General features: G+C 56.5%; 47 protein-coding genes. 9 read left to right on the forward strand and 38 right to left on the reverse strand.

Going from position 1 to position 49,752, the window contains the following annotated elements:
* The first annotated feature begins 127 nt into the window (after window positions 1-127).
* The 3 genes from H8S59_RS08020 to tsaA all read left to right on the forward strand — a co-directional run bounded on the left by H8S59_RS08020 (window position 128) and on the right by tsaA (window position 2,191).
* On the forward strand, window positions 128-838 hold the full coding sequence (locus tag H8S59_RS08020) for an rRNA pseudouridine synthase (RefSeq protein ID WP_187521072.1): 711 nt from the start codon (window positions 128-130) through the stop codon (window positions 836-838).
* A gap of 66 nt (window positions 839-904) precedes the next feature.
* Complete coding sequence (locus H8S59_RS08025; RefSeq protein ID WP_027901804.1) at window positions 905-1,366, forward strand: YehS family protein; 462 nt, start codon at window positions 905-907, stop codon at window positions 1,364-1,366.
* Window positions 1,367-1,486: 120 nt separating this feature from the next.
* Entirely contained in the window at window positions 1,487-2,191 is a 705-nt protein-coding gene (gene tsaA / locus H8S59_RS08030) for a tRNA (N6-threonylcarbamoyladenosine(37)-N6)-methyltransferase TrmO (RefSeq protein WP_187521073.1), read from the forward strand.
* Window positions 2,192-2,303: 112 nt separating this feature from the next.
* On the opposite strand, the gene fpr is transcribed toward tsaA, so the two are convergent.
* On the reverse strand, window positions 2,304-3,083 hold the full coding sequence (fpr, locus tag H8S59_RS08035; RefSeq protein WP_002554680.1) for a ferredoxin-NADP reductase: 780 nt from the start codon (window positions 3,081-3,083) through the stop codon (window positions 2,304-2,306).
* Window positions 3,084-3,204: 121 nt separating this feature from the next.
* On the opposite strand from fpr, the gene H8S59_RS08040 reads away from it, so the two are divergent.
* Window positions 3,205-4,140 carry a LysR family transcriptional regulator gene (locus H8S59_RS08040; protein WP_095093564.1) on the forward strand — a complete coding sequence of 312 codons (936 nt, stop codon included), beginning with the start codon at window positions 3,205-3,207 and terminating at the stop codon, window positions 4,138-4,140.
* Here the strand turns inward: H8S59_RS08040 and H8S59_RS08045 are convergent.
* The 3 genes from H8S59_RS08045 to H8S59_RS08055 all read right to left on the reverse strand — a co-directional run bounded on the left by H8S59_RS08045 (window position 4,137) and on the right by H8S59_RS08055 (window position 6,188).
* Window positions 4,137-4,502, reverse strand: coding sequence for a diacylglycerol kinase (locus H8S59_RS08045; RefSeq protein WP_095093565.1), 366 nt, complete (start codon window positions 4,500-4,502; stop codon window positions 4,137-4,139). The two genes, H8S59_RS08040 and H8S59_RS08045, sit on opposite strands and share 4 nt — an antisense overlap.
* An 81-nt stretch (window positions 4,503-4,583) precedes the next feature.
* Window positions 4,584-5,234 carry a response regulator transcription factor ErdR gene (gene erdR, locus H8S59_RS08050; RefSeq protein WP_095093566.1) on the reverse strand — a complete coding sequence of 217 codons (651 nt, stop codon included), beginning with the start codon at window positions 5,232-5,234 and terminating at the stop codon, window positions 4,584-4,586.
* Between the two features lie 243 nt (window positions 5,235-5,477).
* Window positions 5,478-6,188: a tRNA-uridine aminocarboxypropyltransferase gene (locus tag H8S59_RS08055; protein ID WP_187521086.1), complete on the reverse strand. Its 711-nt coding sequence runs from the start codon at window positions 6,186-6,188 to the stop codon at window positions 5,478-5,480.
* 238 nt (window positions 6,189-6,426) lie between these two features.
* Here H8S59_RS08055 and H8S59_RS08060 point away from each other — a divergent pair, with 238 nt between their 5' ends.
* Window positions 6,427-6,837: a quorum-sensing-regulated virulence factor family protein gene (locus H8S59_RS08060; protein WP_095093567.1), complete on the forward strand. Its 411-nt coding sequence runs from the start codon at window positions 6,427-6,429 to the stop codon at window positions 6,835-6,837.
* A gap of 460 nt (window positions 6,838-7,297) precedes the next feature.
* Complete coding sequence (locus tag H8S59_RS08065; RefSeq protein WP_187521074.1) at window positions 7,298-8,413, forward strand: LOG family protein; 1,116 nt, start codon at window positions 7,298-7,300, stop codon at window positions 8,411-8,413.
* Between the two features lie 3 nt (window positions 8,414-8,416).
* Here H8S59_RS08065 and recX read toward each other — a convergent pair whose 3' ends face one another.
* From recX to H8S59_RS08080, 3 genes are all read right to left on the reverse strand, one after another.
* Window positions 8,417-8,884, reverse strand: a complete 468-nt coding sequence (gene recX / locus H8S59_RS08070) for a recombination regulator RecX (protein WP_087273962.1) — start codon at window positions 8,882-8,884, stop codon at window positions 8,417-8,419.
* 6 nt (window positions 8,885-8,890) lie between these two features.
* The gene (recA, locus tag H8S59_RS08075) at window positions 8,891-9,955 is read right to left on the reverse strand and encodes a recombinase RecA (protein WP_027901813.1); all 1,065 of its coding nucleotides are present in this window, start codon (window positions 9,953-9,955) and stop codon (window positions 8,891-8,893) included.
* A 93-nt stretch (window positions 9,956-10,048) separates the two neighbouring features.
* Window positions 10,049-10,549, reverse strand: coding sequence for a CinA family protein (locus tag H8S59_RS08080; protein ID WP_095093570.1), 501 nt, complete (start codon window positions 10,547-10,549; stop codon window positions 10,049-10,051).
* Between the two features lie 548 nt (window positions 10,550-11,097).
* Here H8S59_RS08080 and mutS point away from each other — a divergent pair.
* Both mutS and fdxA read left to right on the forward strand, forming a co-directional pair.
* Complete coding sequence (gene mutS / locus H8S59_RS08085) at window positions 11,098-13,665, forward strand: DNA mismatch repair protein MutS (protein WP_176469810.1); 2,568 nt, start codon at window positions 11,098-11,100, stop codon at window positions 13,663-13,665.
* 247 nt (window positions 13,666-13,912) lie between these two features.
* On the forward strand, window positions 13,913-14,236 hold the full coding sequence (fdxA, locus tag H8S59_RS08090; protein WP_095093572.1) for a ferredoxin FdxA: 324 nt from the start codon (window positions 13,913-13,915) through the stop codon (window positions 14,234-14,236).
* A 556-nt stretch (window positions 14,237-14,792) separates the two neighbouring features.
* Here fdxA and rpoS read toward each other — a convergent pair.
* The 8 genes from rpoS to H8S59_RS08130 all read right to left on the reverse strand — a co-directional run bounded on the left by rpoS (window position 14,793) and on the right by H8S59_RS08130 (window position 22,013).
* Entirely contained in the window at window positions 14,793-15,809 is a 1,017-nt protein-coding gene (gene rpoS, locus H8S59_RS08095; protein ID WP_095093573.1) for an RNA polymerase sigma factor RpoS, read from the reverse strand.
* Window positions 15,810-15,910: 101 nt separating this feature from the next.
* Entirely contained in the window at window positions 15,911-16,777 is an 867-nt protein-coding gene (locus tag H8S59_RS08100; RefSeq protein WP_187521075.1) for a peptidoglycan DD-metalloendopeptidase family protein, read from the reverse strand.
* Between the two features lie 191 nt (window positions 16,778-16,968).
* Entirely contained in the window at window positions 16,969-17,604 is a 636-nt protein-coding gene (locus H8S59_RS08105; RefSeq protein WP_176469811.1) for a protein-L-isoaspartate(D-aspartate) O-methyltransferase, read from the reverse strand.
* A gap of 41 nt (window positions 17,605-17,645) precedes the next feature.
* Window positions 17,646-18,395: a 5'/3'-nucleotidase SurE gene (surE, locus tag H8S59_RS08110; protein WP_095093575.1), complete on the reverse strand. Its 750-nt coding sequence runs from the start codon at window positions 18,393-18,395 to the stop codon at window positions 17,646-17,648.
* On the reverse strand, window positions 18,383-19,441 hold the full coding sequence (gene truD / locus H8S59_RS08115; protein ID WP_187521076.1) for a tRNA pseudouridine(13) synthase TruD: 1,059 nt from the start codon (window positions 19,439-19,441) through the stop codon (window positions 18,383-18,385). The genes surE and truD overlap by 13 nt, the downstream gene beginning before the upstream one ends.
* Complete coding sequence (gene ispF / locus H8S59_RS08120; RefSeq protein WP_187521077.1) at window positions 19,438-19,911, reverse strand: 2-C-methyl-D-erythritol 2,4-cyclodiphosphate synthase; 474 nt, start codon at window positions 19,909-19,911, stop codon at window positions 19,438-19,440. The genes truD and ispF overlap by 4 nt, the downstream gene beginning before the upstream one ends.
* Before the next feature lie 53 nt (window positions 19,912-19,964).
* Window positions 19,965-20,810 carry an S-formylglutathione hydrolase gene (gene fghA, locus H8S59_RS08125; protein ID WP_187521078.1) on the reverse strand — a complete coding sequence of 282 codons (846 nt, stop codon included), beginning with the start codon at window positions 20,808-20,810 and terminating at the stop codon, window positions 19,965-19,967.
* Window positions 20,811-20,900: 90 nt separating this feature from the next.
* The gene (locus H8S59_RS08130; RefSeq protein ID WP_187521079.1) at window positions 20,901-22,013 is read right to left on the reverse strand and encodes an S-(hydroxymethyl)glutathione dehydrogenase/class III alcohol dehydrogenase; all 1,113 of its coding nucleotides are present in this window, start codon (window positions 22,011-22,013) and stop codon (window positions 20,901-20,903) included.
* Between the two features lie 112 nt (window positions 22,014-22,125).
* On the opposite strand from H8S59_RS08130, the gene H8S59_RS08135 reads away from it, so the two are divergent.
* Window positions 22,126-23,013, forward strand: a complete 888-nt coding sequence (locus H8S59_RS08135) for a LysR substrate-binding domain-containing protein (RefSeq protein WP_187521087.1) — start codon at window positions 22,126-22,128, stop codon at window positions 23,011-23,013.
* A gap of 191 nt (window positions 23,014-23,204) precedes the next feature.
* On the opposite strand, the gene ispD is transcribed toward H8S59_RS08135, so the two are convergent.
* The 23 genes from ispD to rpsB all read right to left on the reverse strand — a co-directional run bounded on the left by ispD (window position 23,205) and on the right by rpsB (window position 49,396).
* Window positions 23,205-23,918 carry a 2-C-methyl-D-erythritol 4-phosphate cytidylyltransferase gene (gene ispD, locus H8S59_RS08140; protein WP_095093581.1) on the reverse strand — a complete coding sequence of 238 codons (714 nt, stop codon included), beginning with the start codon at window positions 23,916-23,918 and terminating at the stop codon, window positions 23,205-23,207.
* Window positions 23,919-23,928: 10 nt separating this feature from the next.
* On the reverse strand, window positions 23,929-24,207 hold the full coding sequence (gene ftsB, locus H8S59_RS08145; protein ID WP_087273934.1) for a cell division protein FtsB: 279 nt from the start codon (window positions 24,205-24,207) through the stop codon (window positions 23,929-23,931).
* A 189-nt stretch (window positions 24,208-24,396) separates the two neighbouring features.
* Window positions 24,397-25,683 (reverse strand): phosphopyruvate hydratase, encoded by a 1,287-nt coding sequence (eno, locus tag H8S59_RS08150; RefSeq protein ID WP_187521080.1) that lies wholly within the window; start codon window positions 25,681-25,683, stop codon window positions 24,397-24,399.
* A gap of 164 nt (window positions 25,684-25,847) precedes the next feature.
* Window positions 25,848-26,693, reverse strand: coding sequence for a 3-deoxy-8-phosphooctulonate synthase (kdsA, locus tag H8S59_RS08155; RefSeq protein ID WP_027898794.1), 846 nt, complete (start codon window positions 26,691-26,693; stop codon window positions 25,848-25,850).
* A 17-nt stretch (window positions 26,694-26,710) separates the two neighbouring features.
* The gene (pyrG, locus tag H8S59_RS08160; RefSeq protein ID WP_095093583.1) at window positions 26,711-28,342 is read right to left on the reverse strand and encodes a CTP synthase; all 1,632 of its coding nucleotides are present in this window, start codon (window positions 28,340-28,342) and stop codon (window positions 26,711-26,713) included.
* A gap of 265 nt (window positions 28,343-28,607) precedes the next feature.
* Window positions 28,608-29,948 carry a tRNA lysidine(34) synthetase TilS gene (gene tilS, locus H8S59_RS08165; RefSeq protein WP_187521088.1) on the reverse strand — a complete coding sequence of 447 codons (1,341 nt, stop codon included), beginning with the start codon at window positions 29,946-29,948 and terminating at the stop codon, window positions 28,608-28,610.
* Window positions 29,949-30,060: 112 nt separating this feature from the next.
* Window positions 30,061-31,008 carry an acetyl-CoA carboxylase carboxyltransferase subunit alpha gene (locus tag H8S59_RS08170; RefSeq protein WP_095093585.1) on the reverse strand — a complete coding sequence of 316 codons (948 nt, stop codon included), beginning with the start codon at window positions 31,006-31,008 and terminating at the stop codon, window positions 30,061-30,063.
* Window positions 31,009-31,120: 112 nt separating this feature from the next.
* A complete protein-coding gene (gene dnaE / locus H8S59_RS08175; protein WP_095093586.1) occupies window positions 31,121-34,642 on the reverse strand; it encodes a DNA polymerase III subunit alpha in 3,522 nt (1,173 codons plus the stop codon).
* Between the two features lie 74 nt (window positions 34,643-34,716).
* The gene (gene rnhB, locus H8S59_RS08180; RefSeq protein WP_187521081.1) at window positions 34,717-35,367 is read right to left on the reverse strand and encodes a ribonuclease HII; all 651 of its coding nucleotides are present in this window, start codon (window positions 35,365-35,367) and stop codon (window positions 34,717-34,719) included.
* 11 nt (window positions 35,368-35,378) lie between these two features.
* Window positions 35,379-36,518: a lipid-A-disaccharide synthase gene (lpxB, locus tag H8S59_RS08185; RefSeq protein ID WP_095093588.1), complete on the reverse strand. Its 1,140-nt coding sequence runs from the start codon at window positions 36,516-36,518 to the stop codon at window positions 35,379-35,381.
* 2 nt (window positions 36,519-36,520) lie between these two features.
* Window positions 36,521-37,297, reverse strand: coding sequence for an acyl-ACP--UDP-N-acetylglucosamine O-acyltransferase (gene lpxA, locus H8S59_RS08190; protein WP_187521082.1), 777 nt, complete (start codon window positions 37,295-37,297; stop codon window positions 36,521-36,523).
* Window positions 37,294-37,734 (reverse strand): 3-hydroxyacyl-ACP dehydratase FabZ, encoded by a 441-nt coding sequence (gene fabZ, locus H8S59_RS08195; protein ID WP_027898801.1) that lies wholly within the window; start codon window positions 37,732-37,734, stop codon window positions 37,294-37,296. Before fabZ ends, lpxA begins: the two co-directional genes overlap by 4 nt.
* A 111-nt stretch (window positions 37,735-37,845) precedes the next feature.
* Window positions 37,846-38,901, reverse strand: coding sequence for a UDP-3-O-(3-hydroxymyristoyl)glucosamine N-acyltransferase (gene lpxD / locus H8S59_RS08200; protein ID WP_095093590.1), 1,056 nt, complete (start codon window positions 38,899-38,901; stop codon window positions 37,846-37,848).
* 3 nt (window positions 38,902-38,904) lie between these two features.
* Window positions 38,905-39,408: an OmpH/Skp family outer membrane protein gene (locus tag H8S59_RS08205; protein WP_027898803.1), complete on the reverse strand. Its 504-nt coding sequence runs from the start codon at window positions 39,406-39,408 to the stop codon at window positions 38,905-38,907.
* Between the two features lie 45 nt (window positions 39,409-39,453).
* Window positions 39,454-41,823 (reverse strand): outer membrane protein assembly factor BamA, encoded by a 2,370-nt coding sequence (gene bamA / locus H8S59_RS08210; protein ID WP_095093591.1) that lies wholly within the window; start codon window positions 41,821-41,823, stop codon window positions 39,454-39,456.
* A 79-nt stretch (window positions 41,824-41,902) separates the two neighbouring features.
* Entirely contained in the window at window positions 41,903-43,255 is a 1,353-nt protein-coding gene (gene rseP, locus H8S59_RS08215; RefSeq protein ID WP_187521083.1) for a sigma E protease regulator RseP, read from the reverse strand.
* Window positions 43,256-43,315: 60 nt separating this feature from the next.
* Window positions 43,316-44,506: a 1-deoxy-D-xylulose-5-phosphate reductoisomerase gene (gene ispC, locus H8S59_RS08220; protein ID WP_187521084.1), complete on the reverse strand. Its 1,191-nt coding sequence runs from the start codon at window positions 44,504-44,506 to the stop codon at window positions 43,316-43,318.
* Window positions 44,503-45,318 (reverse strand): phosphatidate cytidylyltransferase, encoded by an 816-nt coding sequence (locus H8S59_RS08225; RefSeq protein ID WP_187521085.1) that lies wholly within the window; start codon window positions 45,316-45,318, stop codon window positions 44,503-44,505. The genes ispC and H8S59_RS08225 overlap by 4 nt, the downstream gene beginning before the upstream one ends.
* The gene (gene uppS / locus H8S59_RS08230) at window positions 45,318-46,073 is read right to left on the reverse strand and encodes a polyprenyl diphosphate synthase (RefSeq protein ID WP_095093595.1); all 756 of its coding nucleotides are present in this window, start codon (window positions 46,071-46,073) and stop codon (window positions 45,318-45,320) included. Before uppS ends, H8S59_RS08225 begins: the two co-directional genes overlap by 1 nt.
* Before the next feature lie 16 nt (window positions 46,074-46,089).
* Window positions 46,090-46,647 (reverse strand): ribosome recycling factor, encoded by a 558-nt coding sequence (gene frr / locus H8S59_RS08235; protein ID WP_027898809.1) that lies wholly within the window; start codon window positions 46,645-46,647, stop codon window positions 46,090-46,092.
* A complete protein-coding gene (gene pyrH / locus H8S59_RS08240) occupies window positions 46,644-47,387 on the reverse strand; it encodes a UMP kinase (RefSeq protein WP_032630773.1) in 744 nt (247 codons plus the stop codon). The genes frr and pyrH overlap by 4 nt, the downstream gene beginning before the upstream one ends.
* Window positions 47,388-47,594: 207 nt before the next feature.
* Window positions 47,595-48,464: a translation elongation factor Ts gene (gene tsf, locus H8S59_RS08245; RefSeq protein ID WP_027898811.1), complete on the reverse strand. Its 870-nt coding sequence runs from the start codon at window positions 48,462-48,464 to the stop codon at window positions 47,595-47,597.
* 191 nt (window positions 48,465-48,655) lie between these two features.
* Window positions 48,656-49,396, reverse strand: coding sequence for a 30S ribosomal protein S2 (gene rpsB / locus H8S59_RS08250; RefSeq protein WP_095093596.1), 741 nt, complete (start codon window positions 49,394-49,396; stop codon window positions 48,656-48,658).
* Between the last annotated feature and the right edge of the window lie 356 nt (window positions 49,397-49,752).

Below are 49,752 nucleotides of genomic sequence, written 5' to 3' on the forward strand. Positions count from 1 at the left end.
GTTGATAGGAGCGGCTTTAGCCGCGAGCACAACGACCCGATTACAAGCCATTTGCAATGTTGCCGCGATTAACCGGGCGGGCACGGGTACAATGTCGGCCTTTCTCTCAAGTAACGGCTTTTTTGTCATGTCAGAACCCATCCGCCTCTCCAAACGCCTGATCGAACTGACCGGCTGCTCCCGTCGGGAGGCTGAGCTGTATATCGAAGGCGGCTGGGTCACCGTGGACGGTAAAGTCATCGATGAACCACAGTACAAGGTTGATATCGAAACCGTCGTCCTTGATCGCGAAGCCAAGGCTGATGCCCCCGAGCCGGTGACCATCATCTTCCACAAACCGGCCGCCCTCAGCGAAGCCGACGCTCTGGCGCTGATTACCCCCGCCACCCTCTCGGAAGAGCACAGCTTCGGCAAACGTCCGTTGAAGGGGCACTTTCTGCGCCTGGAACCCATATCGACCCTGCAGGCCAATGCCAGCGGCCTGATGGTGTTCAGTCAGGACTGGAAGATCCTCCGTAAGCTCACCGATGATCGCAGCAAGATCGAGCAAGAGTACGTGGTGGAAATCTCCGGCGAGATGGTCGCCCACGGTCTCAACCGCCTCAATCACGGCATGACTTACAAAGGTGCCGAACTGCCCAAGGTCAAAGCCAGCTGGCAGAGCGAGAACCGCCTGCGTTTCGCGATGAAAAACCCTCAGCCCGGCGTTATCGCCCAAATGTGTGAAGCCGTGGGCCTGAAGATCGTTTCAGTCCGCCGTATCCGCATTGGCGGCGTGTCCATGGGCAAGCTGCCCGAAGCCCAATGGCGCTACATGACTTCCAAAGAGAAGTTCTAAATTCAGTTCAATGCTGCATGACCCGCTCATGCACCGTGACCCCAGCCTTATCAGGATTTACGCATCATGATGAACAACGACGTATTGCGCAGCGTGCGCTACATGCTTGATATCAGCGACGGCAAGATTGTCGACATCACAAAGCTCGGCGGAATGGAGATTTCCAAGGCTGATGTCATCGCCTTCACCAAGAAGGAAGAGGAAGAAGGCTATCTGAATTGCAGCGATGAAATCATGGCGCACTTCCTGGATGGTCTGGTGATCTTCAAGCGCGGCAAGGACGACAGCCGTCCGCCTCAGCCAGTCGAACTGCCCGTCACCAACAACACCGTGCTGAAGAAACTGCGCGTTGCCTTCGAGCTTAAAGAAGAGGACATGCATGCAATCCTCAAGTCCGTGGAATTCCCGGTATCCAAACCCGAACTGAGCGCACTGTTCCGCAAATTCGGTCACAGCAACTACCGTACGTGTGGCGACCAGTTGCTGCGCAACTTCCTCAAGGGCCTGACCCTGCGGGTTCGTCCTTGACCCCAGTGACTCTGAATCAATACGCACCCGGTAAGAGCGAACTTGTTCGCGAGGCAGTGTTTTGCGATACCGCGCCTCGCGAACAACTCGCTCCTACCGGATGCCTGATTCCGCACATCCATGACTGACTCCTACAACATCTCCCCCATCGGATTTGTCCGGTCCTGCTTCAAGGAGAAGTTCGCCATCCCGCGTCAGCCGCAATTGGCTCCGGCGGCTCGTGGCGTGCTGGAATTGGTCGCGCCGTTCGATCAGGGCGATGCGGTGCAGGGCTTGGAACACGTCAGCCATGTCTGGTTGCTGTTCCTGTTTCATCTGGCCCTGGAAGACAAACCACGCCTGAAAGTGCGCCCACCACGGCTAGGCGGCAATCAGTCGATGGGTGTATTCGCGACCCGCGCTACCCACCGTCCGAATGGCATCGGCCAGTCGGTGGTCAAACTGGACAAAGTCGAAGCGGGGCGTCTGTATTTGTCAGGGATCGACCTGCTGGACGGCACTCCAGTACTCGACATCAAGCCCTACGTGCCTTACGCCGACAATGTAGCGAACGCCACCAACGCAATTGCGAGCGCCGCCCCTGCACTTATTCCTGTGAACTGGGAGGAGTCAGCCTTGAAGCAGGCCTACGAGCACGGTTTGCGTCTGGATGAGCCGCTTATCGAGTTGGTCGAGCAATGCCTGGCGCAGGACCCTCGCCCGGCCTATCAGACACCGCCCCCGGAACGCCGCTATGGCGCGCAGTTCTGGGACCTGGACGTGCGCTGGCACTACCCCGAGCCCGGCGTCATCAAGGTGCTTGAAGTGGTGCTGGCCAACGCCTGATCAGACCACTTATCTGCGCCCACAAAAAAACCGCCTGGTCCGTGACCCCCAGGCGGTTTTCTTGTCACTTCAGCGGATTGTGCGAACACACTCCACTCCGTAATTTCAGCGTTTACTTCTCGACGAATGCACGCTCGATCAGATAATCGCCTGGCTCGCGCATGCGCGGAGAAACCGTCAGACCGAAGCTGTTGAGCACTTCGCTGGTTTCATCGAGCATGCTTGGACTACCACACAACATGGCACGGTCGTCCTGAGGGTTGATCGGTGGCAGACCGATGTCGCTGAACAGCTTGCCGCTGCGCATCAGGTCAGTCAGACGACCTTCGTTCTCGAAAGGCTCGCGCGTAACGGTTGGGTAGTAGATCAGCTTGTCGCGCAGCGCTTCGCCGAAGAACTCGTTCTGTGGCAGGTGCTCGGTGATGAATTCGCGGTAAGCGACTTCATTCACATAACGCACGCCGTGACACAGAATGACTTTCTCGAAACGCTCATAGGTTTCAGGGTCCTGAATGACGCTCATGAACGGCGCCAGACCAGTACCGGTGCTGAGAAGGTAAAGATGCTTGCCCGGCTTGAGGTCGTCGAGAACCAGCGTGCCCGTAGGCTTTTTGCTGATGATGATCTCATCGCCTTCCTTCAAGTGTTGCAACTGCGAAGTCAGGGGACCATCAGGTACTTTGATGCTGAAAAATTCGAGATGCTCTTCCCAGTTCGGGCTGGCGATCGAGTAGGCGCGCATGAGCGGGCGACCGTTTGGCTGCTGCAGACCAATCATGACGAACTGACCGTTCTCGAAACGCAGACCTGGATCGCGGGTGCACTTGAAACTGAAGAGTGTGTCGTTCCAGTGGTGGACGCTTAGAACACGCTCGTGGTTCATGTTGCTCATTTACGTGAAAACTCCTGAAATTCGCTTGCGCCGGGGAGGAACGCTATTGCGCAGTATTCTAGTGGGAAGCACAATATCTGTTAAATGAATTATTAAGATATGGGTAATCGGTTATATAGATATGCGATTTACTTTACGTCAACTCCAGGTTTTTGTAGCCGTCGCCCAGCAGGAAAGCGTTTCCCGTGCGGCGATCCTCCTGTCGCTATCGCAATCGGCGGCCAGTACCTCCATCACCGAACTGGAGCGCCAGTCCAGTTGCCAACTGTTCGATCGGGCAGGCAAACGCCTGAGCCTGAATGCCACCGGACGACAGCTGCTCCCCAAGGCGGTCGCCCTGCTGGACCAGGCCAAAGAGATCGAGGACCTGCTCAATGGCAAGTCCGGCTTCGGCTCACTGGCAGTAGGCGCAACCCTGACCATTGGCAACTATCTGGCGACCCTGCTGATCGGCAGCTTCATGCAGCGCCACCCGGAAAGCCAGGTCAAACTGCATGTGCAGAACACTGCGCATATCGTGCAGCAAGTTGCTCACTACGAAATTGACCTGGGTCTGATCGAGGGTGACTGCACTCATCCAGATATTGAGGTGCAGCGCTGGGTCGAGGATGAACTGGTGGTGTTCTGCGCCCCTCAGCATCCTTTGGCCAAACGCGGACATGCCAGCCTGGAAGAGTTGACTGAAGAAGCATGGATTCTGCGCGAACAAGGCTCAGGAACCCGCCTGACGTTTGATCAGGCAATGCGTCACCATCGTAATGCGCTGAATGTGCGTCTGGAGCTGGAACACACCGAAGCCATCAAACGTGCCGTGGAGTCGGGTCTGGGGATTGGTTGTATTTCGCGACTGGCGCTCAGGGATGCGATTCGGCGTGGCAGCCTGGTGGCAGTGGAAACACCGGAGCTGGACTTGTCGCGAGAGTTTTACTTCATCTGGCACAAGCAGAAGTACCAGACTTCTGCCATGCGCGAGTTTCTCGACCTGTGCCGCTCATTGACCGAAGGCGTAAAACGCAGCGACGAAATCGTGCTGCCAAGCATGTACCCGGTGACTTAACCGAACAGAATCAATACCCAGACCGCGGCGATCATTGTCAGCGAGACCATCTGGGCAGCGCTGCCCATGTCCTTGGCATTCTTCGAAAGGGGATGCAGATCCAGCGAGATGCGGTCGATGGCAGCTTCGACCGCAGAGTTCAGCAGTTCAACGATCAACGCCAGCAGGCAGACAGCGATCAACAGTGCCCGCTCGCCCTTGCTGACGTCGACTATAAAAGCCAGGGGCACAAGGATTACATTGAGGAGCACCAATTGTCGAAATGCAGCTTCACCCTTGAAAGCGGCAGACAGCCCATCGAACGAATAACCGGCGGCATTCAGAATACGTTTCAGGCCCGTTTGGCCTTTGAAAGGAGACATAGATAGGCTGCTGTGCAAAAAAGATGATGGAAGCTAATTCAGGACAGATCAAAAAAATGTGAACGCCTGCAGTACGCTTAATTACCCGTTCGGGGAAATGGATTCCAGTTGTTGCAGAAGCAACGCGGCCTGGGTCCGGGTGCGGACTCCCAGCTTGCGGAAAATCGCCGTGACATGGGCCTTGATCGTTGCTTCAGACACGGTCAGCTCATAGGCAATCTGTTTGTTAAGCAACCCTTCACAGACCATGGTCAGTACGCGGAACTGCTGAGGCGTCAAACTGGCCAGGCCAGCGCTCGCGGCCTTGGCTTCATCAGAAACGCTGACGGTTTCGTTAACCTGTGGCGGCCACCAGACATCCCCTTCAAGAACCGTGCGTACCGCCTTTTGAATGGTCTCAAGCGGGCTCGACTTTGGAATGAAACCACTGGCACCAAATTCACGAGACCTGACAACAATCGCAGCTTCTTCCTGAGCCGACACCATTACCACCGGGATCTGCGGGTATTGTCCGCGCAGCAGCACCAGACCGGAAAAGCCATAGGCGCCCGGCATGTTCAAATCCAGCAACACCAGATCCCAGTCAGCCTTCTCGCCCAGACAGGTTTCCAACTGAGCAATGCTATCGGCCTCCACCAGCCTCACATCCGGACCAAGGCCAAGGCTCAACGCCTGATGCAACGCGCTGCGAAACAGCGGATGGTCATCGGCAATCAGGATTTCGTAAGTCATGGGTGTTCCTGTACTTATCAAGTGAGCGCCGATCCATTCAGCACCCAGCAACGCATGGGCAGATGCCAGCAGACGCTTGTAACAACACAAAGCGCGAACCTGACCGGGCAAAAAGCAAGTGTCCGGCTCTCTACGCGGCGCCAGCATGCCCAGCGAAACCGGGGTGGTCAAGCATTAACCCGGCCGCCAACTGCTGTTATTGTGCGCTCATCTGCGGGTAACTCGCGGCGCAACCTTATCTCGTCAGAGAAAAGCCTTCAGGTGAGTATGGGGGACGTCGTCTGAATCGATGGCTTTTTGATACTTCGCGCCCAGATAGTGAGCGGTAAATACATCCAGATAGGCATCCAGCACACCGCTGGCCTGCGTATCGCCAGCCAGCTCAAGACACAGCGCAGCCACTTCCGCGGTGCAGAAATGATCGTCACGTTTAGAGCGGCGCAGACGGTAACGGGACATCTGTTCCGGTTCCAGGCTGAGTACCGGAAAACGCTCCAGGTAAGGACTTTTGCGAAACATCTTGCGCGCTTCGGTCCACGTCGCGTCCAGCAAAATGAACAACGGGCGCTTGCCCTCCTCCGGTACGACTTGATTGACCACCCGTTCTGGAGCAACAAACTCGCCCGGGAAGACGATGTAAGGCTGCCATTGAGGATCATCCAGCAACGCCATTAATTGCTCATCAACGTCGATACGCGACCAGCCGAACGCATGGGTGTCGTCGATCACATCGGCAATCAACCAGCCGGTATTCGTTGGCTTCAGCGGCTCGGTGTCATACATCAGTAAACACATGGCCGAGTTTGCAGCCACATTGGGCTTCCACCCGCACAGACAGTAATCGGGGATGACCCGACACCGATTGCAACGGGGCGCACGCGACCCACGGGCAATAAACGGCTTGGTACTCTGCGCCAGTCGGCGGTCGCGCAGGCGAGAAACGGCATGACTCATGAAGGCATGCGCCGATGAATGGGGAGCGTGAACACTGAAGTAACCCGGCGGGGTGAATAGTCCGCGCAGTTTACCAGAGCAGCGCCCCATCCCGCCTGCACTGTCGATGGATGAATCGCTTTCACTGCCCGTCATCCTTATACTTCTCCCCCATTCACGCGCATCCAGCTTTGCTGCCTGCTGAACATACGTCCAAGTCACCGGTCCAACGGGCCAGTCACTGAATCAGGAGAATTTAATGCTGCGCCTAACTGTCCCCACCCTCACGCTGCTGCTTGCTGCCCCATTCTTCGCCCAGGCGGCGTCGAAGCAGGATTTCGAACTGAGCAAGATGCTCGAAAAAGTTGCGAAAGAAAGCAGCGTCGGCACGCCACGGGCTATCAATGAGGACATTCTCGATCAGGGCTACACGGTTGATGGCAACCAGCTGATCAATCATTTGAGTGTTCGTGAAGGCCAGGCCCAGCAAATGCGCGCCAATCCTGATGCGGTTCGTAATCAACTGGGTAACAGTGTTTGTCATAACAACGGCTATCGCCAGTTGATGACCAAAGGCGCGGTACTGAAGTATCAGTTCACCGAGTACAAGACCAACCGTCCGGTGACCAGCCAGGTTTTCAAGGCCAGCGACTGTTCGGTCAAGAAGTAAGAACTTACCAAATCTTGTCCTGTAAGAGTACGCCGCGCTGTAGCGGAGCTCGGGGACCCTGTAGGAGTGAGCTTGCTCGCGATTTGATTTTTCATTCGATAAATCATCGTCTGATCTGACGCTATCGCGAGCAAGCTCGCTCCTACAGTAAAAATCATTCCAAATCGATACTTCAATATTGTTTGATAGGAGCTGCAGCAGGCTGCGAAAGCGTTATTTCTGACACGCAGATATTCGCAGCCTTCGGCAGCGCCTACAGATTCTCCGCCACTGCCCGCCAGTGCTACGCGTGTCCTCTATTCCATCCGCCCCATCCCGGTTCGACCAGCGGAAATTTTATGCCATAAACAAACGTTGCCAGTTCCAGGCAGGCTAGGCACATTATCGAATTGGAATAAGCGTCACGCTTCAGACGACGGTACGAGCTGAAGCGATGATTTCGCGCACGGAGAAGCCATTAATGCCTTATGTACCCAACGACCTGTTAAGCAATCACTTTCAAAGCAACGGTAACGACCTCACCAGCAAGATCGAAGAACAGATCAATCTGGTTGCACCCAACAGCCCGAACCTTCCTCTTTACCGCGACATGATGCTCACTGTGCTGCGCATGGCTCAGGACGACCGCAATCGCTGGAACGCCAAAATCACCCTGCAGGCCTTGCGTGAACTGGACAATGCTTTTCGGGTACTTGAGCAATTCCGCGGACGTCGCAAGGTGACGGTATTTGGCTCGGCGCGCACGCCGGTTGAGCATCCACTGTATGCGCTGGCCAAAGAGCTTGGCGCACTGCTGGCCAAAGCAGATCTGATGGTCATCACCGGTGCAGGTGGCGGCATCATGGCCGCGGCCCACGAAGGCGCCGGCCTCGATCACAGCCTGGGCTTCAACATCACCCTGCCCTTCGAGCAGCACGCCAATGCGACGGTGGAAGGGACCGGCAACTTGCTGCCCTTCCATTTCTTCTTTACCCGCAAGCTGTTCTTCGTCAAAGAGGCCGATGCGCTGGTGCTTTGTCCAGGTGGATTCGGCACGCTTGATGAAGCGCTTGAAGTACTGACGCTGATTCAGACGGGTAAAAGCCCACTGGTGCCTATCGTATTACTGGATGTGCCCGGCGGAAGCTTTTGGCAGAGCGCACTGGACTTCATCAAGAATCAGCTGGAAGACAATCGCTATATTTTGCCCAACGACATGAAGCTAATGCGTCTGGTCTACAGCGCCGAAGAGGCGGTTGAGGAGATTCATCAGTTCTACAGCAACTTCCATTCAAGCCGTTGGCTGAAGAACAAATTCATTATCCGAATGCATCACCCACTCACCGAGCAGGCCCTTGGGCATATGCAGGAAGCCTTCGCCGACCTGCGTCTGGCTGAAGATTTTCAGCAACACGAATATCAGGGTGAAGAGCACGAGGCGGACTTCAGCCATCTGACGCGTCTGGTTTTCACGTTCAGTGGACGCAATCAAGGGCGTTTGCGGGAATTGGTGGACTACATCAACCTGTCGGAAAACTGGATTCAGCCAAGAGCAGAGTTGAAGATCCGGGAATCCGAGTCTTCAGAAGAAACCTGAGGCTCAGTCATCCTCGCCACGGCCGCTCAACAAGCGGCCGATCATATCCATTGGATAACCGCGATAGCTCAGAAAGCGCCCCTGTTTGGCACGCTCCCGGGCATCTACTGGCAACTGCCCGGCAAACTTGCGCTGCCAGGTCTCATGCATCTTTTCCTGCCAGTTGAAACCACACTCCCGAATCGCCTGCTCGACTTCCGCCCGCTGCAGTCCTCTCTGATTCAGTTCCTCACGAATACGCGCAGGACCGTAACCCGAGCGTGCACGGTAGGAGACAAAACTTTCGAGATAGCGAGCTTCGGACAGCAGTCCTTCTTCCACAAGACGGTCGAGGGCTGGTTCGATGAGTTCAGGCGTTGCGCCGCGCTGACGCAGCTTGCGCGTCAGCTCGACACGACCGTGCTCGCGTCGTGCGAGCAGGTCCATTGCGGTGCGCCTTACGGCGACGGGTGTATCAAGTACCGCTGACATGATCTATCAGATATCGACGTCAGCTTCGGCCATGTCATCAGCTGGCGCTGGTGCACGAGAGGCTTCGGACTTGGTATCAACACCTGGGGTCAGCAGCTTTTCGCGAATCATCTTCTCGAGGGTGGCACCGACTTCCGGGTTATCTGCCAGGAACTTGGCCGAGTTGGCTTTACCCTGACCGATCTTGCTGCCCTGATAGCTATACCAGGCACCGGATTTCTCTACGAAACCATGCAGCACGGCCAGATCAATGATCTCGCCATTGAGGTAGATACCCTTGCCGTAAAGAATCTGGAACTCGGCCTGACGGAACGGCGGAGCCACCTTGTTCTTGACGACTTTGACACGGGTCTCACTGCCGACGACTTCGTCGCCCTCTTTCACTGCACCTGTACGACGAATGTCCAGACGTACCGAGGCGTAGAACTTCAGCGCGTTACCACCGGTAGTGGTTTCCGGGCTACCGAACATTACGCCGATCTTCATACGAATCTGGTTGATGAAGATAACGAGGCAGTTGGCGTTCTTGATGTTGCCGGTGATCTTACGCAGCGCCTGAGACATGAGACGAGCCTGCAGACCCACGTGCATGTCACCCATTTCGCCTTCGATCTCGGCCTTTGGCACCAGAGCGGCAACGGAGTCGACCACGATCACGTCGATGGCGTTGGAGCGCACCAGCATGTCGGTGATTTCCAGTGCCTGCTCGCCGGTGTCCGGCTGCGAAACCAGCAGGTCGTCAACATTGACGCCCAGCTTGCCTGCGTATTCTGGATCAAGCGCGTGCTCGGCGTCGACGAATGCACAGGTAGCGCCCATTTTCTGGGCCTGTGCGATAACCGAAAGCGTCAGCGTCGTTTTACCGGAAGATTCCGGACCGTAGATTTCAACGATCCGGCCTTTTGGCAAACCGCCAATACCCAGCGCGATGTCCAGTCCGAGCGAACCAGTGGAGATAGAAGGAATCGCCTGGCGGTCATGGTCACCCATGCGCATTACGGCACCTTTACCGAATTGACGCTCGATCTGACCCAAGGCCGCAGCCAAGGCTTTCTTCTTGTTGTCGTCCATTGAAGTCCTCACGTAATCAAATTCAATTAGGGGCCTGACGGCCACAACACCTGTATAAGTAGCCAGTATTATTCCACAGGGTTGAGCCCGCGCCTACCCCTGAGTTGGTATTTCTGCACTGACAAGCTGGATCAGCCCTTCTAGCGCGGCCTTCACCGTTTGTCGGCGCACCTCGTCGCGGTTTCCGGCGAACTGTTCGCGCCGGGAAATCAGCTGTTCACCCACACCCCAGCACAGCCATACCGTGCCAACCGGTTTGTCGATCGACCCACCATCTGGTCCGGCAACACCACTGACTGCCACGGCAAACCGTGCCCCGCTGTGACGCTGCGCACCCGACACCATGGCACTCACCACCTCCTCACTGACTGCCCCGACGCGGACAAAAAGCTCCTCTGGAACTTGCAGCTGGAGATTTTTCTGATGATTGGAGTAAGTGACATATCCGGCTTCAAACCAGGCTGAGCTACCGGGTATCCGGGTGATCGCCTCGGCAATGCCACCCCCCGTGCAGGATTCGGCGGTAGTCACCTGAGCCTTGATTGATTGCAGATGCTTGCCCAGGGTTGCCGCAAGCCGGGTGATTTCATCCAAGGTGCTTTTCCTTTAGATAAGTAAAAAAGAAAGCTATGTAACAGAACGCCGGATACAGAGAGCCAGCTGACCCATCACCGTACACGAGCGTTTTCAAGGTGCAAGCAGAAGCGGCCGATAGCGACCGCTTCCCTGGAACAATCATTTGTCTTTCGGTTTCGGGCAGTGCGGTTTCCTGATGGTTTCGACAGTCGTCTCCTTGGGGCGACGACGAGCCTCTTCGATCGGAATGAAACGCCCGCTTCCGGAATCCCTTCCACGTTTGTTAGCCATATAAAATTCCTTTTTCATAAGCCTCTGCTCGGGATTGAGAGGCGACGCAGCAAAGTCTATACAGCGATTTCCGATCTGTGGGCACGCGGAAACGCGCCGTGACGAATAAGCCGTTTTGCAGCGGACCTGCGTCGCGAAGCCTCGCGTGGTAATCTTGCGCCCATCGCAAAACGTACGGACTTACCGACCTGTTAGCCCCAAGGGGATATCAGGCACGCCTCCGAATTTGCCCCATCTTTCTAACGAACTTGCCTAACTATCTGATGAATAAAGCAATTTCCGATCTCTCTTCCCACACCCCGATGATGCAACAGTACTGGCGGCTGAAGAATCAGCATCCCGATCAGTTGATGTTCTACCGCATGGGCGATTTCTACGAAATCTTCTACGAAGACGCGAAGAAGGCCGCCAAATTGCTGGACATCACCCTGACAGCCCGGGGTCAGTCTGCAGGTCAGAGCATTCCCATGTGCGGGATTCCATATCACGCCGCCGAGGGGTATCTGGCCAAGCTGGTGAAGCTCGGTGAATCCGTGGTGATCTGCGAACAGGTCGGCGACCCGGCGACCAGTAAAGGTCCCGTAGACCGCCAGGTGGTAAGGATCATCACTCCCGGCACCGTCAGCGATGAAGCCCTGCTGGACGAGCGTCGCGACAATCTGATCGCAGCCGTCCTGGGTGATGAACGCTTGTTCGGCCTGGCGGTGATGGACATCACCAGTGGCAATTTCAGCGTGCTGGAAATCAAGGGCTGGGAAAACCTGCTGGCGGAGCTTGAGCGCATCAACCCGGTAGAGTTGCTGATTCCGGATGACTGGCCACAAGGCTTGCCGGCGGAAAAACGCCGTGGCGCGCGACGTCGAGCGCCGTGGGACTTCGAACGCGACTCGGCGCTCAAAAGCCTCTGCCAACAGTTCTCCACCCAGGACCTGAAAGGCTTCGGCTGCGAGAACCTGACCCTCGCCATTGGCGCAGCGGGCTGTTTGCTGGGCTACGCCAAGGAAACCCAGCGCACTGCCCTGCCGCATTTGCGCAGCCTGCGTCACGAGCGCCTGGACGATACCGTCATCCTCGATGGTGCCACCCGACGCAACCTGGAACTGGACACCAACCTGGCGGGTGGTCGCGACAACACCCTGCAATCGGTGGTTGATCGCTGTCAGACCGCCATGGGCACACGCCTGCTGACCCGCTGGCTGAATCGTCCGTTGCGCGACCTGTCGATCCTCAAGGCCCGTCAATCGTCGATCACCTGCCTGCTGGAGCGCTATCGCTTCGAGCATCTGCAACCGCAGCTCAAGGAAATCGGCGACATCGAGCGAATCCTTGCGCGTATCGGCCTGCGCAACGCCCGGCCACGCGATCTGGCACGCCTGCGCGACGCACTGAGCGCACTGCCCGAGCTGCAAGTGGCAATGACCGAACTTGAAGCGCCGCATCTGCAGCAACTGGCCAGAATCGCGGGTGTCTATCCCGAGTTGGCCGACCTGCTGCAACGTGCCGTCATTGATAACCCGCCTGCGGTAATCCGCGATGGTGGCGTATTGAAGACCGGCTATGACGCTGAGCTGGACGAATTGCAGTCCCTGAGTGAAAACGCCGGGCAGTTCCTCATTGACCTCGAGGCCCGTGAAAAAGCGCGCACCGGACTGGCCCACCTGAAAGTTGGCTACAACCGGATTCACGGCTACTTCATTGAGCTGCCGAGCAAGCAGGCCGAGCAGGCACCTGCGGACTATATCCGTCGGCAGACGCTGAAAGGTGCCGAGCGCTTTATCACGCCTGAACTGAAAGAGTTCGAAGACAAGGCCCTGTCGGCCAAAAGCCGTGCGCTGGCGCGGGAAAAGATGTTGTACGAAGCGTTGCTGGAAGACCTGATTGGTCATCTCGCACCACTCCAGGACACCGCTTCGGCTCTTGCCGAGCTGGATGTGCTGAGCAACCTGGCCGAACGCGCCCTGAATCTTGACCTGAACTGCCCGCAGTTCGTCGACGAACCCTGCATGCGTATCGATCAAGGCCGTCACCCGGTTGTAGAGCAGGTGCTGACCTCGCCGTTCGTGGCCAACGACCTCGACCTGGACGACAAGACTCGTATGCTGGTCATCACCGGCCCGAACATGGGCGGTAAGTCCACCTACATGCGTCAGACCGCACTGATCGTGTTGCTGGCCCATATCGGCAGCTTCGTACCGGCGGCAAGTTGTGAGTTATCGCTGGTTGACCGGATCTTCACCCGTATCGGCTCCAGCGATGACCTGGCCGGCGGACGTTCGACTTTCATGGTTGAAATGAGCGAAACGGCCAACATTCTGCACAATGCTACGGATCGCAGTCTGGTCTTGATGGATGAGGTCGGACGCGGCACCAGTACTTTCGACGGTCTGTCGTTGGCATGGGCTGCGGCAGAATGTCTCGCCCAACTGCGCGCCTATACGCTGTTCGCCACGCACTATTTCGAGTTGACGGTGCTGCCCGAAAGCGAACCGCTGGTCGCCAACGTGCATCTCAACGCAACTGAGCACAACGAGCGCATCGTGTTCCTGCATCGGGTGCTGCCGGGTCCGGCCAGTCAGAGCTATGGCCTGGCTGTGGCCCAGTTGGCGGGGGTTCCAGCCAACGTCATCGTCCGGGCGAAAGAGCATCTACATCGACTGGAGACCACCAGCCTGCCCCACGAGCAACCTCGTCCCAAAGCAGGTAAACCGGCTGCGCCCATGCAAAGCGACATGTTCGCCAGCCTGCCGCATCCGGTGCTTGAAGAGCTTTCCAGAGCAAAACTCGACGATGTTACGCCACGTCAGGCGCTAGAGTTGTTATATGCACTGCAAACTCGCATCTAACGAGAACCGTAACAAGCTGTTAGAATCCCGCGCGGTTTGAGACGCTGACAGCTTTTAGCCTGGCTGAGCAGTTGATCCTAGCCGCGTGAGACGTAGCGAACCCAGGGTCGAACGCCGTGTAGTGCAGTCGATCTGCATTCAGCGCCGTTTACCTAATGCATGTGTTTCACACGGCGCGGGAGAATCCCGAACCCGGCAACCCTAAACCGAAGGGCTCTGCTGTCGCCGCCTGAGGAGAGAATTAGAAATGACCTTCGTCGTCACCGACAACTGCATCAAGTGCAAATACACCGACTGTGTAGAAGTCTGTCCGGTGGACTGCTTCTACGAAGGCCCGAACTTCCTGGTGATTCACCCGGATGAGTGCATCGACTGTGCGCTTTGCGAGCCTGAATGCCCCGCCCAGGCCATTTTTTCGGAAGATGAGATCCCTGCCGGGATGGAAAACTTCATCGAACTCAACGCCGAGCTCGCGGACGTCTGGCCGAACATCACCGAGAGAAAAGACGCACTGCCTGACGCTAAAGAGTGGGATGGCAAAACCGGCAAGATTGCAGACCTGGAACGCTAAGAATTCCCGGCTGTTGGAAGAAGGCCCCTTTACGGGGCTTTTTTTGTACGCGGCGTCTGGCGTGAACGGTACTTTTCTCCAGACGAAAAAAGGGGCGGTATGACCCGCCCACATTTTTTCCCTAATCCTTTTAATCCCTTTCATCATCCTGATGAATCGCGTCCTGCGATGTCCTTGACTGTCTTCCTTGACGGCCTGTGTCCATCCGTAGACACAGTGCTGATACTAGTGAGTTTTGCCGCAAGAGCAAGTAGGTGAAATCTTTCAAGATTTTCCAGACCCAAACCCCTAAAAATAAAAACCCATATTTATCAGATACTTAGGAAACTACTACGCTCGAATAAGCCGATGTTGTTCACGGTATTTCGCAAAGACTTACAGGACGCGTAAGTAATGGCTTACAGCGAAAAAGTCCGGTCACTCACCGACTAGCCAGGATTCAGCAAATCACCAGGAGCAGCCTGTTAGTTTCTGACCCAATAAAAAACACCCCTGTACGGGGTGTTTTTTATTGGGTGAAAGATAAACACACTGTTTATCTTCATGAACATTCACATCATTGGAACAATGACTCGCTCGACAGACCATTTTTTTCGAGAATCTCACGCAAACGCTTGAGGCCCTCGACCTGGATCTGCCTGACACGCTCGCGAGTAAGGCCGATTTCCAGCCCTACATCTTCCAGCGTGCTGCTCTCGTGCCCGCGCAAGCCGAAACGCCGTATCACGACCTCTCTCTGCTTGTCGGTCAGCTCTGAGAGCCATTGGTCAATGCTCTGTGAAAGGTCATCGTCTTGCAGCAACTCACAAGGATCGGTGGGGCGATCATCGGTCAGGGTGTCGAGCAATGTCTTGTCGGAATCCGGACCGAGAGAAACATCGACAGAGGAAACCCGCTCGTTCAGACCGAGCATGCGCTTGACCTCACCCACCGGCTTTTCAAGCAGGTTGGCGATTTCTTCGGGAGAGGGTTCGTGATCGAGTTTTTGTGTCAGTTCGCGAGCAGCCCGCAAATAGACGTTGAGTTCTTTGACGACATGGATCGGTAACCGAATGGTACGGGTCTGATTCATGATCGCACGCTCAATGGTCTGACGAATCCACCATGTTGCGTAGGTTGAGAAACGGAATCCACGTTCCGGATCGAATTTTTCGACCGCCCTGATGAGCCCGAGGTTGCCCTCTTCGATCAGGTCCAGCAATGACAATCCACGATTGACATACCGCCTGGCGATTTTCACCACCAGCCGCAGGTTGCTTTCAATCATGCGCTTACGACCGGCCGGATCACCTTTTTGCGAGAGCCTCGCAAAATGGACTTCTTCTTCCGGGGTAAGCAACGGGGAGAACCCGATTTCATTGAGGTACAACTGGGTCGCATCAAGCGCCCGGGTGTAGTCGATGTATTTGTGCTGTTTGAGCGATGTGGAGTTTTTGGTTCTGGATCGGGGAGCAGAGGCAGCATGAGTCTGCTTCTCGTCCGTTTCAAGCTCCGACTCCAGAACGATGGCGGTTTCCATAAGGAGAACCTCATCGTCGATGTCAAACTCCGGCGCTTCTTTGCTAAGAGCCATTGTTATAGTCCTTTGGTGAGTTCGACCTCAAGCTCCAGCGACGCCAGTTCCATGGCAACGCTTGAGCCTGTCCCTCTACGCCAGGAACAGGCTGGCAACAATCAACGACGTGGCAGGAATTGCAGCGGATCTACAGGTTTACCTTGGCGGCGAATCTCAAAATGCAGCTTCACCCGGTCAGTTCCCGTTGACCCCATCTCGGCAATCGTCTGCCCAGCTTTGACCTGTTGCCCCTCCCGAACCAACAGCCTACGGTTGTGGCCGTAAGCACTTACGTAGGTATCGCTGTGTTTGATGATGACCAATTCGCCGTAGCCCCGCAATCCACTCCCGGCGTAAACCACTGACCCATCAGACGCAGCTAAAACAGGCTGTCCCAAATCTCCAGCGATATCAATGCCTTTATTCAAACTACCGTTTGAAGAAAATTTCCCTATCAAAATGCCATTCGACGGCCATGTCCAACCCTTCGGAGAAGGCCCGGCAGGCAAGGTAGAGCTGCCGGCGGGAGGCGGAACCACCGTCACCGGCTTGGAAATAACGGTGGTTTTGACCGAGCCAGACGGGCTTGTTGTCGTCGAAGTCGTCGTGGACGCGACAGGCGAACGCACAGCTCCAGATGAACCCGCGACGGCCGACGATGTTGAATTTGAACGCCCGTCGAAGCGAATCGTCTGACCCGGACGAATCGTGTAGGGTTCAGGAATCTGATTACGCGCCGCCAGCGCTTTGTAGTCCCAGCCGTAACGGAAGGCAATGGAAAAAAGCGTATCGCCCCGACGGACGACGTATTGTCCAGTGGTCACGGTTGGACGCTGGGGGGCAGCATTGTTATTACGATCGACGACACGCACGCCACCGGACGGCGCACTGGAACAACCGACCAAGAGGACACTGAGCGCAATGCCAATCACCAGCCGCTGAAAACTTGTTGAATAACTACGCTGCCGAATGACTGTGCGACTCACCCGCCACTCCCTTTACTGGTGACTGAATTAAAGATGCCTATTGTGCCGTAATAACGGCTGGCACCTACTGCTTAATGCTGTGAAGCCAATGGATACTTCAGGGTTGATCGTTTCTCGGGCCCAACTGCGCTGCCGGTCCTGGACGCCATGAGGTAGACAGGCGGTGTTGCGCAGAATTCAGTGAGTTGTCATCAAGCCAGCGGACCATTGAGCAAAGGTACAAAACGTACCGCTCCCAGTACGTGCCGGGAGAACCCGTTTTCTTCACGCACAATGAGCATCAACTGCTGCACTTCGCCCGACCCGACCGGGATAACCAGTCGCCCTCCGGGTGCAAGCTGGTCGAGCAAGGCCTGCGGCACGTCAGTCGCCACGGCAGTCACGATAATCCCGTTATACGGTGCCAGCGCCGGCCAGCCTTCCCAACCATCGCCCCAGCGAAACACCACGTTGCGCAGATTCAGCTCGACCAGACGCTCCTTGGCGCGATCTTGCAGAACCTTGATGCGCTCAACCGAAAATACCCGTTCCACCAGCTGCGCCAGGACGGCAGTCTGATAACCGGAACCCGTACCAATCTCCAACACCTTGTCCAGAGGGCCAGCCGCCAAGAGCAGCTCGCTCATGCGCGCGACCATGTAAGGCTGGGAAATTGTCTGGTTATGGCCGATTGGCAGCGCCGTATCTTCATAGGCTCGATGAGCCAGAGCTTCATCAACAAACAGATGCCGCGGGGTCTTGCGTATGACTTCCAGCACCTGAGCGTTGGACAGCCCTTCATCGTAGAGACGTTGAATCAGACGCTCGCGAGTCCGCTGGGAGGTCATCCCGATTCCACGACGTAACAGATCATCTTGCTCGCGCGACATCAAAGAAGGCCCTCCAGCCATTTGTTCAGGCTAGCGAACCCGTCCTGGTAAGTACGATCAAGCTGCAAGGGGGTAACAGAAACATAGCCCTGCATCACTGCATGAAAATCCGTGCCTGCACCGCCATCCTCTGCGTCACCGGCAGCTGCAATCCAGTAGCCGGCCCGTCCCCGTGGGTCGACGACCTTGATCGGCGCTGCAGCTCGCGCCCGATGACCAAGACGGGTCAATTGAATGCCCCGAATATGATCGAGGGGCAGATTGGGAATATTCACGTTCAAGACTGTGCGCGGCGGCAAATCAAGCAGCTCATGAGCCTCTACCAGCAGTCGCGCGTAATGCGCAGCAGTCGCGAGGTTATCCGGCTGACGTGACAGGAACGAGAAGGCAAATGAAGGCCTTTCGAGGAATCGGCCTTCAAGCGCTGCCGCCACGGTGCCGGAATACAGCACGTCGTCCCCCAGATTAGCGCCCAGGTTGATACCCGACACCACCATGTCCGGCTGCACTTCCAGTAACCCGTTCAGGCCCAGGTGCACACAATCGGTCGGCGTGCCGTTGACGCTGATGAAACCATTCGCCAGGGCATGGGGATGCAAAGGCCGGTCGAGCGTCAATGAGCTGCTGGCACCGCTTTTGTCTTGATCGGGGGCGATCACCACGCATTCGCTGTAATCGGCCAGCGCCGCATACAACGCAGCGAGACCGGGTGCGGCGACCCCATCATCGTTAGAAATCAGAATACGCATGAGCTGTCCGTCTGCCCAACCGGCACCAGATCAACAAGTTCGCGCACCAGTACAGTGGCGAAGCATCCGGGCGGAAGGACGAATTCCAGTTGCAGAATGTCAGGCTCGGGATAATGCCACGTCAACCGGCCAATGGGCAGTCGCAGGATGCGTCGTTCGTGCTCCATTCCCGCTCTTGTGAGCCAGTCGCGCAGTGCCGACTCGCGATTGGCCACATCGTTTTCCAGTGCAGCCGTGGCCCCGGAGGCTGGCGATGGGCCTTCTCCCCATTGCGGACCGGTCGGATGCAGATCGAGAATCGCCAGCCGAGGGTCATTGCATTCATCTACGCCCGCCGGAAAAAAACTGCGGCTGTCGGTGAACGCCAGCAAGTCACCCACCTGTGCAACCTGCCATGAACCATCAGCAACCCGCGCCGCCAGGACCTGATTGAACAGGTAGCTACGGGCCGTCGATAACAGTCGGGAACGCACTGCACGCTGTTCCGGCAAAGCCTGGCGAGCAGCATAATCGCGCGCCTCGCCCAGATTTCCACCTTGGTAGCCAAATCTCTGAGCACCGAAGTAATTAGGGATTCCGCCCTTGGCGATCAACTCAAGTCGCGCGTTCAGCGCCTCCTTGTCGACATTCAACCGGGTCAGGCGCAGTGTGAAGCCGTTTGCAGCGTGAGCACCGCGCTGAAGCTTGCGCTTGTGACGGGTGCTTTGAAGAATCTTCAGGGTCTCGTTTTCGGCCGAACTCAGGTCTGGGTCAGCCTTGCCCGGCAGCTGGATGCTGAACCACTGACGAGTCAGCGCCTGGCGATCCTTCAGACCCGCGTAGCTGACAGTCCTGAGCTGCACGCCAGCGGCACGCGCCAGACGGCGGGCGGCTTCTTCGGTGTTGAGGCCGCGTTTCTCGACCCATAACCATAAATGCTCGCCATCGCCGGAAAGCGGGATGTCCAGCACTTCATCGACCTGAAAATCCTCGGCAGTCGCCTTGAGCACCGCGCTACCCAGCGGCGGGCCATAAGCTTGCGGGCCCAGCAGTTCTGATTCGGTCATGCGGACAGCAACAGCGCAACGGCGTGAACGGCGATGCCTTCTTCGCGACCGGTGAAGCCGAGCTTTTCAGTAGTGGTCGCCTTGACGTTCACTTGATCCAGCTCGACTTGAAGATCCTCGGCGATCAATGCGCGCATGGATTCGATATGAGGGGCCATTTTCGGTGCCTGAGCAACAATCGTTGCGTCTACGTTGCCGACCTTCCAGCCTTTGCCCTTTACCAGCGTCAAGACGTGGCGCAGCAATGCGCGGCTGTCAGCGCCTTTGAACTGCGGATCGGTGTCCGGGAAATGCTTGCCGATATCACCCAGTGCGGCGGCGCCGAGCAGTGCATCGCTCAAGGCGTGCAGTAAAACATCACCATCGGAATGAGCGAGCAGGCCGAACCGGTGAGCAATGCGCACGCCACCCAGGGTGACGAAGTCGCCCTCAGCGAAACGGTGCACATCATAGCCATGGCCAATACGCATAAAAAAACGCCCTGAAAAAAGTCAGGGCGTGATTCTACCTACTTTGTCGACGCTTAGCTGTTCAACGCGTCGCCATGATGCCGCAGGTGATCTTCAATAAAGCTGGCGATGAAGAAATAGCTGTGGTCGTAACCAGGCTGCATGCGCAATGTCAGAGGATGACCCGCCGCTTTCGCAGCCTGAACCAGCGCCTCTGGCTTAAGCTGATTGGCGAGAAAATCATCGCGATCCCCCTGATCTACCAGGATCGGCAGCTTCTCGCGTGCATCAGCGATCAGCACTGTGGCATCCCATTCACGCCAGCGCGAACGCTCTTCGCCCAGATAGCGTGAAAAGGCTTTCTGCCCCCAAGAGCAATCCATCGGATTGGTGATCGGCGAAAACGCCGAGACCGATTTGTAGCGCCCTGGATTACGCAACGCGCAGATCAACGCACCATGACCGCCCATGGAGTGGCCACTGATCCCCCGCGCTTGCGAAGCCGGGAAATGCTCTTCGACCAGAGCGGGCAGCTCGTTCACCACGTAATCGTGCATGCGGTAATGCCTGGCCCAAGGCTCCTGGGTGGCATTGAGATAGAACCCGGCACCAAGGCCGAAATCCCACGCGCCATCAGGATCACCTGCAACACCGGGGCCTCGCGGGCTTGTGTCAGGCGCAACGATGATCAAACCCAGCTCAGCCGCGACGCGTTGCGCTGCTGCCTTCTGCATGAAGTTTTCATCGGTACAGGTCAGACCGGAAAGCCAGTACAGCACCGGCAACTTGCCGCCCTGCTCCGCCTGCGGCGGCAGATAGACAGCAAACACCATGTCGCATCCGAGCACGTCGGAATGATGCTTGTAACGCTTGTGCCAGCCGCCAAAGCTTTTTTGACAGGAAATATTCTCTAGAGCCATGGTCGTAAACTCCCAGACACAAGCTACAAGCTTCAAGCTGCAAGAGGCGCGGAACCCTCTTGTAGCTTGTCGCTTGAAGCTTGCAACTGCTTAAAAGTGAATGACTGTGCGGATGCTTTTGCCGTCGTGCATCAGGTCGAACGCCTTATTGATGTCTTCAAGCCCCATGGTGTGGGTGATGAAGGTATCCAGAGGGATTTCGCCTGTCTGAGACTTCTCGACATAGCTTGGCAACTCGGTACGACCACGAACACCGCCAAATGCCGAACCGCGCCAGACGCGACCGGTCACCAACTGGAACGGACGGGTTGCGATTTCCTGACCGGATGCGGCCACCCCAATGATCACCGACTCGCCCCAGCCTTTGTGGCAGCATTCCAGCGCGGCACGCATCAGGTTCACGTTGCCGATACATTCGAAGCTGTAGTCGACACCGCCGTCAGTCAACTCAACGATCACATCCTGAATCGGCTTTTCGTGATCTTTGGGATTGATGAAATCAGTCGCACCGAGTTCACGGGCCACGTCGAATTTCGCCGGATTGATATCGATTGCAATGATCCGCGAGGCCTTGGCCATTTTCGCACCAATGATCGCAGCCAGACCGATACCACCCAGACCGAAGATAGCGACAGTGGCGCCCTCCTCGACTTTGGCAGTATTGAGCACAGCCCCGATGCCGGTAGTGACGCCACAGCCCAACAGGCAGACTTTTTCCAGTGGGGCTTCTTTAGGGATTTTCGCCAGGGAAATTTCCGGCACCACGGTGTACTCGGAGAACGTCGAGCAGCCCATGTAGTGGTAAACCGGCTCGCCGTTGTAGCTGAAACGGGTCGTACCATCAGGCATCAGGCCTTTGCCTTGAGTGGCGCGGACTTTCTGGCAAAGGTTGGTTTTGCCGGACTTGCAGAACTTGCACTCGCGGCATTCGGCGGTATACAGCGGGATCACATGATCGCCCACTGCCAGGGAAGTAACGCCCTCGCCGATGGCTTCAACAATACCGCCACCCTCATGCCCCAGGATGCACGGGAATACGCCTTCAGAATCGGCACCGGACAACGTGTAAGCATCAGTGTGGCAAACGCCGGAGGCGACTGTGCGAATCAATACCTCACCGGCCCTTGGTGCTTCGACGTCGACTTCAACGATTTGCAGCGGTTCATTGGGGGCAAAAGCAACAGCAGCACGTGACTTGATCATCAATCTTTCTCCAACGAGGTTAAAACAATGGACAGAGTGTAAAGCACTGCCGTTTGGTTAATAATCCAGTCAAAAGCAAAACATTATTGCTGAACAGGGATAATCGATGTACATCAACCGCTGGGAAGGCCTGGATGAGTTCGTCGCTGTGGCTGAATGCGGCCAGTTCACGGCAGCAGCTGAACGAATGGGCGTTTCCTCCTCGCACATCAGTCGGCAAATCGCCCGCCTCGAAGAACGCTTGCAGACCCGCCTGCTGTATCGCAGCACCCGACGGGTCGCATTGACTGACGCTGGCCAGACTTTTTTGCACCATTGCCAGCGCTTGCAGGACGGTCGCGAGGAAGCCTTGCGGGCGGTAGGTGATTTAACCAGCGAACCCAAAGGCCTTTTGCGTATGACCTGTGCCGTGGCTTACGGCGAGCGGTTTATCACACCACTGGTGACGCGCTTCATGGATTTGTATCCGCAGATCCGGGTGGAGATCCAGTTGAACAACGACACGCTGGACATGGTTCATGAGGGGCTGGATCTGGCCATCAGGCTGGGCCGGTTACAGGATTCCCGCCTGGTCGCCACCCGCCTCGCGCCACGCCGGATGTATCTGTGCGCATCGCCATCCTATCTGGAGCGATACGGTCGGCCGCACAGTGTGTCGGAGCTCAGTCGGCATAATTGCCTGATCGGCAGCAGTGACACCTGGTTACTTCAACAGAACGGACGGGAGTTTTCCCAGCGTGTTCAGGGTAACTGGCGCTGCAACAGCGGGCAGGCGGTGCTGGATGCTGCGCTGCACGGCGTCGGACTGTGTCAATTACCGGATTATTACGTGTTAAGCCATCTGAACACTGGCGCGCTGGTTTCCCTGCTGGAAGCTCATCAACCGCCGAATACAGCAGTCTGGGCGCTGTACCCCCAACAACGACACCTTTCGCCAAAAGTGCGCAAGCTGGTGGATTATCTGAAAGAGGGGTTGGCGATGCGGGATGAGTATCGGTAGGTGGCATACCTGTGGGAAATATTAAGTTCGCCCGCAAGCTGACGTGGGACCGGCTTTAGCCGGGAAGGCGATATTTCTGACGACACATTTCAGTGACGGTGAGGGCCTCTTCCCGGCTAAAGCCGGTCCCACGACATTGCGCCAAGACCTGGGATTGCGCAGAGGCCTCGCTCCAGCAAGATCCACGAATATCAGCGATTAAATTCGCTACGCCGTTGACGCAACCATTCAAGATCCTCAGGACGAGTGACCTTGATGTTATCCGAGCGTCCTTCGATCAATCTGGGCGACTGCCCTGCCCATTCGATGGCAGAGGCTTCATCGGTAATAGCAACGTCGGAAACCAGGCCGTCGGCCAAGGCACGGTGCAGAGCACCCAGGCGAAACATCTGCGGGGTGTACGCCTGCCAGATCAGGCTGCGGTCTACCGTTTCGGTGACCCGGCCATCAGGTCCCGCGCGCTTGAGGGTGTCACGGGCAGGCACGGCCAACAGCCCACCCACCGGATCATCAGCCAGTTCGCCCAGCAGGTTATCCAGGTCCGAGCGTGACAAATTAGGCCGCGCAGCATCATGGACCAGTACCCAATCCTCGTCATCGGCGCCTTGAGCATGCAAATGCAGCAACGCGTTGAGCACTGAATCCGCACGCTCTTTGCCGCCATCGACCCGTGTAATACGCGAATCCAGCGCACACGGCAGATTGGGCCAGTAAGGGTCGTCCACAGCCAGACTGATCACCAGGCCCTTGAGTCGGGGGTGATCGAGGAAACATAGCAGGCTGTGTTCAAGAATCGTCAGGCCGCCCAGTTGCAGGTACTGCTTGGGACGATCTGCGGCCATACGGGCACCGATGCCCGCAGCAGGAATCACTGCCCAGAAGGCAGGAAGAGTGCTCTTGTTCATAGGGTCAGCTTCATTGCGCCAACTGATAGAGCGTTTCGCCGTCCTTGACCATGCCCAGTTCATGACGGGCACGCTCTTCTACGGTTTCCATACCTTTTTTCAATTCAAGCACTTCAGCGTCCATGACCCGATTGCGCTCAAGCAGCGCTTCGTTCTCGGCATGTTGATCAGCGATCTGCTGATTAAGGCTGGCCACTTGCGCCAGACTCCCGTTCCCCACCCACAGGCGATATTGCAGGCCCGCAAGCAACAGGATCAGGACGAGAAACAACCAGTTAGGACTGCGCATTGAATATCAGGTACCCAGTAAAAAAGACAGCAGAGCCGACAACGTGAAGCCAACAATACAACAGGGACTGAGGGCATAGAGCCTGGCGGGGCCAGGCTCTATAGCGGTGCAAGCCGCATCAATGCTGATCAATCATCCGGGAAAGCAGGTGATTGTCACAGCACCGGCTGTCTTTTTACCATCTCGGTGTCAGCCGCGAAACTCGCCGCGACCACGATATACCGCCTTCGAACCCAGTTGCTCTTCAATACGCAGCAGCTGGTTGTACTTGGAGATACGATCGGAACGGCTCAACGAACCGGTTTTGATCTGACCTGCAGAGGTGCCCACTGCCAGATCGGCAATCGTAGAGTCTTCGGTTTCGCCGGAACGGTGCGAGATAACAGCGGTGTAACCAGCAGCCTTGGCCATCTGAATGGCTTCCAGCGTTTCGGTCAGGGTACCGATCTGGTTGAACTTGATCAGGATCGAGTTACCGATCTTCTTGTCGATACCTTCCTTCAGGATCTTGGTGTTGGTCACGAACAGATCGTCACCTACCAGTTGCACCTTGTCACCGATCTTGTCGGTGAGGATCTTCCAGCCATCCCAATCGGACTCATCAAGACCGTCTTCAATGGAGATGATCGGGTGCTTACTGACCAGATCGGCCAGGTAGTCAGCGAAACCGGCGGAATCGTACTCGCCTTCTTCACTCAACACATACTTGCCGTTCTTGTAGAACTCGCTGGCCGCGCAGTCCAGTGCCAGAGTCACGTCGGTACCCAGCTTGTAGCCCGCATTGGCAACAGCTTCGGCGATGGCGTCCAGTGCATCGGCATTGGAGTTGAGGTCAGGTGCGAAACCACCTTCGTCACCTACGGCGGTGTTCAGGCCACGAGCCTTCAGCACAGCTTTGAGGTGATGGAAAATTTCGGTGCCCCAGCGCAGGCCTTCGGAGAAGGTCTTGGCGCCGACAGGCTGAATCATGAATTCCTGGATGTCGATGTTGTTATCGGCATGCTCGCCACCGTTGATGATGTTCATCATCGGAACCGGCATCGAGTAAACACCCGGCGTACCGTTCAGGTTGGCAATGTGCGCGTACAGCGGCAGGTCCTGATCCTGGGCAGCGGCTTTAGCTGCGGCCAGAGAAACAGCGAGGATCGCGTTGGCGCCCAGGCTGGCTTTGTTGTCAGTACCGTCCAGAGCAATCATGGCGCGGTCCAGCGCTTGCTGGTCGACCGGATCCTTGCCCAGCAACAGGTCGCGAATCGGACCGTTGATGTTGGCTACAGCCTTGAGAACGCCCTTGCCCAGGTAACGGCTCTTGTCGCCATCACGCAGCTCCAGCGCCTCGCGCGAGCCGGTTGAAGCACCGGACGGAGCGCAGGCGCTGCCGATGATGCCGTTGTCGAGGAGCACATCTGCTTCCACGGTGGGATTGCCACGGGAGTCGAGAACTTCACGACCTTTGATGTCGACGATTTTTGCCATTGTTGTAAACACTCCAAGATTGACGAAAACGACGCAGCTGGGAAATGCCTGTCGCTCAAGGGCTCATTACAGGGCAGACCTAAGAGCGACAAACCCCGACCTGAGGTCGGGGGATGTAAGCGTGCGGCACTTTACCGGAGGCTAACCTGCCGGAGAAGTCCGATTTAAGCGGTTTCTACTGCCGGGAAGCTTTTGACCAACTCATCCAGCGCCTTGAGCTGCGCCAGGAATGGCTCCAGCTTGTCCAGACGCAAGGCGCAAGGGCCGTCGCATTTGGCATTGTCCGGATCAGGATGAGCTTCAAGGAACAATCCAGCGAGGTTTTGACTCATGCCAGCCTTCGCCAGTTCCAATACCTGCGCACGACGACCGCCAGCAGAGTCCGAACGACCGCCCGGCATCTGCAAGGCGTGGGTCACGTCGAAAAATACCGGGTAGTTGAACTGCTTCATGATGCCAAAGCCGAGCATGTCCACAACCAGGTTGTTGTAGCCAAAACTGGTGCCGCGCTCACAGAGGATCAATTGGTCGTTACCGGCTTCTTCGCACTTGCTCAGGATGTGTTTCATTTCCTGAGGGGCAAGGAACTGGGCTTTCTTGATGTTGATCACAGCGCCAGTGCGGGCCATGGCAACCACCAGATCGGTCTGACGCGACAGGAAAGCCGGCAACTGAATGATGTCGCAGACTTCAGCAACGACTTTCGCCTGCTCTGGCTCATGCACGTCAGTGATCAATGGCACATTGAAGGTCTTTTTGACTTCTTCAAAGATCCGCATGCCCTCTTCCAGGCCCGGACCACGATAGGAGTGCATCGACGAACGGTTAGCTTTGTCGAAACTGGCCTTGAATACATAAGGGATACCGAGCTTTTCGGTAACCCGTACGTACTCTTCGCAAATCTGCATGGCCATGTCCCGGGACTCAAGAACGTTCATGCCACCGAAAAGCACCATTGGCTTGTCGTTGGCGATGTCGATTGAGCCTACGCGGATAGTTTTCTGAGCCATGTTCTGAGTTTCCCGAATCAAGAATTTTTCTTGTGTTGAGTCAGTGCAGCCTTGACGAAGCCACTGAACAGCGGGTGACCGTCGCGAGGTGTCGAGGTGAACTCTGGGTGGAACTGGCAAGCCACAAACCATGGATGATCTGGTGCTTCGACCACTTCGACCAGCGCGCCATCACCGGAACGGCCCGACACTTTCAGGCCGGCTTCCAGCAACTGCGGCAGCAGGTTGTTGTTCACTTCGTAGCGATGACGATGGCGCTCAACGATCACGTCGCTGGCGTAGCAGTCATGCACCAGCGAGCCCGGCTCAAGCTGACACTCCTGAGCCCCCAGGCGCATGGTGCCGCCCAGATCGGAGCTTTCGGTACGGGTTTCAACAGCGCCAGTGGCGTCAGCCCACTCGGTGATCAGACCCACAACGGCGTGTGCGCCGTTGCGATCGAATTCGGTGGAGTTGGCGTCTTTCCAGCCCAGCACGTTACGAGCGTACTCGATCACGGCCACTTGCATGCCCAGGCAGATACCCAGATACGGAACCTTGTTTTCACGAGCAAACTGAACGGCAGTGATCTTGCCTTCAACACCACGCAGACCGAAGCCGCCTGGAACCAGAATCGCATCGACACCTTCCAGCAGCGCGGTGCCCTGGTTCTCGATGTCTTCAGAGTCGATATAGCGCAGATTGACCTTGGTACGGTTGGTGATGCCAGCATGACTCATCGCTTCGATCAGCGACTTGTAAGCGTCCAGCAGCTCCATGTATTTACCGACCATGGCGATGGTGACTTCATGCTCAGGGTTGAGCTTGGCGTCTACCACAGCGTCCCACTCGGACAGGTCTGCGCTGTTGCATTGCAGACCGAAGCGCTCGACGACGAAATCGTCGAGGCCCTGGGAGTGCAGGATGCCCGGAATCTTGTAGATGGTATCGGCGTCTTCCAGCGCGATAACGGCACGCTCTTCCACGTTGGTGAACTGAGCGATCTTGCGACGCGACGAAATGTCGATCGGGTGATCCGAGCGGCATACCAGAACGTCAGGCTGCAGACCGATGGAACGCAACTCCTTCACCGAATGCTGGGTCGGCTTGGTTTTGGTTTCGCCAGCGGTCGCGATGTAAGGAACCAGCGTCAGGTGCATCAGCATGGCGCGCTTGGCGCCCACTTCGAAGCGCAACTGACGGATCGCTTCCAGGAACGGTTGCGATTCGATATCACCCACAGTGCCGCCAATCTCGACCAGGGCGACGTCGGCATCGCCTGCGCCCTTGATGATCCGGCGTTTGATTTCGTCGGTGATGTGCGGAATAACCTGAATGGTCGCACCCAGATAATCACCACGGCGCTCTTTGCGCAGGACGTGTTCGTACACACGGCCAGTGGTGAAGTTGTTGTTCTGGGTCATGGTCGTGCGGATGAACCGCTCGTAATGGCCAAGGTCCAGGTCGGTTTCAGCGCCGTCATGCGTAACGAACACCTCACCGTGCTGGAACGGGCTCATGGTACCCGGATCGACGTTGATGTAGGGGTCAAGCTTGAGCATGGTGACCTTAAGTCCCCGCGCCTCCAGGATGGCCGCCAATGAAGCCGAGGCAATGCCTTTCCCCAATGAAGAAACAACACCGCCCGTGACGAAGATGTAGCGCGTCATGAAAAACCCTAGAAGTCTGCGTTAAAGCGGTCAGAGCCGCCGGGGAAAGCGAAGGAAGGCCGAAGCCCCCGATTACCGACAAAACTCACGGTGAACTCCCGAACTGCTGCGTTGAAACGGACTGACTGAAAAAGCCTGTCAATTGCGCGCCACATGTCAAGAATCATCCAGCAAAGACTGGTTGGTAACCGGCAACTCATGTCGATCCAAAAGGATCCACAGAAGCTGTATCAAGAAGGGAGCGTAGTCTACCGGAATTGGGCTTTCAGCTCAAACTTTGGTCATTCGTCGGCGGCACCCAGCGCAGGATGAAGCTTTCATGGCCGCAAACATTGAGCGCAGGCAGGTTTGCCACCGCCAGAATTTCGCCGTTACGGAACAGCAGCGGCAATCGGCCGCGGACAAATATCGGTATTTCGCGCTCATTGAGCAGACGCTTGAGATCGCGATGTCCGCGGTCGGGCAGACTGAGAACTTCTCCTCCCTGGCGATAGCGAACCTCCAGCACTCCGGAAGGCAGTTCACCGTCAATGAAGAGCTGACCGTTATCGGGCAGCGTCAGCGCATGCCGCGCATCCGCCCATGGCTGAGCGGACGGCATCACGGGTTTTAGCCAATTGTCGGAAAGCCACCAGATGCGCCCCTGATCACGATGCAACTCGCCATCGGCCAAACGCCATACCGGGTGCCCGCCCTGCCCTGCGTCTCGCAGAGTTTCCCAGCCAACCCAATGATCGCTGTCCGGCAGACGCGTCAGCGGGGCCAGCCAATGGCGCAGAGCATTGCGTTGGCGCGAGGGCGAAAGGCCAGCCAGGGCGGGCAAGGCCAGCGAGGGAAGCTCTAGCCAATCGAATGCATGGCTGGATTCGGCCGACGCGAGATCGACCTGGGCCAGTTCCTCAAGCAACTGCTGCGCTTCATTCAGGTGTGCGGCCGTGCGCGCCATATTTGCGGTTGCCTGCGGCCAGCGGGACCTCAATGCGGGCAGCACCTGATTGCGCAGGTAGTTGCGCGAATAATGAGAGTCTTCGTTGCTGGGATCTTCGACCCACAGCAAATGATGCTCGCGGGCGTAAGTCTCCAACTCTTCCCGGGAAATACTCAACAAGGGCCTGACTAGCTGCCCCTGCCCCAAGCTGCGGCTAACCGACATCCCCGCCAGCCCCAGCACTCCGGCGCCTCGCAACAATCTGAACAGCAGGGTTTCAGCCTGATCGTCCTGATGTTGCCCCGTCAGCAGCACTTCATTTTCAGCAAGGCACTCACTGAACGCGGTATAACGCGCCTCACGCGCTGCCTGCTCAAGGCTTGCGCCCGACTTCACCTGCACGCTGATTACTTGCAAAGAAACGCCAAGCGCCTCGCAAACCTGTTGGCAATGCAGCGGCCAGGCGTCAGCGACAGCCTGCAGGCCGTGATGGACATGGATAGCGGTTAACGGCGGTAAATTTTCGCGTTCGGCGAGTTCAGCCAGAAGGTGAAGCAAGACAGTGGAATCAAGACCACCGGAGAAACCGATGTGCCATGCAGGCGCGTTACGCCAGGGTGCCAAGGCTTGAAGAAGCTTGGCGGGGAGATCATGACCGGAAGGCCTGAATAGATACATCAGCGTTGTCTGACCTGTTGGAGCGAGGCTTGCCCGCGAAAGCGTAGTATCAGTCAGCATATGTATAAGCTGCAATTACGCCTTCGCGGGCAAGCCTCGCTCCAACAAGAGATTACAAACCGTAACTCATCAAGCGCTCATAACGACGAGCCAGCAGCGCGTCGCTATCGAACTTCTTGAGCATGGCCAACTGGCTGCTCAATTCCTGGCGGATTTCCAGCGCAGCGGCGGCCGGGTCGCGATGCGCGCCGCCCAGAGGCTCGGCGATGACCTTATCAACGATGCCCAGACCTTTCAGGCGATCGGCCGTGATACCCATGGCTTCGGCCGCATCAGGAGCCTTTTCTGCGGTTTTCCACAGAATCGACGCGCAACCTTCCGGTGAGATAACCGCGTAGGTGGAGTACTGCAACATGTTCAACTGATCGCAGACACCGATTGCCAGTGCGCCGCCAGAACCGCCTTCACCAATAACAGTGGCGATGATTGGCGTTTTCAGACGTGCCATGACGCGCAGGTTCCAGGCAATCGCTTCGCTCTGGTTACGTTCCTCAGCGTCGATACCCGGATAAGCGCCCGGCGTGTCGATGAAGGTCAGGATCGGCATCTTGAAACGCTCGGCCATCTCCATCAGACGACAGGCTTTGCGATAGCCTTCAGGGCGTGGCATGCCGAAGTTACGACGAACCTTTTCACGCACTTCACGGCCTTTCTGATGGCCGATAATCATGACCGGCTGACCTTCCAGACGGGCAACACCACCGACAATGGCGGCGTCGTCGGAGAAGTGACGGTCGCCATGCAGCTCATCGAACTCGGTGAAGATGTGCTGAATGTAGTCCAGAGTGTACGGACGACGCGGGTGACGCGCCATGCGTGCAATCTGCCAACTGGTCAGGTTGCCGAAAATGCTTTCGGTCAGCGTGTTGCTCTTGTCTTGCAGTCGCGAGATTTCATCGCCGATGTTCAGCGAGTTGTCATTACCCACCAAGCGCAATTCTTCAATCTTGGCTTGCAGGTCAGCGATCGGCTGTTCGAAATCAAGAAAATTCGGGTTCATAGGCATCCGTCTTGGGTCGACGGCCAAGAGGCCGGCCGGTTGATCCGTTAGCGCCTTACCTTACGGGAACAGGCGCATTCAGGTCGAGTTTAAAAATTCTGGGCTGATGCTTTCAGCGATACTGCAGGAAGACGTTCTCACGCCCGAACTGGTCACGCAGAGCTTGAATCAAGCTGTCCGCGGGATCAATTCGCCACGCTTCACCAAACTGCAGCAACGCCTTGGCATCCAGCCCGGTGTAATCCAGGGTAATCGGACAAGCACCGCGGTGGCGTTTGCACAGATCGCCCAGCCAGCGTAGCCGATCGCCTTTGAGCGCTTCGGCACGCACAGTCAGGCGCAAGCTTTCTGCCAGATTGGTGCGCGCATCTTCGATGCTCATCACCCGCTTGGCACGCAAGCGCAAACCACCAGAGAAATCGTCGTTACTGACCTCGCCTTCGACCACCACCATCGCGTCGGTCTGCAGCAAGGCCTGCGCCGAATGGAACGCTTCGGCAAACAGCGAAGCTTCTATTCGTCCAGAGCGGTCGTCAAGGGTGATAAACCCCATCTTGTCGCCCTTCTTGTTCTTCATGACGCGCAACGCAATGATCAGACCCGCGACGGTCTGAGTATCACGCGCAGGCTTGAGATCGATAATTCGTTGCCGTGCGAAGCGACGAATCTCGCCTTCATATTCGTCGATCGGGTGACCGGTCAGGTACAGGCCAAGGGTTTCTTTCTCACCGCGCAAACGGTCTTTGAGGCTACCTTCCTTGGCCTTGCGGTGATTGGCGTACACATCGGTATCTTCTTCGACGAACAATCCGCCAAACAGGTCCGAGTGACCGCTGTCATGACTGCGTGCCGTCTGCTCGGCAGCCTGAATCGCTTCTACCAGCGAAGCCAGCAACACCGCGCGGTTGCGGTCGATGTTGGCTTGGTACGCTTTAGGTTCGGTCTCGAAATAGGGGCCGAGACGATCAAGTGCGCCACTGCGAATCAGACCATCGAGGGTCCGTTTGTTGACTCGCTTGAGGTCGACACGGGCGCAGAAATCGAACAGATCCTTGAACGGTCCGTCTTCGCGGGCTTCGGTTATTGCTTCAACCGGGCCTTCACCCACACCCTTGATCGCGCCAAGGCCATAGATGATCCGGCCGTCTTCGCTCACTGTAAACTTGTATTCGGACGTGTTCACATCCGGCGCATCCAGGCGCAGCTTCATGATTCGCACTTCCTCGATCAAGGTCACGACCTTGTCGGTGTTGTGCATATCCGCCGAAAGCACCGCTGCCATGAACGGCGCCGGGTAATGCGCTTTCAGCCAGGCCGTCTGGTACGACACCAGGCCATAGGCCGCCGAGTGAGATTTGTTGAAGCCGTAACCGGCGAACTTCTCCACCAGGTCGAAAATGTTACCCGCCAGATCCGGGTCGATATTGTTGGTCTTGCAACCCTCAATGAAGCCGCCCCGCTGCTTGGCCATTTCTTCGGGTTTTTTCTTACCCATGGCCCGACGCAGCATGTCCGCACCACCGAGGGTATAACCGGCCATGACCTGGGCAATCTGCATCACCTGTTCCTGGTACAGGATGATGCCGTAGGTTGGCGCCAGAACCGGCTTGAGTCCGTCGTACTGGTAATCGACGTGAGGGTAGGACAACTCCGCACGACCGTGCTTACGGTTGATGAAGTCGTCTACCATGCCCGATTGCAGCGGCCCCGGACGGAACAGGGCCACCAGTGCGATCAAGTCTTCCAGGCAGTCAGGCTTGAGCTTTTTGATCAGCTCCTTCATACCGCGCGACTCAAGCTGGAACACCGCGGTGGTTTCAGCTTTTTGCAGCAACTGATAAGTCGGTGCGTCATCCAGCGGGATGAAGGCGATATCCAGAGGCTCTTCGTTGACCTTGGCACGATCACGGTTAATCGTTTTCAGCGCCCAGTCGATGATGGTCAGGGTCCGCAGACCGAGGAAGTCGAACTTCACCAGCCCCGCAGCCTCGACGTCATCCTTGTCGAACTGGGTCACCAGACCGCTGCCCTCTTCATCGCAATAGATAGCCGAGAAGTCAGTCAGTTTGGTCGGTGCGATAACCACACCACCGGCGTGCTTGCCGACGTTACGCACAATACCTTCAAGCTTGCGCGCCATCTCCCAGATTTCGGCAGCCTCTTCATCGACCTTGAGGAAATCCCGCAGGATTTCCTCTTGTTCGTAGGCTTTCTCAAGGGTCATGCCGACTTCGAACGGGATCATTTTCGACAGGCGATCAGCCAGTCCGTAAGACTTGCCCTGCACCCGCGCCACGTCCCGCACCACCGCCTTGGCGGCCATGGAACCGAAGGTGATGATCTGGCTGACCGCATTCCGGCCGTATTTCTCGGCCACGTAGTCGATCACACGGTCCCGGCCATCCATACAGAAGTCGACGTCGAAGTCGGGCATGGATACCCGCTCCGGGTTCAGGAAGCGTTCGAACAGCAGGTCATATTCGAGAGGATCAAGGTCAGTAATCTTCTGTACATAAGCCACCAGCGACCCGGCACCCGATCCCCGACCGGGGCCTACCGGTACGCCGTTGCTCTTGGCCCACTGGATAAAGTCCATAACGATCAGGAAGTAACCGGGAAAGCCCATCTGGATGATGATATCCAGCTCGAAATTCAACCGGTCAACATACACCTGACGCTTGGCTTCATAGTCCGGCGTCGTCTCTTTAGGCCAAAGTACCGCGAGGCGCTCTTCAAGCCCCTCGAACGAAACCTTACGGAAATACTCGTCGATGGTCATGCCATCAGGAATCGGGTAATCAGGCAGGAAGTGAGTGCCCAGCTTCACATCGATGTTGCAGCGCTTGGCGATTTCCACCGAGTTTTCCAGCGCTTCGGGCAGGTCGCTGAACAGCTCGGCCATTTCCTCGGCGCTTTTCAGGTACTGCTGATCGCTGTAATTGTGCGAGCGACGCGGGTCATCCAGCGCACGCCCTTCACCGATGCAGACACGGGTTTCGTGTGCTTCGAAATCTTCCTGCTTGATGAATCGCACATCGTTGGTTGCCACCAGCGGCGCACCATGGCGCTCGGCCAGGGCTACTGCGGCGTGCAGATGTTCTTCGTCATTGGGGCGGTTGGTGCGCTGCACTTCGACATAGAAACGATCAGGAAACACCGCCATCCATTCGCGCAACAGCTGGTCGGCATCGGCAGGGTTATTACCCAGCAACGCCATGCCGATCTCACCTTCTTTCGCCGCTGACAGCGCGATCAGGCCTTCGTTGGCTTCAGCCACCCACTCGCGCTCAATGATGATCTGGCCGTTGCGTTGACCATCAATGAAGCCACGGGAAATCAGTTCGGTAAGGTTTCGGTAGCCCTTGGCATTCATGACCAGCAGGCTGATGCGGCTCAACGCTGCATCTTCGTCCTTGTTCGACAGCCACAGGTCTGCGCCACAGATAGGCTTGATCCCCGCGCCCATTGCCGCCTTGTAGAACTTGACCAGCGAGCACAGGTTGTTCTGATCTGTCACCGCCACAGCGGGCATATTCATGGCCGCAAGGGTTTTGACCAGCGGCTTGACCCGTACCAGGCCATCGACCAGCGAATATTCGGTGTGCAGGCGTAGATGAACGAAAGAAGCCGGCATGGAGATCCTATAGCGCTAGAACAAAAACGAAGGCCCGGATTGTACCGGGCCTTTGGTAAAACATCAGCCCACTGTCAGCTCAATGGGAAAATCGACGTCGAAGACATTGTCGACTGGATCATTGCATCCCGCGCTGCATAGGCAGCACGCACCGGTCCGAATGAGCGCCTGTGAATCGGCGTTGGCCCGAGACGCGCAAGGGCTTCGAGATGCACCGGTGTCGGGTAGCCCTTGTGTCCACCGATCCCGTAACCGGGATATTTGAGTTCCATGGCGGCCATCTCACGGTCACGGCTGACCTTGGCCAGAATGGAAGCAGCAGCAATCGCCGGAACCTTGGAGTCGCCCTGAACCACCGGCGCACTGGGGACCGACAACTGCGGGCAACGATTGCCGTCGATCAAGGCCAGTTTCGGCGTGACCATCAGGCCTTCCACAGCACGCTTCATGGCCAGCATGGTGGCGTGCAGGATGTTCAGCTCATCAATCTCTTCGACTTCTGCCCGGGCAATGTGCCAGGACAGTGCTTTCTCGCAGATTTCCTCGAACAGCAGCTCGCGCTTTGCCTCTGTCAGCTTCTTCGAGTCATTGAGCCCCAGAATCGGACGACGAGGATCGAGAATGACCGCGGCGGTCACCACAGCACCACAAAGGGGACCACGGCCCACTTCATCAACGCCAGCAACCAGTTCTTCTACGAGATTGAAATCCAGACCCATTTGCATTGAACGCGAACTCACAGTGAAGGCGAATGACCAATCAGGTTCAACACCGCTTCAGCGGCCTGATTGGATGCATCGCGACGCAAGGTCCGGTGTATTTCGTCAAAACCTTCAGTCTGCACCAGGCCGTCATCCAGAAGCGGCAGCAATTGCTGCACCAATGCATCAGCAGTGGCGTCATCCTGCAACAGCTCCGGCACCAACAGGCGCTGAGCCAAAAGATTGGGCAGCGAGACGTACGGGCTTTTCACCAGACGCTTGAGTATCCAAAAAGTAAGCGGTGCCATGCGATAGGCAACCACCATGGGGCGCTTGTACAGCAGTGCTTCAAGCGTCGCCGTGCCCGATGCAATCAACACCGCATCGCAGGCGGCCAGCGCTACATGAGAGCGGCCATCGAGCAACAATACCGGCAAATCCCGCCCCTGCAACAATTGCTCGATCTGCACACGACGCTGGGGGCTGGCACACGGCAAGACAAATCTGACCTCGGGGCACACAGCCCGCAGACGCTCGGCGGCCTCGAAGAACAAGCTGCCCAGACGCCCGACTTCACCACCACGACTCCCCGGCATCAGCGCAACAACCGGACCATCACCGAGGCCTAGTTCGGCACGAGCAGCAGCACGATCGGCATGCAGCGGGATGGTATCGGCCAGCGGATGCCCGACAAACTTGACCGGCACGCCTTTCTCTTCATAGAAGCGAGCCTCGAAGGGCAGCAACGTCAGCATCAGATCGCAGCCTTCACGAATCTTGAGAACGCGCTTCTGCCGCCACGCCCACACCGATGGGCTCACGTAATGAACCGTTTTGATGCCGGCACGACGCAGTTGAAGCTCGATATTGAGGGTGAAATCCGGCGCATCGATGCCGATAAAAACGTCTGGCTTTTGATCAATCAGAGTCTGGATCAGCGCTTTGCGTTTGGCCAACAACTCACGCAAACGACCCAACACCTCAACCAGCCCCATGACCGAAAGGCGTTCCATCGGGAAATAGGAGACCATACCTTCGGCCTCCATCAGCGGGCCGCCGACGCCGATGAACTCAACCTGAGGGTGACGCACCTTGATGGCACGCATGAGACCGGATCCGAGAATATCCCCGGACGCCTCGCCAGCGACTAACGCGACACGCAATACGCTGGACATGATTAGCGGGTGATGCCGCGGGTCGAGGTCTGGATGGACTCAAGAAACACAGCCACCTCAGGGAACTGGGCAGCAGGCTCAGCCAGCTCGGCGATGGCCTGATCAACTGTCAGCCCTTGGCGATAAACCACTTTGTAGGCACGGCGCAAGGCGTGAATGGCTTCTTCAGTGAAGCCGCGACGACGCATGCCCTCGAAGTTCATGCTCCGGGCCTCGGCAGGGTTGCCGAACACGGTTACAAACGCAGGAACGTCCTTGCCAATGGCGGTACCCATGCCGGAAAAGCTATGGGCGCCAATGTGGCAGTACTGATGGACAAGCGTGAAACCGGACAGGATCGCCCAGTCTGCCACGTGCACATGACCCGCCAACGCAGTGTTGTTGACCAGAATGCAGTTATTGCCGATGACACTGTCGTGGCCGATGTGTGCATAGGCCATGATCAGGTTATGGTCGCCAATCGTGGTTTCGGCACGGTCCTGAATGGTGCCGCGATGAATCGTCACGCCTTCGCGAATCACATTGTGATCGCCAATGACCAGACGCGTCTCCTCACCTTTGTACTTGAGATCGGGCGTGTCCTCGCCTACCGATGAAAACTGGTAAATGCGATTGTGCTTACCGATCCGGGTCGGGCCACGCAGAATCACGTGAGGCCCAACCACTGTACCCTCGCCAATTTCCACACCAGCTCCGATGATCGACCAAGGGCCGACCTCCACATTGTCAGCCAGGATGGCTGTCGGATCGATGATTGCGCGAGGGTCAATTAAACTCATAGTTTACGTTCCGCACAGATGATTTCTGCGGAGCAAACCGGCTTGCCGTCAACGGAAGCGCTGCACTCGAACTTCCAGATCTGACGCTTGCAGCTGAGGAACTTCGCTTCAAGAATCAACTGGTCGCCCGGCAGCACTGGCTGACGGAAACGCAGTTTGTCCGAGCCCACGAAATAATACAGCGTACCGTCGGCAGGCTTGGCACCCAGCATTTTGAAACCAAGGATACCGGCAGCCTGAGCCATCGCTTCAATGATCAACACGCCCGGCATGATTGGATGCGCCGGAAAGTGGCCGTTGAAGAACGGCTCATTGATGCTGACGTTTTTATAGGCGCGAATACTTTTGCTCTCGACATCGAGCTCTACTACACGGTCTACCAGCAGGAACGGGTAGCGGTGCGGCAGGTATTCACGAATTTCGTTGATGTCCATCATTTCGAGGGGAAGCCTGTAGTCAAGATTGGGAGTGCGCGGCAATTGCGCTGCACTCCTCTGCAAATCAAGGAAGCAATTTATCGGCAGTGCACGCTTGATATGAAAAAAGTATCAGCCATCTGATGAAGCATTAACGCCTGAGGTCACTCCCTCAACAATCTTTTCCAGCTTTTGCAGTCGACGTGCCATGTCGTCGAGCTTGCGAATACGTGCAGCGCTTTTGCGCCATTCGCCCGCAGGCTGCATTGCCGTACCAGACGAGTAAGAACCCGGCTCGGTAATGGAGTGGGTCACCATCGTCATGCCGGTAATGAAGACACCGTCACAAATGTCGATATGGCCTACCAGCCCGACACCACCGGCCAGCATGCAGTGCTTGCCGATTCTGGTACTGCCGGAGATACCCACACAAGCCGCCATGGCAGTGTGATCACCGATCTGCACGTTGTGAGCGATCTGAATCTGGTTATCCAGCTTCACACCGTTACCAATGCGGGTATCGGCCAACGCGCCACGATCAATGGCGGTATTCACGCCAATTTCCACATCGTCACCGATCAGTACGCCACCAATCTGGGCGATCTTCTGCCAGATACCCTTCTCGTTGGCGAAACCGAAGCCCTCGCCCCCCAGAACGGCACCTGACTGAATGACCACACGCTTACCGATGCGTACATCGTGATAGAGCGTCACCCGCGGAGCGAGCCAGCCGCCTTCACCGATTTCGCAACGGGCACCAATGAAACAGTGCGCCCCAACAGTAACGCCTGCTGCAATACACGCCCCACTCTCAATCACAGCAAACGCGCCGATGCTCGCAGCAGGATCAATCTGCGCATCATCAGCGATGACTGCCGTCGGATGAACTCCGGCAGCGGCCTTTGGCTTAGGATCGAACAGATGGGAAATACGCGCGTAGGCCAGATAGGGATCCGGTACCAGCAACGCATCGCCAGCATACGAATCAGCATCTGCAGGCTTCAATAGCAACGCAGAGGCTTGAGTATCAACGAGGAATTTACGGTATTGCGGATTTGCCAGGAAGCTGACCTGACCTGGACCGGCCTCTTGCAAAGTGGCCAGCCCGGTAATTTCTTTATCCGCGGAGCCACGTAGCGTGGCCCCGAGGAACTCGGCCAATTGACCGAGCTTGATAGTAGCGGTCATAGGTTACTTCAGCTGGTTCATGCGCTCGATGACCTGGCGAGTAACGTCGTACTGTGGCTTGACGTCAATCACTGCACCGCGCTCGAAGACCAGGTCAAAAGCACCTTTCTTGATCACTTCTTCAACTGCCTGATCCAGCTTAGGCTTGAGTTGCTTGAGCATTTCGCGGTCGGCAACGGCTTTGGCTTCGTTCAGTTCCTTGGACTGGAACTGGAAGTCACGGGCTTTTTGCTTGAATTCAAGCTCAAGACGCTCGCGCTCAGGCTGGGCCATTTTGTCGCCACCGCTCACCAGACGATCCTGAATGCCTTTGGCGCTGCTTTCCAGGGTTTTCAGTTTGGTCAGTTGCGGACCGAACTTCTTCTCTGCATCAACGGCATATTTCTTGGCCGCATCAGATTCCAGCAACGCCATCTGGTAGTTCAGAACGGCAATTTTCATGTCGGCAAAAGCCGGACCTGCTGCCAAAACGGTTGCCAGCAGTACCAATTGAGTCAACTTACGCACGGTGTACTCCTACAGAATTCGCTGTCGTTATCTAAAGTCAGACGCTTAGAAAGTCTGACCAAGGGAAAATTGGAAAACCTGGGTTTCAGTATCGTCATCCGGTTTCTTGATCGGCATCGCCAAGGCGAAGCTGAGAGGACCGAGGGCGGTAACCCATGTCACACCTACACCAACGGAACTGGCCATGCCGGACAGATCAATGTCGTTACATTCAACCTTCTTGCCATTGCGCGTCCGGGTGTCGTCGCAGTTGGTGTCGAATACGTTACCGACGTCCCAGAACAGCGAAGTGCGCAGGGAGCGTTGGTCTTTGATGAAGGGCAGAGGGAACATAACCTCTACACCACCTTGAACAAGAACGTTGCCGCCGAATGGGAGCGGGTCCTGATCCGGGTCAGGCCTAGTGCCGTTTTTGCCGGTACTTGGAGTACTGCGCGGGCCAAGCGTACTGTCTTTGAAGCCACGAACCGAGTTGAAGCCACCGGCATAGTAGTTTTCATAGAACGGCAGACCCGAGGTCGAACCATAGCCATCGCCGTAACCCAACTCGGTGTGCAGACGCAGGGTGTAGTTATCGGTAATCGGGTGGAAGTATTGGGCGCGGTAGTCGAGTTTGTAGAACGACAGGTCGCTGCCCGGCAAGGTAGTTTCAAATGTCAGGCTTTGTGAGTGACCACGAGTCGCCAGCACACCTTTGTTCAAGGTCGACTCGGACCAGCCGACCGAGCCCTTGAAGTTCAGGTACTTGTCGCCTTCCTGGTTCACGAAGTCAAAGATTTCGTCAACGGTATAGGTACCGGTCTTGATTTCGTCCTGCTGTACGGTCAGGCCGTAAGTCAGACGCGAAGTCTCGTTGATCGGGTAACCCATGCTGATGCCAGCACCCAGGCTGTCTACCGCATAGCTCGCAACGTCGACGTCAAGGTCGTCGTAGTCGGTGGTGCGGTAGAACGCGTTGTAACCCAGGCTCACACCATCAGCAGTCCAATACGGATCGACATAGCTGAAGTTGTAACGGCTCTGGTATTCGCTGCGAGTCAAGCCGATGCTGACCTTGTTACCGGTACCGAGGAAGTTGTTCTGGCTGATCGAACCACCGAGGATCAGGCCAGCGCTTTGAGCGAAACCGACACTGGCGGTGATCGAGCCGGAGGCCTGCTCTTCCACGGCATAGTTAACGTCAACCTGATCGTCGGTACCCGGAACAGCCGGGGTTTCGACGTTCACTTCTTTAAAGAAGCCCAGACGATCCAGACGAGTCTTGGACTGGTCGATCAGGTAGGTCGAAGCCCAGCCACCTTCCATCTGACGCATTTCACGGCGCAGCACTTCGTCAGCAGACTTGGTGTTACCACGGAAGTTGATGCGGTTTACGTAAGCACGCTTGCCTGGATCAACCACGAAGGTGATGTCGACGGTGTGATCTTCGTCGTTAGGTGTCGGCACGCCGTTGACGTTGGCGAAGGTATAGCCTTCGTTACCCAGACGACGGGTGATCAGTTCGGACGTCGTGGTCATGACCTTGCGCGAGAACACCTGGCCTGGTTTGACCAACAGCAGGGATTTGACCTGATCTTCCGGAACCTTGAGGTCACCGCTCAGCTTGACCGACTTGACGCTGTACTTCTGGCCTTCGTTGACGTTGACCGTGATGTAGACGTTTTTCTTGTCAGGCGTGATCGAGACCTGAGTCGAGGCGATATCCATGTTGATATAGCCGCGATCGAGATAGTAGGAACGCAGACGTTCGAGGTCGCCGGAAAGTTTTTCCCGGGCATACTTGTCGTCGTTCTTGAAGAAAGAAAGCCAGTTGGTGGTCTTGAGCTCGAACAGGTCGATCAGGTCTTCATCAGGGAAGACGCTGTTACCCACCACGTTGATGTGCTGGATAGACGCTACGGTGCCTTCATTGATGTTGATCTTCAGGCCAACCCGGTTGCGTGGCTGAGCAACGACTTCAGTTGCGACTTCAGCCGAATAGCGGCCTTGAGCAACATACTGGCGCTGCAGTTCGTTACGCACACCTTCAAGAGTTGCCCGCTGGAAGATTTCGCCTTCAGCCAGACCCGACTGTTTCAGACCCTTCATCAGGTCTTCAGTGGAGATGGCTTTGTTGCCTTCGATTTCAATACTCGCGACAGATGGACGCTCGACGACGGTGATGACCAGCACGTTGCCGTCACGACCCAACTGGATATCCTGGAAGAATCCGGTTTTGAACAGTGCGCGAGTGGCATCCACCAGACGACCATCATCCGCTTGCTCGCCAACGTTCAGCGGCAACGCACCAAATACACTGCCCGCGGATACCCGCTGCAGGCCATTGACACGGATATCGGAGATAGTGAAGGACTCGGCGTGAACTTCGGCAATCATCAGTACGGCAAGAACCGCAGTTAGCAGCAGACGTTTCATGAAGTCCTTTCTTATTCCAACTGGCAATAAACAAACTGCCGCAAAATGCGGCAGATTCGCAACTCAGCAAAGCTAAGCTTTACAGTCGACCCAGATCGTTGACCAGTGCGAGCAACATAACGCCCACCACCAGACTGATACCAATCTGAATCCCCCAACCTTGAACCCTTTCTGAAAGGGGGCGACCACGTGCCCACTCAATCAGATAGAACAACAGATGCCCCCCGTCCAGCACTGGAATAGGCAGTAAATTCAGGACTCCCAGGCTTATGCTCAGATAAGCGAGGAAATTCAGGAAATCACCTATGCCCGACTGGGCCGAAGCGCCCGCCACTTTAGCAATGGTTATCGGTCCACTCAAGTTTTTTACCGAGAGCTCGCCGAACAACATTTTCCTGAGTGAGTCGAGGGTCAGTACGCTCATGGTCCACGTACGGCTGGCGCCCTCGGCCACAGCGGCCAACGGACCATAACTGACTTCGCGCAGCATCTCCGGTGGCCAATCGATACCTTTGACGCCAGCCCCCAGATAACCGCTCGCAGCCTTGCCCTCACCACGCGCTGCGAGTGTCAGCGGCACATCAAGTTGCGCGCCGTCACGCTCCACACGCAGGGAAATTTTCGCGTCAGGGCGCTCACGCACCCAATCAACCACTTGCTGCCACTCTTCTACGGGCCGACCATCCAGAGCAACCAGCTTGTCGCCGGTTTTCAGCCCTGCAGCCTGAGCAGGACCTTTCGGGTCCAGCTCGGCCAGCACCGGCGGCAATGCCGGACGCCATGGACGAATACCCAGCGACTTGATCGGGTCCGGCTCTTCAGCCCCTTTCAGCCAGTTATCCAGCGCCAGGCTGTGAGCGGTATCGACCGTCGCGTCTGGCTCGCGCACCCTGAGCGCGACCGTACCGCTTTCACCCAGCCGGCGCACCAGTTGCAGATTCACAGCTGACCAGCCTGCAGTTGCTTCGCCATCCACAGAAACAATTTCCTGACCGGAACTCAGCCCTGCCTGTTGCGCAATACTGCCAGCCTCGACTGCACCGATTACCGGGCGTACCTGCTGGGTGCCCAGCATGGCCAGAATCCAGAAAAAGAAAATTGCCAGCAGAAAGTTCGCAATCGGGCCCGCACTGACAATGGCGATGCGCTGATAAACCGACTTGCGATTGAACGACTGATCAGCCAGCTCGGGAGGAACGTCACCTTCACGCTCATCGAGCATTTTTACGTAGCCACCCAAAGGGATGGCTGCGATTACGAATTCGGTGCCCTGCCGATCATGCCAACGAACCAGTGGAGTGCCGAAGCCGACCGAAAAGCGTAAAACCTTGACGCCACAACGCCGTGCGACCCAAAAGTGGCCGTATTCGTGAAAGGTAACCAGCACACCTAGCGCAACCAGGGTGCCGACAATCATATAGAGCGCGCTCATCAACTTTCTCCGGGTACCGGCTGGGTCAAACCTCGAGCCAATACCGTCTAGCGTCTGCGATTAACGCCCGTTGCGGCTGAGCCATTGCTCGGCCAGAACGCGCGCTTTTGAATCCGCGCTGAATACAGCTTCCAGATCAGGAAGCGGCACAACGGGTTCAAGATTCAAAACATCGTCGATCATACCCGCGATTTCCGGATAACGGATGCGCCGATCGAGAAATGCAGCTACAGCAACTTCGTTCACGGCATTCAGCGTGGCCGGGGCGCTGTTGCCAGCCTCGGCAGCTTGCCGCGCCAGACGCAGGCACGGGAAGCGCTGTTCGTCAGGTGCCTGGAAGTCCAGACGCGCGATACTGAACAGATCCAGAGGTGCAACACCTGAATCGATGCGCTGCGGCCAGGCCAGTGCATGGGCAATGGGCGTGCGCATGTCCGGATTGCCTAGCTGAGCAAGCACTGATCCGTCCACATAGTCGACCATCGAATGAATGACGCTCTGGGGATGAATCACTACCTCAATTTGATCCGGCCGAGCATCAAATAACCAGCAAGCCTCGATAAGCTCAAGCCCCTTGTTGATCATGCTGGCCGAGTCCACCGAAATCTTGCGCCCCATCGACCAGTTGGGATGAGCGCAAGCCTGCTCAGGGGACACGTCATTCAATTCGCTCAATGGCGTTTCGCGAAACGGACCACCCGACGCAGTCAGCAAAATGCGCCGCACACCCACCGGCTCCAGCCCGCGCGCATAATCAAGCGGCAGACACTGAAAAATCGCGTTGTGCTCGCTATCAATAGGCAGCAGAACCGAACCACTTTGACGAACCGCCTGCATGAACAGGGCGCCAGACATGACCAGCGCTTCCTTGTTCGCCAGCAATATCTTCTTGCCTGCCTCGACAGCCGCCAATGTAGGCCGCAGACCGGCAGCCCCGACAATCGCGGCCAGCACGGTGTCGACCTGCTGATGAGCGGCGACTTCGCACAGACCACCCTCCCCCACCAGTACACGAGTATCAAGACCTGCTGCGGCCAGATCGTCCTGCAATTTGCGCGCAGACTCCTGTGTCGGCAGCACAGCAAAGCGTGGTGTGTGCTTGATGCACAGGGCCAGCAACTCGCTCTGCCGGGTAAAGCCCGTCAGCGCAAATACCTGATAGAGATCAGGATGACGAGCTATGACGTCCAGCGTACTCAGACCGACCGAGCCTGTAGCGCCTAAAACGGTAACCTGTTGAGGACGACTCACAGCACGCCCCAATCAGCAGCCCACAGCAGCACGGCAAAAACAGGGATGGCAGCTGTCAGACTGTCGATACGATCAAGCACTCCGCCATGGCCCGGCAACAGATTGCTGCTGTCCTTGATACCGGACTGGCGCTTGAACATGCTTTCGGTCAAATCGCCCACCACCGAAATGAACACAACGATCGCCGCACCCAGCAAGCCGAAAACGAACTGCGATCCGGTCCAGCCGCGAACGACACCGACAACGACCGTGATCAGCAGACAGGTGAGCAAACCACCGTACACACCCTCCCAGCTCTTGCCCGGACTGACTTTCGGCGCCAGCTTGCGCTTGCCAAAAGCCTTGCCAGAGAAGTAGGCACCAATATCCGCCCCCCAAACCAGCACCATGACCGACAGAATCAACCAGTTACCCAGCGGCCATTGCTTGATCAGCACCAGCCCCTGCCATGCAGGCAGCAGGATCACCAGACCGATAGCCAGTTTGCAGATCGCACTGGACCAGTGCCGACTGGATTCCGGGTATGTCAGTACCAGCCAGGTTGCCAGCGCCCACCATATAACCGCTGCTATCAGAATCCAGGGAGCAAGCCCTGGCATCAGATAGAGAAGAAACGATAGCGCCGCCACAGCAGCGGCATAAGCGATGCGCGCCGACTGAGCCGGAAAACCGGCGAGACGCGCCCATTCCCAGGCACCGAGGGTTACCACCACGCCAATGAACAGGGCGAAGCTGGCCCCGGAAAGCAGGAAAAATCCGCAAAGCGCAATCGGCAGCAGAATGAGTGCAGTGATAATCCGTTGTTTCAGCATTAAACCCGGGCTCCAGCTTCGATCTGCTCACTCGTTTTACCGAAGCGACGCTGACGCGAAGCGAAATCGGCCAGCGCAGCGCGCATGGCATCGTGTTTGAAGTCCGGCCAGAATAGGTCGGAGAAGTACAGCTCGGCATACGCCAGCTGCCAAAGCAGGAAGTTACTGATGCGATGCTCGCCACCCGTACGAATGCACAAATCAGGCAACGGCAAATCACCGGTCGCCAGACAGGTTTGCAGCAATTCAGGCGTAATGTCGTCCGGACGCAAATGCCCGGCCTGCACTTCGCGCGCAAGTCGCTGTGCAGCCTGGGCGATGTCCCACTGACCACCATAGTTGGCGGCAATCTGCAGGACAAATCGATCGTTTCCAGCGGTACGACTTTCAGCTTCTCGCATAGCCGCCTGAAGCTCGGGGTGAAAACGGGATCGGTCGCCAATAATGCGCAGGCTGATCTGGTTCTCATTCAGGCGCTTGGTTTCACGGCGCAAGGCCGTGAAAAAAAGCTCCATCAATGCCCCGACTTCTTCGGCTGGCCGCTGCCAGTTTTCACTGGAAAACGCAAAAAGCGTGAGCACCTCGACTTTGGCCTCAGCACACACTTCAATGACCGCGCGAACCGCATCCACACCCGCTTTGTGCCCGGCAACACCGGGCAACAGGCGCTTCTTCGCCCAGCGATTATTACCATCCATGATGATCGCGACATGACGCGGCACCGATGACGGCGCGGTCGATTTTGTCTTTTCCATGAAAGCGCCCCGAACCTTATACGGCCATCAGGTCTGCTTCTTTTGCCTTGGTGGCCGAGTCGATGTCTGCCTCTGCCTTGTCGGTCAGTTTCTGGATATCTGCAGCAGCACGACGTTCTTCGTCTTCGCTGATTTCCTTGTCCTTGACCAGCTTCTTCAAATCCCCCAGTGCATCACGGCGAATATTACGCACCGCGACACGAGCATCTTCAGCAGCGCTGCGAGCCTGCTTGGTGAAGCCCTTGCGGGTCTCTTCGGTCAACGCTGGCATGGAGATCAGCAGCAACTCACCAAGGTTGGTTGGATTAAGGTTCAATCCAGCGCTCTGGATCGCCTTGTCGACAGCCGCCAGCATGTTGCGCTCGAAGGCAACGACCTGCAGGGTGCGGGAATCTTTGACAGTGACGTTGGCAACGCCACTCAGCGGGGTGTCTGCGCCGTAGTAAGGCACCATCACACTGCCCAGAATGCTTGGGTGAGCCTTACCGGTACGAATCTGGCCAAATGCATGGCTCAAGGATTCAAGGGATTTCTGCATGCGCTCTTGAGCGTCTTTTTTGATTTCGTTGATCATTGTGCGCCTTCCTCGATCAGGGTTCCTTCAGCGCCGCCATGTACGATGTTCAGCAGGGCGCCGGGCTTGTTCATATTAAAAACACGGAGTGGCATCTTGTGATCGCGGCACAGGCAGATTGCCGTCAGATCCATTACGCCCAGCTTGCGATCCAGGACTTCATCGTAAGTCAGATGATCGAACTTCTCTGCATGCGGGTCTTTGAATGGGTCTGCGGTGTACACACCATCCACCTTGGTTGCCTTGAGGACAACATCAGCGTCGATTTCGATTGCCCGCAAGCAAGCAGCCGAATCGGTGGTGAAGAACGGATTGCCAGTACCTGCCGCGAAAATCACAACTTCTTTTGAGTTCAGGTGACGCATGGCTTTGCGACGATCGTAATGATCGGTCACACCCACCATCGAGATGGCAGACATCACGATGGCAGAAATGTTGGCGCGCTCCAGTGCATCACGCATTGCCAGGGCATTCATCACAGTGGCCAGCATGCCCATGTGATCGCCAGTAACCCGGTCCATGCCAGCAGCACTCAGCGCGGCACCACGGAACAGGTTACCACCACCAATAACCAGTCCGACCTGGACGCCTATGCCGACCAGTTGGCCGACTTCAAGCGCCATGCGATCCAGTACTTTTGGATCGATTCCGAACTCTTCGGAGCCCATCAGGGCCTCGCCGCTAAGCTTGAGTAGAATGCGTTTATAGCGAGCCTGATAACCACTGCCCTGCTGAGCCATTGCGAATCTCTCCTGCGGCGTTTTCTGAAAAAAATCTGTGCGGGCACTTTAAGCCTGCGCTAACTCTAGCTTGACGCTGCGAGAGCGTCAGAAGAATGCAGCCTTGTAAGCCACTTCTCCAAGGAAAACAAACACCTTTTCCTTTTTGACAAAGAGGCTGCGCGCGTAAGCGGGCAGCCTCTTGGATACGACAGTCGGTGAACCGTCTTACTTCTTGCTTGCAGCTACTTGCGCAGCGACTTCTTCAGCGAAGTTGTCGACTGGCTTATCGATGCCTTCGCCCACTTTGAAGTAAGTGAAGGAAACGATTTCAGCACCGGCTTTCTTGGCCAGCTCGCCAACCTTGACTTCCGGGTTCTTGACGAAAGCCTGCTCAACAAGGCTGGCTTCAGCCAGGAACTTGGTGATACGACCAGCAACCATTTTCTCAACGATTTCGGCTGGCTTGCCTTTGATCTTGTCTTCGTTCAGTTGCAGGAAGACGCCCTTCTCGCGCTCGATCGCTTCGGCAGAAACTTCCGAAGGCAGCAGGAACTCAGGGTTGCTTGCAGCAACGTGCATAGCGATGTCTTTGGCCAGCTCAGCGTCGCCGCCTTTCAGGACAACGACTACACCAATCTTGTTGCCGTGCAGGTAAGCGTTGACCACGTCACCTTCGATGCTCGCCAGACGACGGATGTTCACGTTCTCGCCAACTTTGGCAACCAGAGCAGTACGCTCGACTTCCTGAGCTTCGATCAGCGGAGCTGCGTCGGTCAGTTTGTCTGCGAATGCTTTTTCCAGGCTGCTGGTGACGAAGTTCTTGAAATCGTCTTGCAGGGCCAGGAAGTCAGTCTGGGAGTTGACTTCGATGATGGTAGCGCGCTTGCCATCTTCGGCAACCTTAACGGCGATAGCACCTTCAGCAGCAACGTTGCCTGCCTTCTTGGCAGCCTTGATTGCGCCCGAAGCACGCATGTCATCAATGGCTTTTTCGATGTCGCCGCCAGCCTTGGTCAAGGCCTTTTTGCAATCCATCATGCCTTCGCCGGTACGCTCGCGCAGTTCTTTAACCAACGCTGCAGTAATCTCTGCCATTTCAAAATCCTCTTGGATAGGTCTTTAACCATTCCACCCGCCTGAACGGGCGTTCAAATTCTTGAAAACTCATGGTGACATGCCGTTCATGACAAGAACGTCATGACAACGCCAACACATGGTTCTCGAGGTGGCAAAAAGGGGGCCAAGCCCCCTTTTTGCGTACTGAGTCAACGCTAGGCGTTGGTTACTCAGCCTTCAACTGCAGCGGCTGGAGCTTCTTCGACGAAAACGTCGGTGCCGCCAGCAACGTTGTTACGACCGCGGATTACAGCGTCAGCCATCGAACCCATGTACAACTGGATAGCGCGGATTGCGTCATCGTTGCCTGGGATGATGTAGTCAACGCCTTCCGGGCTGCTGTTGGTATCGACTACGCCGATAACCGGGATGCCCAGCTTGTTGGCTTCGGTGATCGCGATGCGCTCGTGATCAACGTCGATAACGAACAGTGCGTCTGGCAGACCGCCCATGTCCTTGATACCACCCAGGCTACGATCCAGCTTTTCCAGATCGCGAGTACGCATCAGCGCCTCTTTCTTGGTCAGCTTGGCGAAAGTACCGTCTTCAGCCTGAACTTCAAGATCACGCAGACGCTTGATGGACTGACGGATGGTTTTGAAGTTGGTCAGCATGCCGCCCAACCAGCGGTGATCGACGTACGGCGAACCGCAACGTGCTGCTTCTTCAGCAACGATCTTGCCAGCGGAACGCTTGGTGCCGACGAACAGAATCTTGTTTTTGCCCGAAGCCAGCTTCTCAACGAAAGACAGCGCTTCGTTGAACATTGGCAGGGTTTTTTCAAGGTTGATAATGTGAATCTTGTTACGCGCGCCGAAAATGTATTTACCCATTTTCGGGTTCCAGTAACGGGTCTGGTGGCCGAAGTGCACACCGGCCTTCAGCATATCGCGCATGTTGACTTGGGACATGATAGTTCCTTGATAAGTCGGGTTAGGCCTCCACGTATCCCAATGACCAACCAGCGGCTTCGAGCCGAAGGCACCCAGGTCATCGTGTCGACACGTGTGTGGGTTAGTGCTTGCGGGGCTTACCCCGGAAAGCGGCGCATTTTATACCATAGAAGTCCGGATAACGGAAACCCAATTACGTGCAGGTTGCACGATGCTTTTATTGCCTTCTCGGAGGCAGCGGTAATAGGGAGGTGATTTTTGTGTGTATATCCGTTTCCGCGTTAACGACTTCTATTGGTTGCGCTTTTACAGCGCCTCACTTTTGATAGAGCGCAAAAGTAAGCAAAACGCTCTTGCCCCACCACTTGGTGCCC

The organism is Pseudomonas folii (assembly GCF_014357575.1).
In the GTDB taxonomy this organism is placed as follows: domain Bacteria; phylum Pseudomonadota; class Gammaproteobacteria; order Pseudomonadales; family Pseudomonadaceae; genus Aquipseudomonas; species Aquipseudomonas folii.

Coding starts and splice junctions, on each gene's coding strand:
- H8S59_RS08020 (WP_187521072.1), top strand. CDS start 128: ATGTCAGAACCCATCCGCCTCTCCAAACGCCTGATCGAACTGACCGGC.
- H8S59_RS08025 (WP_027901804.1), top strand. CDS start 905: ATGATGAACAACGACGTATTGCGCAGCGTGCGCTACATGCTTGATATC.
- tsaA (WP_187521073.1), top strand. CDS start 1,487: ATGACTGACTCCTACAACATCTCCCCCATCGGATTTGTCCGGTCCTGC.
- fpr (WP_002554680.1), bottom strand. CDS start 3,083: ATGAGCAACATGAACCACGAGCGTGTTCTAAGCGTCCACCACTGGAAC.
- H8S59_RS08040 (WP_095093564.1), top strand. CDS start 3,205: ATGCGATTTACTTTACGTCAACTCCAGGTTTTTGTAGCCGTCGCCCAG.
- H8S59_RS08045 (WP_095093565.1), bottom strand. CDS start 4,502: ATGTCTCCTTTCAAAGGCCAAACGGGCCTGAAACGTATTCTGAATGCC.
- erdR (WP_095093566.1), bottom strand. CDS start 5,234: ATGACTTACGAAATCCTGATTGCCGATGACCATCCGCTGTTTCGCAGC.
- H8S59_RS08055 (WP_187521086.1), bottom strand. CDS start 6,188: ATGAGTCATGCCGTTTCTCGCCTGCGCGACCGCCGACTGGCGCAGAGT.
- H8S59_RS08060 (WP_095093567.1), top strand. CDS start 6,427: ATGCTGCGCCTAACTGTCCCCACCCTCACGCTGCTGCTTGCTGCCCCA.
- H8S59_RS08065 (WP_187521074.1), top strand. CDS start 7,298: ATGCCTTATGTACCCAACGACCTGTTAAGCAATCACTTTCAAAGCAAC.
- recX (WP_087273962.1), bottom strand. CDS start 8,884: ATGTCAGCGGTACTTGATACACCCGTCGCCGTAAGGCGCACCGCAATG.
- recA (WP_027901813.1), bottom strand. CDS start 9,955: ATGGACGACAACAAGAAGAAAGCCTTGGCTGCGGCCTTGGGTCAGATC.
- fdxA (WP_095093572.1), top strand. CDS start 13,913: ATGACCTTCGTCGTCACCGACAACTGCATCAAGTGCAAATACACCGAC.
- rpoS (WP_095093573.1), bottom strand. CDS start 15,809: ATGGCTCTTAGCAAAGAAGCGCCGGAGTTTGACATCGACGATGAGGTT.
- H8S59_RS08105 (WP_176469811.1), bottom strand. CDS start 17,604: ATGACCTCCCAGCGGACTCGCGAGCGTCTGATTCAACGTCTCTACGAT.
- surE (WP_095093575.1), bottom strand. CDS start 18,395: ATGCGTATTCTGATTTCTAACGATGATGGGGTCGCCGCACCCGGTCTC.
- truD (WP_187521076.1), bottom strand. CDS start 19,441: ATGACCGAATCAGAACTGCTGGGCCCGCAAGCTTATGGCCCGCCGCTG.
- ispF (WP_187521077.1), bottom strand. CDS start 19,911: ATGCGTATTGGCCATGGCTATGATGTGCACCGTTTCGCTGAGGGCGAC.
- fghA (WP_187521078.1), bottom strand. CDS start 20,810: ATGGCTCTAGAGAATATTTCCTGTCAAAAAAGCTTTGGCGGCTGGCAC.
- H8S59_RS08130 (WP_187521079.1), bottom strand. CDS start 22,013: ATGATCAAGTCACGTGCTGCTGTTGCTTTTGCCCCCAATGAACCGCTG.
- ispD (WP_095093581.1), bottom strand. CDS start 23,918: ATGAACAAGAGCACTCTTCCTGCCTTCTGGGCAGTGATTCCTGCTGCG.
- ftsB (WP_087273934.1), bottom strand. CDS start 24,207: ATGCGCAGTCCTAACTGGTTGTTTCTCGTCCTGATCCTGTTGCTTGCG.
- eno (WP_187521080.1), bottom strand. CDS start 25,683: ATGGCAAAAATCGTCGACATCAAAGGTCGTGAAGTTCTCGACTCCCGT.
- kdsA (WP_027898794.1), bottom strand. CDS start 26,693: ATGGCTCAGAAAACTATCCGCGTAGGCTCAATCGACATCGCCAACGAC.
- pyrG (WP_095093583.1), bottom strand. CDS start 28,342: ATGACGCGCTACATCTTCGTCACGGGCGGTGTTGTTTCTTCATTGGGG.
- tilS (WP_187521088.1), bottom strand. CDS start 29,948: ATGTATCTATTCAGGCCTTCCGGTCATGATCTCCCCGCCAAGCTTCTT.
- H8S59_RS08170 (WP_095093585.1), bottom strand. CDS start 31,008: ATGAACCCGAATTTTCTTGATTTCGAACAGCCGATCGCTGACCTGCAA.
- dnaE (WP_095093586.1), bottom strand. CDS start 34,642: ATGCCGGCTTCTTTCGTTCATCTACGCCTGCACACCGAATATTCGCTG.
- rnhB (WP_187521081.1), bottom strand. CDS start 35,367: ATGCAAATGGGTCTGGATTTCAATCTCGTAGAAGAACTGGTTGCTGGC.
- lpxB (WP_095093588.1), bottom strand. CDS start 36,518: ATGTCCAGCGTATTGCGTGTCGCGTTAGTCGCTGGCGAGGCGTCCGGG.
- lpxA (WP_187521082.1), bottom strand. CDS start 37,297: ATGAGTTTAATTGACCCTCGCGCAATCATCGATCCGACAGCCATCCTG.
- fabZ (WP_027898801.1), bottom strand. CDS start 37,734: ATGATGGACATCAACGAAATTCGTGAATACCTGCCGCACCGCTACCCG.
- lpxD (WP_095093590.1), bottom strand. CDS start 38,901: ATGACCGCTACTATCAAGCTCGGTCAATTGGCCGAGTTCCTCGGGGCC.
- bamA (WP_095093591.1), bottom strand. CDS start 41,823: ATGAAACGTCTGCTGCTAACTGCGGTTCTTGCCGTACTGATGATTGCC.
- rseP (WP_187521083.1), bottom strand. CDS start 43,255: ATGAGCGCGCTCTATATGATTGTCGGCACCCTGGTTGCGCTAGGTGTG.
- H8S59_RS08225 (WP_187521085.1), bottom strand. CDS start 45,318: ATGCTGAAACAACGGATTATCACTGCACTCATTCTGCTGCCGATTGCG.
- uppS (WP_095093595.1), bottom strand. CDS start 46,073: ATGGAAAAGACAAAATCGACCGCGCCGTCATCGGTGCCGCGTCATGTC.
- frr (WP_027898809.1), bottom strand. CDS start 46,647: ATGATCAACGAAATCAAAAAAGACGCTCAAGAGCGCATGCAGAAATCC.
- pyrH (WP_032630773.1), bottom strand. CDS start 47,387: ATGGCTCAGCAGGGCAGTGGTTATCAGGCTCGCTATAAACGCATTCTA.
- tsf (WP_027898811.1), bottom strand. CDS start 48,464: ATGGCAGAGATTACTGCAGCGTTGGTTAAAGAACTGCGCGAGCGTACC.
- rpsB (WP_095093596.1), bottom strand. CDS start 49,396: ATGTCCCAAGTCAACATGCGCGATATGCTGAAGGCCGGTGTGCACTTC.